At 41.8% G+C, this 57,671-nt stretch carries 53 protein-coding genes and 2 pseudogenes (2 of these 55 cut by a window edge); 5 read left to right on the forward strand and 50 right to left on the reverse strand.

Annotated elements, in window-relative coordinates:
• From GEZ84_RS05595 to GEZ84_RS05695, 20 genes and pseudogenes are all read right to left on the reverse strand, one after another.
• On the reverse strand, positions 1 to 1,021 hold the 5' portion of the coding sequence (locus GEZ84_RS05595) for an ABC transporter ATP-binding protein (RefSeq protein WP_153223809.1). Its footprint begins 110 nt before the window's first position; the window shows 1,021 of its 1,131 coding nt (coding positions 1-1,021); the start codon lies at positions 1,019 to 1,021; the stop codon falls past the left edge of the window.
• Between the two features lie 112 nt (positions 1,022 to 1,133).
• Positions 1,134 to 2,003: a helix-turn-helix domain-containing protein gene (locus GEZ84_RS05600; RefSeq protein ID WP_153223810.1), complete on the reverse strand. Its 870-nt coding sequence runs from the start codon at positions 2,001 to 2,003 to the stop codon at positions 1,134 to 1,136.
• A gap of 3 nt (positions 2,004 to 2,006) precedes the next feature.
• Positions 2,007 to 2,393, reverse strand: a complete 387-nt coding sequence (locus GEZ84_RS05605) for a Mini-ribonuclease 3 (protein ID WP_261021812.1) — start codon at positions 2,391 to 2,393, stop codon at positions 2,007 to 2,009.
• The gene (cysS, locus tag GEZ84_RS05610; protein ID WP_153223811.1) at positions 2,386 to 3,729 is read right to left on the reverse strand and encodes a cysteine--tRNA ligase; all 1,344 of its coding nucleotides are present in this window, start codon (positions 3,727 to 3,729) and stop codon (positions 2,386 to 2,388) included. Before cysS ends, GEZ84_RS05605 begins: the two co-directional genes overlap by 8 nt.
• Positions 3,730 to 3,746: 17 nt before the next feature.
• The gene (locus tag GEZ84_RS05615) at positions 3,747 to 4,268 is read right to left on the reverse strand and encodes a dihydrofolate reductase family protein (RefSeq protein ID WP_153223812.1); all 522 of its coding nucleotides are present in this window, start codon (positions 4,266 to 4,268) and stop codon (positions 3,747 to 3,749) included.
• A 414-nt stretch (positions 4,269 to 4,682) separates the two neighbouring features.
• Entirely contained in the window at positions 4,683 to 5,549 is an 867-nt protein-coding gene (locus GEZ84_RS05625; RefSeq protein WP_153223814.1) for a GNAT family N-acetyltransferase, read from the reverse strand.
• A gap of 11 nt (positions 5,550 to 5,560) precedes the next feature.
• Entirely contained in the window at positions 5,561 to 6,178 is a 618-nt protein-coding gene (gene cysE / locus GEZ84_RS05630; RefSeq protein ID WP_061424257.1) for a serine O-acetyltransferase, read from the reverse strand.
• A gap of 15 nt (positions 6,179 to 6,193) precedes the next feature.
• Complete coding sequence (gene pnp, locus GEZ84_RS05635) at positions 6,194 to 8,407, reverse strand: polyribonucleotide nucleotidyltransferase (RefSeq protein ID WP_153223815.1); 2,214 nt, start codon at positions 8,405 to 8,407, stop codon at positions 6,194 to 6,196.
• 451 nt (positions 8,408 to 8,858) lie between these two features.
• Complete coding sequence (gene metF, locus GEZ84_RS05640) at positions 8,859 to 9,725, reverse strand: methylenetetrahydrofolate reductase [NAD(P)H] (protein ID WP_153223816.1); 867 nt, start codon at positions 9,723 to 9,725, stop codon at positions 8,859 to 8,861.
• A 101-nt stretch (positions 9,726 to 9,826) separates the two neighbouring features.
• Positions 9,827 to 12,076, reverse strand: coding sequence for a 5-methyltetrahydropteroyltriglutamate--homocysteine S-methyltransferase (gene metE, locus GEZ84_RS05645; protein ID WP_153223817.1), 2,250 nt, complete (start codon positions 12,074 to 12,076; stop codon positions 9,827 to 9,829).
• Between the two features lie 368 nt (positions 12,077 to 12,444).
• Positions 12,445 to 12,738: a helix-turn-helix domain-containing protein gene (locus tag GEZ84_RS05650; protein WP_153192241.1), complete on the reverse strand. Its 294-nt coding sequence runs from the start codon at positions 12,736 to 12,738 to the stop codon at positions 12,445 to 12,447.
• Between the two features lie 187 nt (positions 12,739 to 12,925).
• Complete coding sequence (locus GEZ84_RS05655) at positions 12,926 to 13,291, reverse strand: TIGR02328 family protein (protein WP_153223818.1); 366 nt, start codon at positions 13,289 to 13,291, stop codon at positions 12,926 to 12,928.
• On the reverse strand, positions 13,275 to 13,679 hold the full coding sequence (locus GEZ84_RS05660) for a YbgA family protein (protein WP_153223819.1): 405 nt from the start codon (positions 13,677 to 13,679) through the stop codon (positions 13,275 to 13,277). The genes GEZ84_RS05655 and GEZ84_RS05660 overlap by 17 nt, the downstream gene beginning before the upstream one ends.
• A 145-nt stretch (positions 13,680 to 13,824) precedes the next feature.
• A complete protein-coding gene (locus GEZ84_RS05665) occupies positions 13,825 to 16,869 on the reverse strand; it encodes a type I restriction endonuclease subunit R (RefSeq protein WP_153223820.1) in 3,045 nt (1,014 codons plus the stop codon).
• A gap of 56 nt (positions 16,870 to 16,925) precedes the next feature.
• The gene (locus tag GEZ84_RS05670; RefSeq protein ID WP_319946428.1) at positions 16,926 to 17,507 is read right to left on the reverse strand and encodes a restriction endonuclease subunit S; all 582 of its coding nucleotides are present in this window, start codon (positions 17,505 to 17,507) and stop codon (positions 16,926 to 16,928) included.
• A 59-nt stretch (positions 17,508 to 17,566) separates the two neighbouring features.
• Complete coding sequence (locus GEZ84_RS05675) at positions 17,567 to 18,784, reverse strand: restriction endonuclease subunit S (RefSeq protein ID WP_153223822.1); 1,218 nt, start codon at positions 18,782 to 18,784, stop codon at positions 17,567 to 17,569.
• Positions 18,781 to 19,788 (reverse strand): virulence RhuM family protein, encoded by a 1,008-nt coding sequence (locus GEZ84_RS05680; protein ID WP_153223823.1) that lies wholly within the window; start codon positions 19,786 to 19,788, stop codon positions 18,781 to 18,783. The genes GEZ84_RS05675 and GEZ84_RS05680 overlap by 4 nt, the downstream gene beginning before the upstream one ends.
• Complete coding sequence (locus GEZ84_RS05685; protein ID WP_153223824.1) at positions 19,778 to 21,349, reverse strand: type I restriction-modification system subunit M; 1,572 nt, start codon at positions 21,347 to 21,349, stop codon at positions 19,778 to 19,780. Before GEZ84_RS05685 ends, GEZ84_RS05680 begins: the two co-directional genes overlap by 11 nt.
• 155 nt (positions 21,350 to 21,504) lie before the next feature.
• Positions 21,505 to 22,642, reverse strand: a pseudogene (locus GEZ84_RS05690) (AbiH family protein).
• Positions 22,643 to 22,735: 93 nt separating this feature from the next.
• Positions 22,736 to 23,035 (reverse strand): annotated as a pseudogene (locus tag GEZ84_RS05695) (DUF6261 family protein); the annotation flags it as partial.
• 187 nt (positions 23,036 to 23,222) lie between these two features.
• Here GEZ84_RS05695 and GEZ84_RS05700 point away from each other — a divergent pair.
• Positions 23,223 to 23,840 (forward strand): TVP38/TMEM64 family protein, encoded by a 618-nt coding sequence (locus GEZ84_RS05700; RefSeq protein WP_000076185.1) that lies wholly within the window; start codon positions 23,223 to 23,225, stop codon positions 23,838 to 23,840.
• A 319-nt stretch (positions 23,841 to 24,159) separates the two neighbouring features.
• On the opposite strand, the gene scrK is transcribed toward GEZ84_RS05700, so the two are convergent.
• Together scrK and GEZ84_RS05710 are read right to left on the reverse strand one after the other, a co-directional pair.
• Entirely contained in the window at positions 24,160 to 25,047 is an 888-nt protein-coding gene (gene scrK / locus GEZ84_RS05705; RefSeq protein ID WP_153223825.1) for a fructokinase ScrK, read from the reverse strand.
• 149 nt (positions 25,048 to 25,196) lie between these two features.
• On the reverse strand, positions 25,197 to 27,083 hold the full coding sequence (locus tag GEZ84_RS05710; protein WP_153223826.1) for a sucrose-specific PTS transporter subunit IIBC: 1,887 nt from the start codon (positions 27,081 to 27,083) through the stop codon (positions 25,197 to 25,199).
• Positions 27,084 to 27,463: 380 nt separating this feature from the next.
• On the opposite strand from GEZ84_RS05710, the gene GEZ84_RS05715 reads away from it, so the two are divergent.
• On the forward strand, positions 27,464 to 28,918 hold the full coding sequence (locus GEZ84_RS05715) for a sucrose-6-phosphate hydrolase (protein WP_153223827.1): 1,455 nt from the start codon (positions 27,464 to 27,466) through the stop codon (positions 28,916 to 28,918).
• Positions 28,899 to 29,864 (forward strand): LacI family DNA-binding transcriptional regulator, encoded by a 966-nt coding sequence (locus tag GEZ84_RS05720; protein ID WP_153223828.1) that lies wholly within the window; start codon positions 28,899 to 28,901, stop codon positions 29,862 to 29,864. The genes GEZ84_RS05715 and GEZ84_RS05720 overlap by 20 nt, the downstream gene beginning before the upstream one ends.
• A gap of 35 nt (positions 29,865 to 29,899) precedes the next feature.
• Here GEZ84_RS05720 and GEZ84_RS05725 read toward each other — a convergent pair whose 3' ends face one another.
• From GEZ84_RS05725 to GEZ84_RS05835, 23 genes are all read right to left on the reverse strand, one after another.
• Positions 29,900 to 31,174, reverse strand: a complete 1,275-nt coding sequence (locus GEZ84_RS05725; protein WP_153223829.1) for a hydroxymethylglutaryl-CoA reductase, degradative — start codon at positions 31,172 to 31,174, stop codon at positions 29,900 to 29,902.
• Positions 31,174 to 32,346, reverse strand: coding sequence for a hydroxymethylglutaryl-CoA synthase (locus GEZ84_RS05730; RefSeq protein WP_194252037.1), 1,173 nt, complete (start codon positions 32,344 to 32,346; stop codon positions 31,174 to 31,176). The genes GEZ84_RS05725 and GEZ84_RS05730 overlap by 1 nt, the downstream gene beginning before the upstream one ends.
• Before the next feature lie 113 nt (positions 32,347 to 32,459).
• Complete coding sequence (locus GEZ84_RS05735) at positions 32,460 to 32,909, reverse strand: threonine/serine exporter family protein (RefSeq protein WP_033686494.1); 450 nt, start codon at positions 32,907 to 32,909, stop codon at positions 32,460 to 32,462.
• Position 32,910: 1 nt separating this feature from the next.
• Positions 32,911 to 33,669 (reverse strand): threonine/serine exporter family protein, encoded by a 759-nt coding sequence (locus GEZ84_RS05740; protein WP_153223831.1) that lies wholly within the window; start codon positions 33,667 to 33,669, stop codon positions 32,911 to 32,913.
• Between the two features lie 88 nt (positions 33,670 to 33,757).
• Positions 33,758 to 35,659, reverse strand: a complete 1,902-nt coding sequence (pknB, locus tag GEZ84_RS05745; protein ID WP_153223832.1) for a Stk1 family PASTA domain-containing Ser/Thr kinase — start codon at positions 35,657 to 35,659, stop codon at positions 33,758 to 33,760.
• A complete protein-coding gene (locus GEZ84_RS05750) occupies positions 35,656 to 36,396 on the reverse strand; it encodes a Stp1/IreP family PP2C-type Ser/Thr phosphatase (RefSeq protein WP_153223833.1) in 741 nt (246 codons plus the stop codon). The genes pknB and GEZ84_RS05750 overlap by 4 nt, the downstream gene beginning before the upstream one ends.
• 14 nt (positions 36,397 to 36,410) lie before the next feature.
• Positions 36,411 to 37,724, reverse strand: a complete 1,314-nt coding sequence (gene rsmB / locus GEZ84_RS05755) for a 16S rRNA (cytosine(967)-C(5))-methyltransferase RsmB (RefSeq protein WP_319946431.1) — start codon at positions 37,722 to 37,724, stop codon at positions 36,411 to 36,413.
• Positions 37,717 to 38,652, reverse strand: coding sequence for a methionyl-tRNA formyltransferase (fmt, locus tag GEZ84_RS05760; protein ID WP_153223835.1), 936 nt, complete (start codon positions 38,650 to 38,652; stop codon positions 37,717 to 37,719). The genes rsmB and fmt overlap by 8 nt, the downstream gene beginning before the upstream one ends.
• A gap of 12 nt (positions 38,653 to 38,664) precedes the next feature.
• Entirely contained in the window at positions 38,665 to 41,061 is a 2,397-nt protein-coding gene (locus GEZ84_RS05765) for a primosomal protein N' (protein ID WP_153223836.1), read from the reverse strand.
• Positions 41,062 to 41,126: 65 nt separating this feature from the next.
• A complete protein-coding gene (gene rpoZ, locus GEZ84_RS05770; protein WP_000979235.1) occupies positions 41,127 to 41,441 on the reverse strand; it encodes a DNA-directed RNA polymerase subunit omega in 315 nt (104 codons plus the stop codon).
• A gap of 24 nt (positions 41,442 to 41,465) precedes the next feature.
• Complete coding sequence (gmk, locus tag GEZ84_RS05775; protein ID WP_000775041.1) at positions 41,466 to 42,092, reverse strand: guanylate kinase; 627 nt, start codon at positions 42,090 to 42,092, stop codon at positions 41,466 to 41,468.
• Between the two features lie 138 nt (positions 42,093 to 42,230).
• Positions 42,231 to 43,844 carry a ribonuclease Y gene (locus GEZ84_RS05780; RefSeq protein ID WP_153223837.1) on the reverse strand — a complete coding sequence of 538 codons (1,614 nt, stop codon included), beginning with the start codon at positions 43,842 to 43,844 and terminating at the stop codon, positions 42,231 to 42,233.
• Between the two features lie 190 nt (positions 43,845 to 44,034).
• A complete protein-coding gene (locus tag GEZ84_RS05785) occupies positions 44,035 to 45,132 on the reverse strand; it encodes a nucleotidyltransferase (protein WP_153223838.1) in 1,098 nt (365 codons plus the stop codon).
• A gap of 9 nt (positions 45,133 to 45,141) precedes the next feature.
• A complete protein-coding gene (locus GEZ84_RS05790; protein ID WP_153223839.1) occupies positions 45,142 to 45,882 on the reverse strand; it encodes a class I SAM-dependent DNA methyltransferase in 741 nt (246 codons plus the stop codon).
• A gap of 110 nt (positions 45,883 to 45,992) precedes the next feature.
• The gene (rsfS, locus tag GEZ84_RS05795; protein ID WP_084974231.1) at positions 45,993 to 46,346 is read right to left on the reverse strand and encodes a ribosome silencing factor; all 354 of its coding nucleotides are present in this window, start codon (positions 46,344 to 46,346) and stop codon (positions 45,993 to 45,995) included.
• Positions 46,347 to 46,358: 12 nt separating this feature from the next.
• A complete protein-coding gene (locus GEZ84_RS05800) occupies positions 46,359 to 46,859 on the reverse strand; it encodes a cysteine hydrolase family protein (RefSeq protein ID WP_153223840.1) in 501 nt (166 codons plus the stop codon).
• The gene (gene yqeK / locus GEZ84_RS05805) at positions 46,860 to 47,453 is read right to left on the reverse strand and encodes a bis(5'-nucleosyl)-tetraphosphatase (symmetrical) YqeK (RefSeq protein ID WP_153223841.1); all 594 of its coding nucleotides are present in this window, start codon (positions 47,451 to 47,453) and stop codon (positions 46,860 to 46,862) included.
• On the reverse strand, positions 47,453 to 48,082 hold the full coding sequence (locus GEZ84_RS05810; protein ID WP_153223842.1) for a nicotinate-nucleotide adenylyltransferase: 630 nt from the start codon (positions 48,080 to 48,082) through the stop codon (positions 47,453 to 47,455). Before GEZ84_RS05810 ends, yqeK begins: the two co-directional genes overlap by 1 nt.
• A gap of 50 nt (positions 48,083 to 48,132) precedes the next feature.
• A complete protein-coding gene (gene yhbY, locus GEZ84_RS05815) occupies positions 48,133 to 48,444 on the reverse strand; it encodes a ribosome assembly RNA-binding protein YhbY (RefSeq protein ID WP_000060169.1) in 312 nt (103 codons plus the stop codon).
• Positions 48,445 to 48,657: 213 nt separating this feature from the next.
• Complete coding sequence (gene yqeH / locus GEZ84_RS05820) at positions 48,658 to 49,764, reverse strand: ribosome biogenesis GTPase YqeH (RefSeq protein ID WP_153223843.1); 1,107 nt, start codon at positions 49,762 to 49,764, stop codon at positions 48,658 to 48,660.
• Between the two features lie 2 nt (positions 49,765 to 49,766).
• Positions 49,767 to 50,294 (reverse strand): YqeG family HAD IIIA-type phosphatase, encoded by a 528-nt coding sequence (locus GEZ84_RS05825; RefSeq protein WP_000963747.1) that lies wholly within the window; start codon positions 50,292 to 50,294, stop codon positions 49,767 to 49,769.
• A 14-nt stretch (positions 50,295 to 50,308) separates the two neighbouring features.
• Positions 50,309 to 51,217: a magnesium transporter CorA family protein gene (locus GEZ84_RS05830; RefSeq protein WP_153223844.1), complete on the reverse strand. Its 909-nt coding sequence runs from the start codon at positions 51,215 to 51,217 to the stop codon at positions 50,309 to 50,311.
• Between the two features lie 51 nt (positions 51,218 to 51,268).
• Positions 51,269 to 51,835, reverse strand: coding sequence for a mechanosensitive ion channel family protein (locus tag GEZ84_RS05835; RefSeq protein ID WP_001154855.1), 567 nt, complete (start codon positions 51,833 to 51,835; stop codon positions 51,269 to 51,271).
• 151 nt (positions 51,836 to 51,986) lie between these two features.
• Between GEZ84_RS05835 and sstT the strand changes: the two genes are divergently transcribed.
• Positions 51,987 to 53,192, forward strand: a complete 1,206-nt coding sequence (gene sstT / locus GEZ84_RS05840) for a serine/threonine transporter SstT (protein ID WP_153223845.1) — start codon at positions 51,987 to 51,989, stop codon at positions 53,190 to 53,192.
• Between the two features lie 67 nt (positions 53,193 to 53,259).
• A complete protein-coding gene (locus GEZ84_RS05845) occupies positions 53,260 to 54,213 on the forward strand; it encodes an aromatic acid exporter family protein (protein WP_153223846.1) in 954 nt (317 codons plus the stop codon).
• 50 nt (positions 54,214 to 54,263) lie between these two features.
• On the opposite strand, the gene asp5 is transcribed toward GEZ84_RS05845, so the two are convergent.
• The 5 genes in view from asp5 to secA2 are tightly spaced (at most 12 nt apart) and all read right to left on the reverse strand, a layout consistent with a single transcriptional unit that may run on beyond the window.
• Positions 54,264 to 54,488, reverse strand: coding sequence for an accessory Sec system protein Asp5 (gene asp5, locus GEZ84_RS05850; protein ID WP_153223847.1), 225 nt, complete (start codon positions 54,486 to 54,488; stop codon positions 54,264 to 54,266).
• A gap of 4 nt (positions 54,489 to 54,492) precedes the next feature.
• Complete coding sequence (gene asp4 / locus GEZ84_RS05855) at positions 54,493 to 54,672, reverse strand: accessory Sec system protein Asp4 (RefSeq protein WP_001278708.1); 180 nt, start codon at positions 54,670 to 54,672, stop codon at positions 54,493 to 54,495.
• 1 nt (position 54,673) lies between these two features.
• Complete coding sequence (gtfB, locus tag GEZ84_RS05860) at positions 54,674 to 56,011, reverse strand: accessory Sec system glycosylation chaperone GtfB (protein WP_153223848.1); 1,338 nt, start codon at positions 56,009 to 56,011, stop codon at positions 54,674 to 54,676.
• Positions 56,004 to 57,515 carry an accessory Sec system glycosyltransferase GtfA gene (gene gtfA / locus GEZ84_RS05865; protein ID WP_153223849.1) on the reverse strand — a complete coding sequence of 504 codons (1,512 nt, stop codon included), beginning with the start codon at positions 57,513 to 57,515 and terminating at the stop codon, positions 56,004 to 56,006. The genes gtfB and gtfA overlap by 8 nt, the downstream gene beginning before the upstream one ends.
• Before the next feature lie 12 nt (positions 57,516 to 57,527).
• Positions 57,528 to 57,671: the end of an accessory Sec system translocase SecA2 gene (secA2, locus tag GEZ84_RS05870; protein WP_319946432.1), read on the reverse strand. 2,229 nt of this gene lie beyond the right edge of the window; 144 of the gene's 2,373 nt are visible here — the last part of the coding sequence; its start codon lies off the right edge, out of view — the gene reads right to left on this strand; the stop codon is at positions 57,528 to 57,530.

Genomic DNA, 57,671 nt, shown 5'->3' on the forward strand with positions numbered 1-57,671 from the left:
CAACAAATTCGTCTTTACCAACTTGGCAGTAAAGGTGAGATTCTGAACCAAGCAATTCTGATACAGAGATAGTCGCTTTTACAACTGAATCTGGGAATGTTTCAAGGAATGCTTCCTCTGCATTCACGTCTTCTGGACGAATACCGAAAATCAATTCTTTACCTTCATAGCCTTTTTCACGAAGAACTTTCAAAGCACCTTCTGGCACTTTCAAACGGAAACCGTCAGAAACAATTTCGCTACCAACTAATTTCACATTAATGAAGTTCATAGCTGGGCTTCCGATGAATCCTGCAACGAATTTGTTAACTGGGTTTTTATAAACTTCTTGAGGAGAACCGATTTGTTCTACACGTCCGATAGTACCTGTACCAGCAGGGTTCTTAGTTGCTGACATGATAACGATACGGTCTGCAAGTGTCATCGCTTCTGTTTGGTCGTGAGTTACATAGATAGTTGTAGCTCCGATACGACGGTGGATTTTAGCAATTTCAGCACGCATTGATACACGAAGTTTAGCATCCAAGTTTGACAAAGGTTCGTCCATCAAGAATACTTTTGCATCACGGACGATGGCACGACCCATGGCAACACGTTGACGTTGACCACCTGAAAGGTCAGCTGGTTTACGATCCAAGAACTCTTTCAAACCAAGAATAGCAGCTGCTTCTTGCACACGTTTGTCGATGTCTTCCTTGCTGTATTTACGCAATTTCAAACCGAAAGCCATGTTGTCATATACAGTCATGTGTGGGTAAAGAGCGTAGTTTTGGAATACCATGGCAATGTCACGGTCTTTTGGAGCGACGTCGTTGACAACCACGCCATCGATAGATGCAGTACCTTCTGTAATATCTTCAAGACCAGCAATCATACGAAGAGTTGTTGATTTACCACATCCTGAAGGACCTACGAAAACGATAAATTCTTTGTCTTTGATGTCCAAGTTAAAGTCTTCAACTGAGTAGTGTTCGCTGTTTGGATATTTTTTGTAAATGTTTTTAAGATTCAATTCTACCATGAGGTGAACTCCTTTTGTTTTTTGATAGTTTTATTATATATGAAAACGCTTTACATTTCTATGGCAAGGTGACCAAAAAAACAAAAAAGTTCTGTGCAACTTGCACAAAACTTTAGAGAATATCTGGTAAAATCAATTGATAACACAGAGTAAGGTCTGTCAATTCCTTCAATTGAAGCCCTGTCAATTCTTCCCATTTATCAATCTTATACTGGAGAGAATTGCGATGCAGATAGAGTTGCTGGGCTGTTTTTGTTAGGACAGCACTATTTTCCCAAAGAGAGAGAATGATTTCCTGAATCTGATCCTGATCCAAGATCATCTGGTGCAAGCATTCCTTGATTGCCTTCAAGTTCACGAGCCTTTCTCCCATACTCCACAGATAGAGCTGAGAAAAAGTATGAACACCTTGGTGAGCCTGACGCCACCATGTCTTAAACAAATCCCGCTCCGCTTTAATCAAGTCTGATAGGGCTTGATGTCCCGTCTGAGACCAAACCTGACCTAACATGATAGACAGACGCAATCCAAAGTCATACTCCACCGCTTCAATCGTATCACTTAAAATAGCTCGTACAGAAGTGTATTTGTCTTGTTGAAGCACGAAAACATAATCCTGAGCTCCGACTTGAAGCACCGCCTGACAGTTAGGAAAAAGAGTCTGCATCATATCTAGCCAAGAAGCTAGATTTTCCTGCTGAAAATAGGAAAGATGGCAATAAACCAACTGAATCTTTTTAAAAGCTTGTGGTGCTTGTCCCTTGCCCTCAATCAGAAAAGAATACCAAGGATTGAGCGAACGAGCCTGCTCCTGCTGGGTCAAAAGGGAAATCAACTGCTTCTCACGCTCGCTGAGCCCAGCTTCCTCCAGCAAAATCCACTGCTGAGAAGCTAAAGGGAGCGTGAGATAGCCCTCTTTCTCTACTGGTTGGTCTGAAATCTGAGCCTCAGGAAACCAGTCTTGTAGTTCTTTTGCCATCATGTCCTAGCCCTCCACTTTTTGGATGCACCAAGAAATTAAGCTCTCAAGACGTTCCAGATTTTCAGTCATATGGAGATAACCCACGACTGCTTCAAAACCTGTGGACATGCGGTAAGTCACCACATCAGCATTTTTAGCCTTGGTATGGCTATTAGTATTGCGGCCACGTTTGTAGATTTCTTCTTCTTTTTCCGTCAGGACTCGCTCCTCCAACATAAGGGAAATCAGGCGAGCCTGAGCTTTGGCTGACACATACTTGGTCGCTTCTTGGTGGAGTTTGTTGGGTTTGGTCATACCTTTGAGGATGAGGTGGCGGCGAATATACATAGAATACACCGCATCCCCTTCAAAGGCTAGCGCAATCCCGTTAATGAGATTGACATCAATCACGTGTCCACCTCACTCCATCCTTGGTGTCAAGGAGTTTAATCCCTTGAGCAGCCAATTGGTCACGGATCTGGTCCGCTGTCGCAAAGTCACGATTAGCACGCGCTTCTTGGCGTTTTTGGATCAAAGCTTCGATTTCTATATCCAAAACTTCCTCAACAAAGACAATTCCAAAGACTTCTAACATATCCGCAAGAGCTTGCTTGACACTTGCATCATAGTTACCCGAGTTGATCCATTTGGCCATTTCAAAGACTACTGTGATACCATTGGCAGAATTGAAATCCTCATCCATAGCTGCTACAAACTTATCTTTAAATACTTGTAATTCTTGAACATCTACATTTCCTGTAAATGGTTGCTCGTAAGTGTTCTTCAGATACTTGAGATTGGTCTCGGCATCCCGCACTGCTTTTTCCGTAAAATTGATTGGCTTGCGGTAATGTTGAGTCGCAAAGAAGAAACGAAGCACTTGACCATCAAGGGTTTTAAGGGCATCATGTACCGTGATAAAGTTGCCAAGGGACTTAGACATCTTGATATTATCAATGTTGACAAAACCATTGTGCATCCAGTAATTGGCAAATGTCTTACCTGTCTTGGCTTCCGACTGGGCAATCTCGTTGGTGTGGTGTGGAAACTCTAGATCAGCTCCACCTCCGTGGATATCAATGGTATCACCCAAAATCTCTGTCGACATGACTGAACACTCGATATGCCAGCCCGGACGACCAGGTCCCCAAGGACTATCCCAAGAAATCTCGCCTGATTTGGCAGATTTCCAGAGGGCAAAGTCCACAGGATTTTCCTTACGAGCCGTTTCTTCATCGGTACGACCTGAAGCACCTAGCTCCAAATCTTCCAAGGTTTTGTTAGCCAATTTGGCATAATTGTGGGATTTTTCAACACGGAAATAGACATCCCCTTGACTCTCGTAGGCAAAACCTTTTTCAATCAAGTCTTCCACAAAACGGATAATGTCAGCCATAAACTCCACTACACGAGGATGGCGAGTCGCAGGCTTGACGCCCAAGGCCGTCACATCCTCACGAAAGGCCGCGATGTACTTGTCCGCAACCTCCTGAGGCGTGATACCTTCTTCCTTGGCACGGTTGATAATCTTATCATCCACATCCGTAAAATTGGAAATATAGGCAACCTCGTATCCACGATACTCAAAATAGCGACGAATGGTATCAAAAGCCACCGTCGAGCGAGCATTCCCCACGTGGATATAGTTATACACGGTTGGCCCACAAACATACATCTTAACCTTGCCGTCCTCAATCGGGACAAATTCTCGCAAATCACGAGACATGGTGTCGTAAATTTTAATCATGCGATCCACTCCTTTCTCTATTTCTGACTTTTTCGGCTGAAAACCAGCTCTGCAAAAGGGCCAAATTGTCTGAAGCTATCCAGTTGGTAAAAGCGCTGCCCTTCCTCTTGGGTAAAGAGGGGAACCCCATTTCCCAGGATAAGGGGCGCTATCTGAATAATGAGGTGGTCGAAAAGATCCGCATCCAAGAGCGGTCCTACCAAGGAATTACCACCAATCACAAAGACATTTTTGCCTTTGTCAATCTGGTGAACAAAGTCCACCACATCCCCAGCTACTGGCTGGTAATTGCTGACAGGCAGGTGCCTATCATGCGTAAAGACAAAGTTTTCCGTAACTTGATAAAAACTTTCTACATCTTGCAAATCTTGGATTGCCTCAAAGGTCCGCTTGCCCATGATGGTGATATCCATTTGCCTGTAAAAGTCATCATAGCCTGTATCCTCTACAGAACCAAGTTGATGCAGCCAGTCTATCCTGTGCTGGCTGTCTGCCAAGTAGCCATCCATGGTGATACAGCCGTAAAAATACACTGCCATTCTTGTAGTTTCCTTTCTAGTTCTGCTTCGCCTTCACTTAGCGGGATAGACCCAAATGATTAGAACTAAGCTAATCAAAGTATTCAGCAAAATCCTTGCTGGACAAGAAAAATAAGACAGACAACAGCAATTCCAATCTACAGCAGAACGGTTCATTCTTAAACATCCAAGAGCCTCTCCTGTCTACTTCGGTAGGCAGAGAGCAGGACCAGAAGACCGAAAATCAGATTTCCTGCACGAAACAAACTAAAAACAAGACTTCCTGCCAAATAGAGCGCAAAATACTTATTGTCCTTGAAAAACTCTTTCATTAAAAGTTCCTCAGTTATCGTCCAAAAGCAGTATAGCTGAGCCTGTCCTTCCAATAATTTATAATTTTGAAGAATAGTAACTCGCTTCATTTCCTTCCTATTTCTACACTGTTGGTTTCACATAAACCACTTGAGTCTGTTTGACAAATCCAATTTTTTCATACAAGCGCTTGGCACCTACATTGCTATCTTCCACTGCAATCTGAAATTCCTTGTCATTTTGCTCAATTAGTTGGTTGACAAGGAATTTTGCTAAGTAGCTTCCATAGCCTTTTCCACGTTCAGGTTCCGATATTGCTAACCCGTAGAAGTAATTCGTATCGCTCGATAAATCAACCGTGCAAGTTCCAATAACCTGACCATTTTTTAACAAAATATATAGGCGGCTTTCTGGATCCTTCAGAGCTTCAGCGACATATCTGTCCACAACTTCTCTAGATTCATGTTCCTCTGAAAATGCCTGAAATTTTAACTGACTGATTTGCTCCTGATACGAACTATCTGCTAACAAAACTTCAAGATTGGAAATCTTTGCTAACGGATAAGGTCTTCTATCCTTACCTAACCAAGTTTCTGTATCCTCGTCCTCGACCAATCCCCAGTTGCTGACAAAATCAGGATGGCGGTCTAGAAAAACACGCTCTGTCTGAAAAGTAACTGACCGAATGGGGAAAGAAGCTGTTTCTCTCTCAAAACTCGTAAACAATGCACGCGCAATTCCCTGACGACGATGACCTGGATGAACCAGTATCGTCACTTCTACATCGTGGTCATCTGCATAGACAGTTAATAAACCAACAAGTTCGCCTTTTTCATAATAAAGGAAAAAGGCGGGCATGTTTGGGTCAAAATTAAGCATGTTAGAAAGATAGGGATCACGATAGGTACCGTCATAGTTTTGGCAACAGTTAATTAGTTTTTTCGCCTCAGATAACTCCTCTTGGCTTAACTTGTTTCTTGCTTGAATCATATAGGTATCCTCTACAAACCAGACGATCTGTGACTGGCGTCTTTAGCCTGCTCAAGTTTATTGACATAGTACTCTCGTTTTTCTTCAACTTCGTGAATGACCGGCTCGTCTTTTTTACCATGAACACGGACAATCTTAGCCGGAATACCGACCACTGTCACATCGCTAGGTACATCTGCCACGACAACTGCTGCAGCACCGACCTTGGCATTTTCACCGATTTCCACCGGCCCGATAACTTGGGCATGGGCTGATATGAGAGCTCCTTTACGAACAGTCGGATGGCGTTTGCCAACATCCTTACCAGTCCCACCGAGAGTCACTCCATGATAAAGGAGAACACCCTTTTCAACAATCGCTGTCTCCCCAATCACCAAGCCTGAACCATGGTCGATAAAAACACCTGAATCAATCTGGGCACCTGGATGAATCTCAATCTGCGTCCAAAAGCGCCAAAACTGACTGTGCATACGAGCCAAGAGTTTGAAGCCATGCTTCCAGAGAAAATGTGAAAGACGGTGGGCCGCCAAGGCTTTGACACCTGGATAAGTTAGCAAAACCTCCAAAGTGGTGCGGGCCGCTGGATCATTTTCTTTTACGATATCAATGGTTTCGCGCCACCATCCCATACATTTCTCCTTTTCTTATTCTGAATCTTTTGGTGTTTCTGTAAATTCTTTCTTAGGTTTATGACCCTTGTGATGATGTGGGCGGTGAGGACGCTCTGATTTTTCACCTTTTTCATCACGTTCAGGTTTTGGAGGACGAGGAAGAAGAGCTTTCATAGAAGCATCCACACGTCCTTTTTCATCAATCTTGATAACCTTAACATCAACTTCATCCCCGATTGCTACCAAGTCTTCGACATTATTGGTACGCGTCCAAGCCATCTCAGAGATATGAACAAGGGCATCTGTCTTATCAAAGAGGTTAACAAAGGCACCAAATTTCTCGATACGAACGACTTTAGCACGGTAAACTTCGTCCACCTTAGCTTCACGCACCAAACCAGCAATAATTTCTTTAGCACGGTTGATGGCATCTTGGTCGCTAGAGTAGATAGACACATTTCCTTCTTCGTCGATATCAATCTTAACGCCTGTTTCAGCGATAATCTTGTCGATGGTTTCTCCACCCTTACCGATGACAATCTTAATCTTGTCCACATCAATCTTAATAGTATCAATTTTCGGAGCAGTTGGAGCCAATTCTGGACGAACTTCTGGAATAGTCGCTTCGATCACATCAAGGATTTCAAAACGGGCTTTCTTGGCTTGGGCAAGAGCCTCAGTCAAGATCTCTGCAGTGATTCCTTGAATCTTGATATCCATTTGAAGGGCTGTAATCCCGTCACGAGTACCCGCAACCTTGAAGTCCATGTCTCCAAAGTGATCTTCCAAACCTTGAATATCTGTCAAGACTGTGTAGTTATTTCCATCTGAAATGAGACCCATGGCAATACCAGCTACTGGTGCCTTGATTGGCACACCACCAGCCATAAGAGCAAGAGTTCCCGCACAGATAGAAGCTTGAGATGAAGAACCGTTTGATTCCAAGACCTCAGCTACCAAGCGGATAGCATATGGGAATTCCTCCAAACTTGGCAATACTTGAGCAAGAGCACGTTCACCGAGAGCACCGTGACCAATTTCACGACGACCTGGCGCACCGTAACGACCTGTTTCCCCTACAGAGTATTGTGGGAAGTTATAGTGGTGCATAAAGCGTTTCTTGTACTCTGGATCCAAACCATCGATAATCTGAGTTTCTCCCATCGGAGCCAAGGTCAAGACAGAAAGGGCTTGAGTTTGCCCACGAGTGAAGAGACCTGAACCATGTACACGAGGAAGGAAGTCAACAACCGCATCCAAAGGACGGATTTCATCGACCTTACGACCATCAGGACGCACCTTGTCTTCTGTAATCAAACGGCGCACTTCAGCGTGCTCCATTTGTTCCAAGATTTCAGCCACATCACGCATAATACGGTCAAATTCTTCATGGTCTGCATATTTTTCTTCGTAAACAGCAGTTACTTGGTCTTTGACTGCTTGAGTTGCAGCTTCACGAGCCAATTTTTCTTCTACTTGGACAGCTTTTTGGAGGGCGCTGTTGTAGGCTGCGATGATTTCAGCCTGTAATTCAGCATCCACATGAAGCAATTCTACTTCTGCTTTTTCCTTACCGACAGCAGCAACGATTTCTTCTTGGAAGGCAATCAATTCTTTGACTGCTTCGTGCCCTTTAAGAAGGGCTTCCAACATGATGTCTTCTGACAATTCTTTGGCACCAGACTCTACCATATTGATAGCGTGCTTGGTACCTGCTACTGTTAATTCAAGAAGCGATTGCTCTGCTTGTTCTTGGCTTGGATTGATGATGATTTGACCATCCACATAGCCCACTTGTACCCCAGCGATTGGTCCGTCAAATGGAATATCTGAAATGGAAAGTGCCAAGGATGAACCAAACATAGCAGCCATTGGTGCAGAGGCATTTTCATCATAAGAAAGAACTGTGTTGATGACTTGTACTTCATTACGGAAACCTTCCGCAAACATAGGACGGATTGGACGGTCAATCAAACGCGCTGTCAAAGTCGCATCCGTTGAAGGACGTCCTTCACGTTTCATAAAGCCACCAGGAAACTTCCCAGCTGCATACATTTTTTCTTCGTAGTTGACTTGAAGTGGGAAGAAATCCCCAGTTGCCATCTTCTTAGACATCACGGCCGCAGTCAAGACGGTTGACTCACCGTAACGTACAACAACAGAGCCATTTGCCTGCTTAGCAACCTGACCAGTCTCTACAATTAACTCACGACCCGCAAAAGTCGTTTGAAACACTTGTTTTGTCATTTTAATCCCCTTTGGATTGATAATATTATACGTCTTGCCTACAAAGATCAAGATACCAAGGGCGTCAAAAGCAAAGTAAAAATAGGAAACTGACGAAGTCTTCGATGAAGACAAGACAGCTTATCTTTTTTACACAGCTTTTCGGTCGGGTTCAATTACACAAGATAGCATTCGATTGACGCAGTGTGCGATGCACACCAGGAAATCTATCTTTTTCACAAGGGAGTTAGCCCGTGTTCAACTATCTAAATACTTTAAAAAGTTTAAAAATATTATTCTTTAGTATTTTTCCTTTTTATAGCAGATTTGAATAGTTAAAAATCTGTTTATACCCTCATCTTTGTATCAAGTACGTACAGAGTTTATTTTATCATATTTTTCTTAAAAAGTGCGGTCTTTACCATTAAAAAGGAACCATTCCTCTCAGCTGAGAAGAATGGTTTGCTTTTTATTATCCTAGAGACTGATGATTAAACAAGGCATGGGTTGCTTGGTGGATGTATTTTGCTGTTTCTGCATTGTTCATGGTGTAGAGATGCACTCCAGCAACATCCTGAGTTACCAAGTCCACGATTTGGTCCACTGCATAGGCAAGTCCTGCTGCTCTGAGCGACTCAGGGTCATGCTCATACTTGTCTAAGATAGCTTTAAATTTGCGTGGAAGATGGATATTCTCACAAGTCTTCAAGAGACGGAGAGCCTGATTTCGATTCAGAATTGGCATAATCCCTGCATGAATGGGAACATCAATCCCAGCCAAGATGCACTTGTCTTGGAAGTCATAGAAGCGCTCGTTGTCAAAGAAAAGCTGAGTTACAAGGCTCGAACAGCCTGCATCCACTTTCTTCTTGAGATTTTGGATATCTGAAATCTGATTTGGTGAATCTGGATGCCCTTCTGGATAACAAGCACCAACAATATCAAAGTGAGGGGCTTGTTCCTTGATGAACTCAATCAAGTCCGTTGCATATCGGAAATCCTTTTGAGGTTCCACATCAGGAATAATATCTCCACGAAGAGCCAAGATTTTCTGCACTCCAACCTTGTCCAAGTCAGTAATGGTTTCAGCAACCTTGTCCTTGGTCAAATAGATGGCTGGCAAGTGAGCAATAGTCGGAATCGCCAAGTCATTTTGGATAAAGTCAGCCAAACGAACCGTCGTTTCCTTGATATTAAATTTATTATTGCTGGCAGTCACACTGATAAAGTGGGGAGCCAACTCCTGCATATCTTGAAGAGCAGAAATAATTTTATCATTACCCACGGCTGGGTTTGGAGGAAACACTTCAAATGAGAGTGACGGTGTTTGGCGTGACATAGTCATTATCCTTTTCTAGTTGATTTTTTCGTTAGCTGGATTCCTAGAATCCAAGTGAAACAGGCAGATTAACCAAACAGCGCTTCTTGAGAAATCCTATCTTACAATTTCTCACGCGCAGCTTTCGCTGCTTCAACAAGGCGGATCAAGCTTTCTTTTGTTTCTGGAATACCACGTGTTTTCAAACCACAGTCAGGGTTGATCCAAACTTTCTTGCTTGGCACTTTAGCAAGGATGGCTTCGATTGTGTGGTCGATTTCGCCTTCATTTGGCACACGAGGTGAGTGGATATCGTAAACCCCAGGTCCCACTTCTGTTTGGAAGTTTTTCGCTTTGAGTTCGTCCAAGATTTCAAGGTTTGAACGGCTAGCCTCAAATGAGATAACGTCCGCATCCAAGTTATCAATAGCTGGGATGATATCTGTAAATTCTGAGTAACACATGTGAGTGTGGATTTGTGTGTCTGGTGCTACTGTTGAGTGTACCAAGCGGAAGGCAGGAATTGCCCAGTCAAGGTAGTCTTCGTACCAGTCGCTACGACGGAGTGGCAATTTCTCACGAAGAGCAGCCTCATCGATTTGGATGATTTTCACACCAGCAGCTTCAAGGTCAAGTACTTCATCCTTGATAGCAAGGGCGATTTGAAGAGTAGAATCCTTGATAGAGATGTCTTCACGTGGGAATGACCAGTTAAGAATTGTAACAGGTCCAGTCAACATCCCTTTAACAGGTTTGTTTGTACGGCTTTGTGCATAGCTAGACCATTTAACAGTGATAGGGTTAAGACGAGTGACATCACCCCAGATGATTGGTGGTTTAACCCCACGCATACCGTATGACTGTACCCAACCATTTTTAGAGAAGAGGTAACCTGACAAGTTTTGACCGAAGTACTCAACCATGTCGTTACGCTCAAATTCACCGTGAACAAGGACATCAAAGTCGATATCTTCTTGCCATTTGATCCATTCATCGATCGTTTCAGCAAGGAAAGCATCGTACTCTTCTTGAGACAATTCACCTTTACGGTAAGCCAAACGTTTAGCACGAACTTCTTTAGTTTGAGGGAATGAACCGATAGTTGTTGTTGGAAGAGCTGGAAGTTTGAAAGCTTCTTCTTGAATAGCTTCACGTTCTGCAAAGGCTGGCAAACGAGTATAGTCTGCGTCTGTCAAATCAGCGATACGAGCACGAAGTTCCGCATTTTCACCCACACGCTCAGTCGCAAAGAGTTCTTTGTTGGCTGCAAGCGCTTCTTCACCTTGACCATTGCGGATAGCATCCAAATCACGAATCTCATCCAATTTTTCAACTGCAAAGGCAAAGTGATTCAAGATTGCTGGTTCAAATTCTTCATTAGCTGTTGTAAATGGTACATGAAGAAGTGAGCATGAGCTTGTCAAGACAATGTTTTCAGCTGGGATTTGTTCAAGAACAGCCAAGCTCTTTTCGTAGTTGTTACGCCAGATGTTTTTACCATTGACAATACCTGCATAAAGAGTCTTGTCAGCTGGGAAGCCACCTTTAACCAATTCAAGAGTTTTCTTACCTTCAACGAAATCAAGACCGATAGCATCTACTGGCAAGTTTACAAGGTCAGCATAAACGTCACGAACATCTCCGAAGTAAGTTTGAAGCAAGACTTCAAGACCTTTTTTGTCAGCCAAAAGTTTGTTGTAGAGGTTCAAGAAGAGATCTTTTTCTTCGGCTGTCAAATCTTTTACAAGAGCAGCTTCATCCAATTGGATGCGAGTCGCACCAAGTTCTGCCAATTTAGCAAAAACTTCTTGGTAAGCAGCAACTAAGCTGTCTACGAAGTCTTCTGCTTTCACACCTTCTTCAAAGTCTGACAATTGAAGGAAAGTGAATGGGCCTACAAGAACTGGACGAGTGTTCAATCCAAGTTCTTTGGCTTCTTGGAACTCATCAAAAATCTTGTGACCTGCAAGTTTGACTTGAGTGTCTTTTTCAAACTTAGGAACGATGTAGTGGTAGTTGGTGTTGAACCATTTTTTCATTGGAAGGGCGCGAACGTCCCCTTTTTCTCCTTGATAACCACGACCCAAAGCGAAATAGCGCTCAAGGTCAGACAAATCCAAGTTTTGAACTGAAGCAGGCACCACGTTGAAAAGGAAAGCAGCGTCTAGAAAGTTGTCATAGTGAGAAAAGTCGTTTGATGGGATTTCAGTGATGCCTTTTTCTTTGACAATGTTCCAGTGTTTCGCACGCAATTCTTTTGCTGCAGCAAGGAGTTCTTCTTCTGAGATTTCTTTTCTAAAGTATTTTTCAGTTGTAAATTTTAATTCGCGGAATTCGCCCAAACGTGGGAAACCGATGATTGTAGTTGACATGATGTGTCCTCCAAAATTTGTTGTTGAAACTATCTTAACAGAAAAGAAATCATCTGTATAATTGTAAAAAATTAGGCTTTGATATAGTTTGAAACTATATCTCTGTTTTAAACAAAAGAAAAAGACCTGAGACAAATGCCTCAAATCCTTTATGTAGCTTGTTTGTTTTAACTATATTTCAGTTATACTGGTCAAAGGTGTTATTAGTAATTCTTATAAGTGACTATGGCTTGTTATTAGAAAAGACTATAATACTCTTCGAAAATCTCTTCAAACCGCGTCAACGTCGCCTTGCCGTACTCAAGTACAGCCTGCGGCTAGTTTCCTAGTTTGCTCTTTGATTTTCATTGAGTATGAGTCTACTCTAATCAACTCTTTTCCTGTTCGAGTGGGACGACTACTAGTGTCTTTCCTAAACTGGCTAAGACTTTTAAGACTGTATCCAACTGAGGGCTAGTCTTGCCTGTTTCCATCCTAGCTATGACAGGCTGACTCACTCCACTAAGTTCTTCTAGCTTTTTCTGACTGATTCCTTGTTCGTGTCTGGCTTCAATCAACTCACTCATGATAGCCACTCGCATATCACTTTCAAGAATTTCCTCCTTGGTAAAGAGTTCAGATCGGACATCCTTCCAGTTACTCCCAATAGCACTATTCTTCATCGCTTAACCCTCTTTCTTTTAAGTCCTTCAGTTCACGCTTGTTTTTTTAAAAAATTATAACTCAAAAGTTATTAAAAGTAAATCTGAACACTCATAAAAAGAAGACCTTAGAAAAACTCTAAAGGTCTCATCTTTATTATTCGAAAAAATTACGAGAAGAGTTATAAATTGAAGGCAATCCTTACTATTATTCCAGCTTTATCCCCTTCTCTCGTAGATTAGCCAGACACTCCTTATAGTAGGCATCGTCATGTTCGCTGTATATAGGACTAGTCAACCTCTCCTCTGCTAAATTTTCATAAGGAGGGCAGGTCTTGCCACGGTAGTTCTTATCTAGCCATTCTAGGCTGACATTGTAGTCACGGTCAGCCATCTCCTCCATGATCAATCTATGATAGGCATAGAGACGATAGGGCGAGTGGGTAAAAACATAGTCCACCGTCGCATGCTTTCTGCCCCAGCCATTGCCACGCAGGGCACAACACTCTCGATGTTGCCCCAAGAGTTGAGGACGAGGGAGTTGTGAAATCAAAGCCTCATGCCAAAGTCTCAGGGGAGTCTCCTTTCAGTAAAGTAGAATTTTGAAGATAAGCATTTGGGTAACGTTCAAGCAACTCTCTCGCCTTAGCAATCACATCTTCCTTGGAAGCTTGACCAAAGCGGTAGCGATCCAGCAAGAGCATGTAGTCCTTGCGCTCTGCATCTGTCGCTTTCTTTTTGAAATAGCCCCAAATATGCTGAAAGGCATTGCAGACTTGACCTCTATGCTCAGGGATTTGACAGGCACAGTCAATCATCTCCTGAACATGACTTACCTCCACCTCTTCATTCTTCAAGTATTGGCGAATCTCATTATAAATATTGCTGGAATGGCTCAACACGAGGTATTTGTTTCTCGCCCAGAGTTGTTGGCACCGGGATTTTTGGTTAGTTTGTTCCATGTTTCTCCTTACTTTCTATCAGTTTCCAGGAAATATAGAAACAAAGTTATATTTTAAAAATGAGCGAATTACGAGCGGAATATGAGCGAATCAAGAGTGTTTTTTGTAGTTCCTGATTTTTCTAATAAATCTTGTTTGACAATACTTAAATACCTGAATAAGTCTCTACTAACAACTGAATCTTACGCAAAACTTCTTGCTTTTTCCGTTCACGCGCTCCTTGTCTACGAGAAGTTGGTGGAATAATCGAATCCAAATCAGTCCCACTGTTTTCAGCATAACCTCGTTGAATTGATTTGTCTATGAATAATTGGTAATCAGCTACAAGTTTCTCAGACTCAGCTAGGTCATGGATTGCGATTTTCTTGCGCTCCTTGCCATATTCATAGAAAGCATTGATAATCCCATCATGGTCTTTCAATTTTTGCAAATCGGTGTCATTGATAAACCCGATAACCAACTCTTCTTTGGCACGAATATCGATACTAGAACGAATTACACGACTAACTTCTGCTTTCATTACTTCTTTAGACTCAGAATTCTTCGATTTTTCAACAATCAATGCAAGAATATAGTCCAGATTAATCTCATCTGTTTTTAAGAGTTCGATTTCAAATTCAACATCTGAAAGGTCAACACCTAAGTCTTTTGTTCTTTCATAATTTTTAAGGTTTAAGAATTCATCTCGAATTTCTACATAAGTGCTTCTTAAATCCTGAAGATAACCTTCAGAGATAGGCTTATCGATTTCTTGAAACTCATCATAATTTCGAAGGACGTTATCAAGCTTCAGTAACTCACCAAATAACTTAACAAATTCTTTTTTATCATGTTCTGTTTCAATTTCTTGTGGATTAGGGAATCTTTCCAAAATTTCCTGACAAACCGCAGTATAGCCTTTGACCTCTATACCCGTTACTTGATCCACGAAACCATCCATGTATTCACTAAAGCTTTTTTCCAAAATAATTTCAAGCTTATTTGTGTCTCCAAAAGTCTTAATAGCTTCTTGCGTAGCCTTTTCTAAATCACGGAAACAAACAATATTCCCAAAAGGTTTAACTTTATTAAAAATTCGATTAGTTCTCGAGAATGCCTGAATCAAACCATGATAACGTAGGTTTTTATCGACAAAGAGTGTATTCATAGTCGGGGCATCAAATCCCGTCAGGAACATACCGACTACAATCAGCAAATCTACTTCTTTGGATTTAACTCTTTTAGAAAGGTCACGATAGTAATTTTGGAACTCCTTCCCATCAGCTGAGAAGTTGGTCTTGAACATGTGATTATAGTCGTCAATCGCTCTAGAAAGAAACTCCTTAGAAGATAGAGGCATGGCTGTATCTTGAGGCTCTAGCTCTTCATCTTGAATTTCTCCATAAGCTGACTGTTCTTCGTTAGGTGCAAAACTAAAAATGGTTGCAACTTTCAATCGTTTAGCTTCTGGTAAAGCTGCTTGCTGTTGTTGGAGTTCTTCATAGTATAATTTTGCTGCTTCAATACTCTGTACAGCTAGCATGGCATTAAATCCAAACAGTTGTTTTTGCTTATGAGTATAGTGTTGATTTCGATGCGTCTTGTCATCATAAACTCTCAACAGGTACTCAGTGATGGTTGCTATCCGCTCGGGATGTAGAAGTAGTTCCTTCTCCATCTTTTTGAGTTTCTTCTCGTCAATCTCTCGGCCAACTGCTTTTTCAGCTTCTCTATACTTATTGATTTCAGGTTTGATATAGTTATAGTCAACCTTGAACTTCAACACTTTTTCATCTCGAATAGCATCCGTGATAACGTAGTTATGAAGTTGTTCTCCAAAAACTTCTTGTGTCGTTTCACCCGTCAAGCTATTTTCTGGGAAAATCGGTGTCCCTGTAAATCCAAATAGAGCATACTGTTTAAAAGCCTTCTTAATACGCTTTTGAGCCTTCCCAAACTGGGAGCGGTGACATTCATCAAAGATTAAAACACATTTTTTACTATAGATTTCATGATTTGGATTCGCTGTTATAAATTTGTTTAACTTTTGAATTGTTGTGACAATGATTCGATCATCATTTTCTTCGATACTTCGTTGGAGCTCTTTGGTATTGTTGCTACCATTAACTGAATTTGGTTGGAACTTTTTATATTCATTCATAGTTTGGTCATCTAGGTCTTTTCTATCAACCACAAAAATCACTTTATCAATATAGTCCAACCCTGTCGCCAAACGGGCAGTCTTAAAGCTTGTCAAAGTTTTTCCTGATCCCGTTGTATGCCAGATATAACCACAAGCATTGATTGTGCCAAAGTTCTTCATCTCATTAGATGAATGAATCTTGCGTATGATACTCTCAGTAGCTGCTATCTGATAAGGGCGCATGATGAGCAAGGTATTTTTAGTATCAAAAACACAATACTTGGTCAAGACTTCCAAGAGAACACGCTTGCTTAAGAAAGTAACGGTAAAATCTTCCAATTCGTGAATAGTCTTGTTCTTACGGTCTGCCCACTCACAGGTAAACTCATAATGATTTTTATTTTGAGCTGTTGTATTGGCAAAATAGCGTGTATATGTCCCATTCGAAATGACAAAAATCTGAATGTATTTATATAAAGAATTTTCGCTATTGAAGCTTTCCTTACTGTATCTATGGATTTGTTCAAAAGCTTCTTTAAGACTAACACCACGTCTTTTCAATTCAATCTGAACTAGAGGTAGTCCATTTACTAAGATAGTGACATCGTAACGATTAGTATGACTACCCACCTGAGTCACTTGGTTGATGACCTGCATACTATTGTTGTGAATGTTTTTCTTATCGAGGATAAAAATATTTTTAATCCGTCCATCATCAAATACAAAGTCATAAATATGATTCTCTTGTATTTTTCGAGTTTTTTCAACTAGCCCCTCATTAGGACAATCCAGATATTCCATTACAAAGCGATTCCACTCAGCATCCGAAAAAGTCACCTTATTAAGCTTTTCTATTTGCACCTTTACATTTGCTAAAATCTCTGCAGGAGTATGAATATTTAAGCGTTCATAGTTGAGATGATTCACCAAATCTGAAATCAACTGATTTTCTAAATCAGCCTCTGACTGATACTCTCTGTCCGTACGATACTCTGGTTGATACTCAGCCAAGAGAATCCCTTCATTTGTTTCCGCAATTACTTCATGTACTTTTGAATAATCAACCATAGTATGTTTCCTTTTATTGTATTATTTGAGATTCTATCTCAAAATGATTCAAGAATTTATCTAGTGAAGTTTAATAATTGTTCTCTCCAGTATTCATACTGTTTCTGTCTTAGTTCGATTTCTTTTGGAAGACCCTCAGAAAGAGAGTTGGTTAGGGTGTTAAAATTGTCAAGAATGGAGACAATTTGAGATTGTGTTGATAAAGGAGGTAATATTATTTGAATTTTTGCAAGGTTTTTAGGATAAAGTTCAATTACTTTAGTTCCCAAAACTCTTTTTTTCTTCTGATTTTGGAAAAAATTAGTTCTAAAAAAGTAGGCTAAATATTTACTATTTTGCTCTGTTCTAATTATACATGAGTGCCCACCAATACAAACTTCTTCTTTACCAAACCAGACTAAAGTTTTTCCAACATCCTCGATATTTTCAGATGTCGTCGCTACAATCAAATCACCATATTTTGCCTTCTTAAGTTTTTGAGACAATTCAATATTAACAAATGATTTTGCAACCTCTGTTTCAATTCCATAGTAGGTGTATATTTGTCCATAATGAATACATGGAATACCAATGTCTTGAAAATCTTTCTTCTGAAGTCCATTTCCTCTTACAAATTCACAAATTGTTCCCAACTCCACTCGAATTGGACCAAATACCCACTGTAAAAGTTTGATAATAGCGGAGTTGTCCCACTCCTCTACTCTACTCTACTCTCAGTGTACTCGCCTTCGGCGACGAATGTCAAGAGTTTTTCTCTAAAATATTCGTACTGTTTTTGGCGTAGTTCAATCTCCTTAGGAAGTCCGATGTTAAGGTCATTACAAACCGTATCAAAGTTGTCTAAAACTTGAACAATGCGAGATTGAATTTCGAGGGAAGGGACTGGAATTTTAAATTTTTCAGTATCATTACTAGAAATCTGTGGCATCTGCATATTATTAGCGATGTTTTGAAAATGTTCTTTATTATGAACTAAGTAATGATAAATATATCTTAAATTGATATTTTCATTGTCTGAACTGTATGACCAAAATTCATTTTTAAAACTAAATGGTTCTGTGCAGTATTCAAAATCAATAATTCCACGAGATTTTACAACAATTGCCTCTTCTGTGTGAATATCATTATCGGGAATATCTCCATAGTTCACATCAGCGTAAGTCTTTCCTCCTGCAAAGATACGGATTGGCGCACCATCTTTGTGAAGTAATTTCATCTGACTAGCTGTAATTTTAGTTCCTTTTCCTTTTTTAAGACATTCGTTCAACTTCTTCCACTCAACCTGATAGACTTCATCCTCAAATGATAAGAGTTTATCTCGATAATAAGAGTATTGCTTTTTACGTGAGGTCAATTCTGAGGTCAATTCTGAGGTCAATTCTGTAACATAATCGGTGAATTTGTCAAGTATTTGTACGATTTTTTCTTGAATTTCTAGAGGAGGGATAGGAATTAAAAATTTTTCCATATCTTTAGAATTAATTCTAATTACTTTAGTCCCTGTCACTTTTCTCTCTTTCTGCTTTTGAAATTGAAAAGTTCTAAAATAATAGTTGATATACCTTGAATTCTGATTAGTCGTTAAAACATAGGAATCTCCAGAGATGCCTATTTCCTCATCTCCCTCCCATACAATGGATTTCCCTACATCCTCTACATTTTCTGACGTCGTCGCCATAATAATATCATTAGGCTTCGCTTTTCTTAACTTACAAAATACACTATCATCAGTAAAAGATACAGTGGTTTTTGTCGAAAATTTATATTTTGTATATATTTGACCATAATGTATTACAGGTTTTCCTTCATCAACAAAGTCTTTCTTTTGCAACCCGTTCCCTCTATGAAATTCAACCACTTCCCCCAACTCTTTCCACTCAACAGGACAGTTTTGGATTTCTTCTAGGATGTTCATGATTTCCCTCCTTCCTTGGCTAGATTTTCAATGCTTTTAATTTCTTTGAGGTAATCTTTTTCAACTTGACTAAGGGTCTTGGCTTGGTAGCTCTTATATTCCTTATCTACCTTCTGCCTCATCTGTTCACGAGAGATAGAACCACTATTATCCAGCAAGTCTTCTCCAGTAGCCAGAAGGATTCGATCCACATGTGTCACCCAGTCAGCCATGGTCATGACTTCTTCTCGCTCTGCCTGCCTTTCAGCAAAGTCTAGGTATCCTGATACAAGCTGATTAAGCCCACGAAGTTCCTTTTCTGTCAGATAGTTCTTGGCAACTCTTGCTTCGGATAAAGTAGGGAGGTCTCCCTTAAAAGTAGTCAAGCCCATAAACTCCTTTTCGCTATCAACACGATTGTAGATGAGTTCGCTGGCAGTATTGTGATGAATGGCATAATGCATCTTGTTTTGAACTGTCGCAAAGAATGTCTTTGCCTCTGGTGAATTTGCATTGTAGTCACTAGATGTCGCGAAAAGATCTAAAACCTGACGGTAAAAGACTTTTTCACTTGAGCGAATGTCTCGGATTCTTTCAAGGAGTTCTTTAAAGTAAGAGCCCCCACCCAAATTTTTCAAGCGCTCATCATCCATAGCGAAGCCCTTAATCAGATACTCTTTCAAGATTGTCGAAGCATAGAGTCTGAACTGAATGCCACGCGGAGAACGCACTCGATAGCCGATCGCTAAAATCATATCAAGATTATAGTAGGCGACTTTTTTTGACTGAGTTTTACCAGCCATTGCACCGTGACGAGTGGTTGTCAACTGATAGTTGACAACCACTGTTTCATCTAATTCACCATCTTCAAATATCGCCTTTATATGTTTACTAATGTTTTGCTTGGAGGTTTGAAAGAGCTCAGCTAGTTCTTGTTGGGTCAGCCAGACCGTTCCATTATCCAAGTGAAGTTCAATAGCGGACTCGCCGTCATCTGTCCTATAGAGAATCACATCATTTGCCATAGCTCAGCTCCTCTACAATCTTGTCTATCTGTGCACGCAAGTTGTCAATTTTGGCAACAGTCTCAGCGATTTCTTTATTGAGAACATCTATATCAATCTTCTCACGTGTATCTTCTTGTTCGACATAGGTTGAAACAGATAGGTTATAATCCTGCTCTGAACCAATCACATCATTATCAATAAGAGCAGATTTATAGTCAACATTTTGATAATTAGAGAATAATTCAACTATATGTTCGATATTGCTATCCGTCAAAACATTGTTGTTAGTCTCTTTTTTGAATTCTTTACTTGCATCAATAAAGAGTGTTTTATTTTCAACTTTATTCTTCGCTAGAACTAAAATCGTGGTCGCAATAGAAGTTCCAAAGAAGAGATTGTCTGGAAGGGAAATAACCGCTTCAACAAAGTTGTTATCTACTAGATACTGACGAATGGTCTTTTCAGCTCCACCACGATAGAAAATACCTGGGAAACATACAATAGCTGCTCGACCTTTATTAGACAGGTGGTTGAGACTATGCATGATAAAGGCAAAGTCAGCTTTTGACTTAGGAGCTAGCTTACCAGCTGGCGCAAAGCGGTCATCATTTATTAGAGTTGGATCTCCATCTCCCACCCATTTGACAGAATACGGAGGGTTAGAAACGATAGCATCAAAAGGCTTTTCTTCCAGATGCTGAGGATTTAAAAGGGTATCTCCTCGCTTAATATCAAAGTTGTTGTAGTTGATATTGTGCAAGAACATATTCATACGAGCCAAGTTGTAGTTGGTCATATTAATTTCTTGACCAAAGAATCCGTCTTCTAGAATATGGTTTTCATATTGTTTTTTCATTTGAAGAAGGAGAGAGCCTGAACCACATGTTGGGTCATAGACCTTGTTAATCTTGTCCTTACCGACCATCACTAGGCGAGCTAGTAATTTTGAGACTGTCTGAGGAGTGAAAAATTCACCACCACTTTTTCCAGCATTACTAGCATAGTTAGAAATCAAGAACTCATAGGCATCACCAAAGGCATCGATGTCATTTTCCTCAAAGTTGCCAAAGTTAATACTATTGATACCATTAAGAATATCAGAAAGGCGCTTATTTTTTTCTGGAACAGTCCCACCAAGGATATTACTTCGTGTATCCAAGTTATCAAACAAACCTTTGATATCATCCTCTGATTTGAAGCCAATCGCAGACTTCTCAATATCTTGGAAAATATTAGCCAAGTCTTCGTTTAAATTTTCATTTTGCGAGGCGTTCTCGACTACATTTTCGAATAGTTGACTCGGAAGGATAAAGAATCCCTTATCTTCAACTGTCCCTGGTTTAAAATCTTGCTCAGCTTCTTGGTCACTCAATTCAGCATAACGGAATTCTAAGTCGCCAGCTTCATGCTCGGCACGGTCAAAATAGTCTGCCATATGCTCTGAAATAAAGCGATAGAAAAGGATACCTAGGATATATTGCTTAAAATCCCAACCATCTACAGCACCACGAACATCGTCCGCAATCGCCCAAATTTTACGATGCAGCTCCTTGCGTTCTGCATTTTCTTTACTTGCCATTTTTACTTCCCTTATTAAATAAATGTATTATCTCTTCTATTTTATCATATTTTAAGAAAAGCCACTCGCCCCAGGGAGGGAGAGTGGGCTATGAACTATTTTTAAAATAATATCTTACAACTGTTTTCTATAAATTCAATTACTTTTTGATTTTATTAAGGTAGTAGCTCTTTGTCCATACGCTCATTATCATCACTCTTTACAAATACAACATTCCGTTTACCTGTTAACTCTATCAGTTTTTCCTTACCAAGAATGATTGCAAGATTCTTAATAATCGAACGTTTAGCTGGTTCATCAACATAAGTGAAAATAAATCGATAAGGATACTCACCATTCTCTGCTAATGAAAAGCATTTTTGAAAAATTTCTTTATCCAAGGGATCAACCGAGTGCCCATAAATAATGATATTTTTAGAAGTAATATAACTCTCAAAATCATTATCAGGAAATTGAAGCGTTTGTCTGAAGAATTCTTCAAATTTATTTCCTGTCTCTTTAACGACCCTTTGGTAATACTTCTGATAAGGAATTAAATCACTGTTAACATCATTTTCTTTATCTTCAATTCCAAAGACCATAGTATTGATGCGACTGAAAGTTCTATCTAAATCAATTCGCCCATTTATGAAATGAGTTTTCTCCTCAGAGGTTCCAAATAGATGACCTGATGTGTTTGTATAATTAAAGTTTAGAACATAGGTATTGAATAAATTCGGAACTTCATCTAAAGCTGTTGGGTTTGCTTCAATCTTTTGAACATCAAAATCTATATAATCTAAATACGACAGATAAATTTCTAATAGCTCAATTAATAAATCAAGTTCCTCTATGAAGATATTTTGAAGTTTCTCTATTAACAGCTCTTTTTCGTTGTTGTTGAATTCTGTCTGTTTTATTTTTTCATTAATAGTTTGAATAATAAAATATTTTGCGACATAATTACTATAGTCTACTACAACATCATCAAAATCATAAGAATCTAATCCAATATAAGTAAACAACTCATTACTATGTTTTTTAAGTACATCATTGCATCAACAAGTTTTGAAATCATGATTTCAAGATTAGACCAATTTTCTCCAAGTCTATCTTTATTCTCATTAATAAACTTCAAATATACATTTTCATCATATTGATCAATATATATTTTTTTGAATTTAGAAAGGCTCGTAAGTCACTATCTGGTTCAGTGAATAACCTCTGTTCAAATTCAACAAAATCTGTATACTTTGTTTTTCGACCCATTGCAATATCAAAACCATTGCCAAGAATTAGAATAGTATCTACCATGAAGTTTTCTCCTCTACATATTAGATAATTAATAAAATTATACCACGAAACCACAAAAATCCCCCTTAGAAATCCGCTTCTAAGGGGTTGTCTTTATCCTGCTGCTTGGGCTGGTTCTGCTGATTTGGTCTTTTTATCTTTCTTGCTACTAGTGATAAGACGGCGCTTGCTATCTCGGATTGTATTCAGGTCCTTAAGGAGTTTAGTCAGGTGTTCTTTTTCAGGATAGGCTTCTGCGCTGGCTACAGTATAGCGCATAAAGAGGTCGTAGATGCTGGTTAGTTCGGTGCGGACTTGTCTAGTCTTGCCGACTTCCTTGGTAAACTTATGCGCACGCACCTGACTTTCCACTTGATCATATTCCTCTTGAGCATTGACCACCACCGTCAGCAGTAGAATACTTTTAAATTTATGGAAACACGGTTGTTCTAAACCTAGAATACATGTAAACTTTAGAGAAGAGACCTGTTCTAAGTCTCGAAAGCCTATCTTCCTATCCATTCCTCATCAAAAAGACTCATTCCCCCTTTCTCCTCCAAAATATGGTATAGTATAGTTATACTATCTATGAGGAGTTTACATGTCACAGGATAAACAAATGAAAGCTGTTTCTCCCCTTCTGCAGCGAGTTATCAATATCTCATCGATTGTCGGTGGGGTTGGGAGTTTGATTTTCTGTATTTGGGCTTATCAGGCTGGGATTTTACAGTCTAAGGAAACCCTCTCTGCCTTTATCCAGCAGGCAGGCATCTGGGGGCCACCTCTCTTTATCTTTTTACAGATTTTACAGACGGTCGTTCCTATTATTCCTGGGGCCTTGACCTCGGTAGCTGGGGTCTTTATCTACGGCCACATCATCGGGACTATCTACAACTATATCGGCATCGTGATTGGCTGCGCCATTATCTTTTATCTGGTGCGCCTCTATGGGGCTGCTTTTGTCCAGTCCGTCGTCAGCAAGCGCACCTATGACAAGTATATCGGCTGGTTGGATAAGGGCAATCGTTTTGACCGTTTCTTTATCTTTATGATGATTTGGCCCATTAGTCCAGCTGACTTCCTCTGTATGCTGGCTGCCCTGACCAAGATGAGCTTCAAGCGCTATATGACCATCATCATTCTGACCAAACCCTTTACCCTCGTGGTTTATACCTACGGTCTGACCTATATTATTGACTTTTTCTGGCAAATGCTTTGACACATAAAAAATCCGTTTGGTTTCCCAAGCGGATTTTTAGAGCATAGATTGATTATAGCTTGATACTAAATATACTTTGGTATGGAAATCATTCCTATTTTTCGATAGTGAGGCGAGGACTTACCTAGCCTTTCCGCCGTGATAAAAACACCTGAAATCTAATGGTTTCAGGTGTTCGGAAACTTTGAGACATTAGGCTCAAAGTTTAGGTATGGAATTTCGAAGAAAGTCGCTACCGTCCGTAATCACTTAAAGAAAGGCTCAAAAACATTGTTTTCAACCACAAAATCCGTTTGGTTCCCCAAGCGGATTTTGTGCTTTATTTTGAAACTTCTTTTGCAAGGACAAAGTTACCAAGTGTGGCAGAACCATTTCCTGCGACTGCTGGCGTCACGATGTAGTCACGCACATCTGGTACTGGTAGGTAACCATTGAGAAGAGCTGTAAATTTCTCACGGACACGGTCCAGCATGTGTTGTTGAGCCATGACCCCTCCACCAAAGACAATCACGTCTGGGCGGAAAGTCACTGTCGCATTAACCGCAGCTTGAGCGATATAGTAGGCTTGAACATCCCAGACAGAGCTATTGAGTTCAATATTTTCCCCACGTACACCTGTACGAGCTTCCAAACTTGGACCAGCTGCATAGCCTTCCAAACATCCCTTATGGAAAGGACAAACACCGTTGAACTCTTTTTCAATATCCATTGGGTGTCTAGCAACATAATAATGACCCATCTCAGGGTGACCCACACCACCGATAAACTCACCACGTTGGATGACACCTGCACCAATACCTGTACCGATTGTGTAGTAAACCAAGTTTTCGATACGACCACCAGCATTGTTACGGGCAACCACTTCACCGTAGGCAGAACTATTTACGTCTGTCGTGAAGTACATTGGCACGTTTAGGGCGCGACGAAGGGCACCAAGCAAGTCTACATTTGCCCAGTTTGGTTTTGGAGTCGTTGTGATAAAGCCATAAGTTTTTGAGTTTTTATCAATATCAATCGGACCAAATGAACCAACTGCAAGACCAGCAAGGTTGTCGAATTTTGAGAAGAACTCGATGGTTTTATCGATTGTTTCGATTGGAGTTGTTGTTGGAAATTGTGTTTTTTCTACAACGTTAAAGTTTTCATCACCGACAGCACAGACAAACTTTGTACCGCCCGCTTCCAAGCTTCCATATAATTTTGTCATGATAAACCTCTTGTTTTTATTTTCTTTATTATAGCATATTTCGAAAGTCTAAATTTCTCTATTTTTTAGATTTTCCTCTGTAAATCTTACCATTCAAGCAAAAACGAACAAACATGTCATTTGTTCGTCTTCACTTTAGAAAGGATTGATTAGATTTTCACTTCGATCACAGCATCACCCTTAGCAACTGAACCTGTTGCGACTGGAGCTACTGAAGCGTAGTCAGCTGTATTTGTAACGATAACCATTGTTGTATCATCAAGTCCAGCTGCAGCGATTTTGTTTGAGTCAAATGTTCCAAGAACATCGCCTGCTTTCACCTTGTCACCTTGAGCAACTTTTTGTTCGAAACCTTCACCGTTCATTGTTACAGTGTCGATACCAACGTGGATCAAGACTTCAGCACCAGCAGTTGTTTTCAAACCGAAGGCATGTCCTGTTGGAAAGGCAATTGAAACTTCAGCATCAGCTGGTGCATATACCACACCTTGGCTAGGTTTCACAGCGATACCTTGTCCCATAGCTCCACTTGAGAAGACTGGGTCATTGACATCAGCAAGAGCTACAACGTCACCGACGATAGGAGTTACAAGTGTTTCATTTTGAAGAGCTGCTGGAATGTTGCCAGTTGTTTCTTCTTGGACCAAACGTTCTGTCTCTACTTCAGTAGCAACTTCTTTTTCATCCTCATAACCAAACATGTAAGTAAGGGCAAAACCAAGGGCAAATGATACAGCTACCATAAGAAGGTATTGGGCAAGTTGTCCGTTACCGATGTAAAGCATTGTACCAGGGATGATGGTGATACCATTACCAGTACCAGCAAGGCCAAGGATAGAAGCCAATCCACCACCGATTGCACCAGCAATCAATGAAAGGAAGAATGGTTTACGGAAGCGCAAGTTCACCCCGAAGATAGCAGGCTCTGTAATACCTAGGAAGGCAGATAGAGCAGCTGGGAAAGCAAGTGTTTTTAGTTTTGGATTTTTAGTCTTAACACCAACCGCAACAGTCGCAGCACCTTGAGCTGTCATAGCAGCTGTGATGATAGCGTTGAATGGGTTAGCATGGTCAGCAGCAAGCAATTGCACTTCAAGCAAGTTGAAGATGTGGTGCACACCTGACACGACGATCAATTGATGAACTCCACCAATCAAGAAACCACCAAGACCAAATGGCATGCTGAGGATCGCTTTTGTAGCGACGAGGATGTAGTTTTCAACAACGTGGAAGACTGGTCCAATGACAAAGAGTCCAAGGATAGACATGACCAAAAGTGTCACGAATGGTGTTACCAAGAGGTCAATGACATCTGGAACAACCTTGCGGACAGCTTTTTCAAATTTAGCTCCGACAACCCCGATGATGAAGGCTGGAAGAACTGAACCTTGCAAACCAACAACAGGGATAAAACCAAAGAAGTTCATAGCTGTTACTTCACCACCTGAAGCGACTGCCCAAGCGTTTGGAAGTGAGCCAGAAACAAGCATCATACCAAGAACGATACCAACTGCAGGATTTCCACCGAATACACGGAAGGTTGACCACACAACCAAACCTGGCAAGATGATGAAGGCTGTATCTGTCAAGATTTGTGTGTAAGTTGCAAAGTCACCTGGAAGTGGCATTTCAAGAGCGTTAAAAAGACCACGCACACCCATGAAGAGACCTGTCGCTACGATAACTGGGATGATTGGAACAAAAACGTCACCGAAAGTACGGATAGCACGTTGGAACCAATTCCCTTGTTTAGCAGCTTCTGCTTTCATGTCATCTTTAGATGATGTTGGCAAGCCAAGTGCAACAACTTCATCGTACATTTTGTTTACTGTACCAGTACCAAAGATAATTTGGTATTGACCTGAGTTAAAGAAAGCACCTTGAACTTTTTCCAAGTTCTCAATCACTTCTTTATTGATTTTTCCTTCATCTTTAACCATGACACGAAGACGAGTCGCACAGTGGGCAACACTGTTGACATTTTCACGTCCGCCCAAGGCATCGATGACTTTTTTTGCAATTTCCTGATTGTTCATTTGCAAAAATCTCCTTATATAAAATTTTGTTCTTTTCTGAAAGCGATTTTATTCGCCCTACGACTTTTATTTTATCATGTTTTAGAAATATGTCAAGCGTTTTGCAGAAAAAATATTCTATCTACTTAGTGGGTACTCTTTAGATTGATTGTTTTTGATTGTTTTATCAGATATTCCTTGAAAAAATAAGTTTGAAATCTTGGGTGAAAAGGATTTTGCTTCATTTTCTTTCAATTTTTTGTAGATAGATGATTGATTTTCTGCTTTTAATTTGTGATAAACGTTTGACAGTTTTTTCTCTTTTTTAACATAAAAGACTTGCTTTTTTAACCGAAAACGGTTACTATTAAAAGTGATAAGATTTTTGGAGGAATGAATGAATGGAATGGACAACTGAGCGTCGTTACAGACTTTATCAAGATTGGACGCAAGAAGAAATTCAACATATAAAAGAAAATATGGCACAATCTCCATGGCACACTCATTACCACATTGAGCCAAAAATAGGACTTCTCAACGATCCAAATGGCTTTTCTTACTTTGATGGGAAGTGGATTGTTTTTTATCAGAACTTTCCGTTTGGTGCAGCCCACGGTTTAAAATCTTGGGTGCAATTGGAAAGCGAGGACTTGGTTCACTTCACAGAAACTGGGGTCAAAGTTTTGCCTGATACTCCATTAGATAGTCACGGTGCCTACTCTGGTTCTGCCATGCAATTTGGCGATCAGCTATTCCTATTTTATACAGGAAATGTTCGCGATGAAAACTGGATCCGTCACCCATACCAAATCGGTGCTTTGATGGACAAAGAAGGCAAGATTACCAAGATTGACAAGATCTTGATTGATCAGCCTACAGACTCTACCGACCACTTCCGCGATCCGCAAATTTTTAACTTCAAGGGGCAATATTATGCTATCGTCGGTGGACAGGACTTGGAGAAAAAAGGCTTCGTCCGTCTCTACAAGGCTGTGGACAACGACTACACAAACTGGCAAGCTGTTGGCGACCTTGACTTTGCTAACGACCGCACTGCCTATATGATGGAATGTCCAAATCTGGTCTTTGTAGGAGAGCAACCTGTCCTTCTCTACTGCCCACAAGGATTGGATAAAGATGTTCTAGACTACGATAATATCTATCCAAATATGTATAAGATTGGAGCTTCCTTTGACCCTGAAAATGCCAAAATGGTTGATGTGTCTCAACTTCAAAATATGGATTATGGTTTCGAAGCCTATGCTACCCAAGCCTTCAACGCTCCTGACGGACGTGCTCTAGCTGTTAGCTGGCTTGGATTACCTGATGTTTCATATCCATCTGACCGTTTTGACCACCAAGGAACCTTCTCTTTGGTCAAAGAACTCACTATCAAAGACGGCAAACTCTACCAATACCCAGTCGCAGCTATCAAGGACCTTCGTGCCTCTGAAGAAGCCTTCTCAAACCGTGTTCAAACCAAGAACACATACGAACTTGAACTCAACTTGGAAGCCAATAGCAAAAGCGAGATTGTCCTACTTGCGGATAAAGAAGGTAAGGGACTTTCAATCAACTTTGACCTTGTAAATGGTCAAGTGACAGTAGATCGTAGCCAAGCTGGTGAACAGTATGCTCAAGAATTTGGAACAACTCGTTCTTGTCCTATCGATAATCAGGCTACTACTGCTACGATTTTCATCGATAACTCTGTCTTTGAAATTTTCATCAATAAAGGAGAAAAAGTATTTTCTGGTCGTGTCTTCCCACATGCAGACCAAAATGGTATCCTGATTAAATCTGGAAACCCAACTGGAACTTACTATGAATTAGATTATGGTCGCAAAACTAACTGATGTCGCCAAACTTGCAGGCGTCAGCCCTACTACCGTCTCTCGGGTTATCAATAAAAAAGGCTATCTCTCTGAGAAAACCATCCAAAAGGTAAATGAAGCCATGCGAGAATTGGGCTATAAACCCAACAACCTAGCTCGTAGCTTGCAAGGAAAATCAGCCAAATTAATCGGTTTGATTTTCCCCAATATTTCCAACGTTTTCTATGCAGAATTGATTGACAAGCTAGAACACCAACTCTTCAAAAATGGTTACAAGACCATCATCTGCAACAGCGAGCACGATTCTGAGAAGGAGCGAGAATACATCGAAATGTTGGAAGCCAATCAGGTGGACGGCATCATTTCTGGTAGTCACAACTTGGGAATCGAAGACTACAATCGCGTGACAGCGCCGATTATTTCCTTTGACCGAAACCTGTCTCCAGATATTCCCGTCGTCTCCTCTGACAACTATGCTGGTGGAGTTCTTGCTGCCCAAACCTTGGCTAAGACAGGCGCCCAGTCTATCATCATGATTACAGGGAATGACAATTCCAATTCACCAACTGGACTGCGCCACGCTGGTTTTGCTTCTGTACTCCCCAAAGCTCCTATTATCAATGTTTCCAGTGACTTTTCTCCCGTCAGAAAAGAAATGGAAATCAAAAATATCTTGACCCGTCAAAAACCAGATGCCATCTTTGCTTCAGATGATTTGACAGCTATTCTGGTCATTAAAATTGCTCAAGAACTGGGCATTTCTGTCCCTGAAGAACTCAAGGTCATCGGATATGATGGAACCTACTTTATCGAGAATTACTACCCTCAACTGGCTACTATTAAGCAACCTTTGGAAGAGATTGCCTGCCTCACTGTTGACCTCCTCTTGCAGAAGATCGAAGGCAAGGAAGTCACCACAACTGGTTACTTTTTACCAGTTACTCTATTACCTGGAAAAAGTATTTAAACACAAGAAAACTCAGACCGATCGGTCTGAGTTTTTTATGATCTTAAGTTTTCTAGATAGCGCTGGGCTGTCTCTAAGTTAAAGGTTTTATCTGCGATGAGGCGATCGACTAGAGGAGCTACCTCGGATTCACTGGCTCCTGCTAGGAGAGCTAAGGATTTAGCCTGCAATTTCATATGGCCTTGCTGAATCCCTGTACTGACCAAGGCTTTGAGGGCCGCAAAGTTTTGGGCAAGTCCGATAGACACGATAAGCTGGGCTAATTCTTTGGCAGAAGGATTTCCCAGTAATTCATGACTGAGGGCTACACGAGGGTTGAGACCGATAGAGCCACCCTTGGTCGCCACAGGCATGGGCAGGGTCATCTCACCGACCAATTCTTCTCTTTCAAAGTCCAGTGTCCAGCGACTAAGACCTTGGTAATGTCCATCTCGACTGGCAAAGGCATGGGTCCCAGCTTCAATGGCACGCCAGTCATTACCAGTGGCAATCAAAATGGCATCAATGCCGTTAAAAATCCCTTTATTGTGGGTAGCTGCTCGATAAGGATCAGCCTGCGCAAACTGGCTAGCCAAAGTAATTTTCTCTGCAATTCCTCGTCCTTGATCCTTTTGGCGACTCAAATAGCGAAAGGCGATGCGACAGCTGGCTGTCACTAGAGAATCGGTCGCGTAGTTGGACAGGATTCCCATGAGACTCTGTCCCTGACTGAGTTCTTCTAAGACTGGTTTCAAGGCTTCCAGCATGGTGTTGAGCATATTGGCTCCCATGGCTTCCTGGGTATCGACATGGAGATAAACAACGAGAAAGTCAGTTTCGCCTTTTATCTGCTCTACATGCAAATCACGCGCCCCACCTCCACGTTTGACGATAGAAGGATAGGCCTGATTGGCAAGTTCCAAGAGCTCAGCTTTCTTGCTAACAATCTTCTCTTGAGCTTGTTCAGGTTCAGCAACTTGATAAAGGGCTACCTGCCCAATCATCTGGCGCTGATGAACCTGAGCAGTAAAGCCACCTGCTCGCTTGATGATTTTACTTGCATAGCTGGCCGCAGCAACCACGGACGGTTCTTCTGTCACATAGGGAACTGTGTATTCCTGACCGTTAACGAGAACCTCTGGGACCAGCGAATAAGGCAGAGAAAAAGTTCCCACTACATTCTCACTCAGCTGGTCTGCCACAGTCACACTCATCTGTTCATCCTGCTCCAAACTCGCTTGTCTCTCAGGACTAAGGAGCGCCTGAGTTTTTAATAGCTCAAGGCGCTCATGGTATGATTTTTTAGAAAATCCATTCCAACTTATCTTCATTATTTTTCAACCTTGCTATAACGGCGTTGGTGGTCAACAATTTCAACCAAGGCAAAATCTTGATTTTCATAGCCAGCAAACTGGGTAGAGTTTGTTTCATCCAAGTCTACTTCCTCAAAGAAGACCTTTTCGTATTCTGCGACAGACAGGGCAGTTCGTTGATTGAGCTTGTTCAAACGGTCCTTATCCAGATAAGCTTCATATCCTTCAACCAATTCACCACTGAAGAACTCAGCCACGGCACCACTTCCGTAACTATAAAGGGCAATTTTATCCCCAGCCTTCAAACTATCTGTATTTTCCAAGAGAGACAAGAGTCCAAGGAAGAGGGAACCTGTATAGATATTCCCTACCTTTTGACTGTAGAGAATAGACTGGTCAAAATGCTTTTGCAAGAGGTCTTTTTTCTCTTGAGGCAAGTTCTTATCCATGATTTTTTTCAAGCCTTTTAAGGCTAATTTAGGATAAGGCAAGTGGAAGCAAACAGCCGCAAAATCATCCAAAGTAAGCTGGTAACGTTTTTGGTATTCAAGCCAAGTCGTTTTCAAGCTATCCAAGTATTGTTGGGTAGAATAGACACCATTTACATACGGAGTTGTCGAGTAATTTGGTCGCCAGAAATCCATGATATCACGAGTCTGAGCCACATTGTCATTATTAAAGGCCATAATGCGTGGATTTTGTGTAATCAACATAGCCACACTTCCAGCACCCTGAGTGGGTTCTCCTGGAGTTTCAATACCATATTTGGCAATATCACTGGCAATGACCAAGACCTTAGACTCTGGAGAATTTTCCACATGCAATTTGGCATAATGAAGGGCAGCAGTCGCCCCATAGCAGGCTTCTTTAATCTCGAAACTACGAGCAAAAGGCTGGATGCCCAGCAAACCATGCACAAAGACGGCCGCAGCTTTACTCTGGTCAATTCCTGACTCGGTCGCCACAATGACCATGTCAATTTCTGCTCTTTCTTGCTCAGTTAAAATAGAGTCACTTGCACTCGCCGCCAAGGTCACGATATCCTCAGTTAGGGGCGCAATACTCAATTCCTTGAGTAAGAGTCCTTTGCTTAATTTTTCAGGATCAATTCCCCTCGCTTCTGCTAAGTCTTGTAATTTCAAGACATATTGACTGGTCGCAAAACCAATCTTATCAATACCGATTGTCATATTTACCTCTGTTTTATCATTCATTGTAAAAAATCGTTCTATACTATTTTATCACAAATGGCAGTAAAAGAGAGAAAAAAGACTTGATTCACCAAATCAAGTCGCTTATTATTCTAACCATTATGCTGTTTTCGTAAATAGGAATAAAGTCTGAGAATCACTGTTCCACTAGCCATTCCAATGGAAATCACCAAAGCCAACATAACAACCAAGGTTGCACTAGCAATGGCATGACTATAATCCCCTGTCACAAAAAAGGCAGTTGTCCGATAGGAGAGATAACCCGGAACCAGAGGTGCCAAGATGGCTAAGATAAAGACCACAGCAGGTGTCTTATAAAGAATACTTAAAATCTGGCTGACACAAGAACCGATAATGGCTGCAATAAAAGTAGCCACAATAACATTGGTCGGTTCCTTGAGCAAGAGATAAATCAGCCAGACAGCCATGCCCAAAATCCCTCCAGGTAAGAGCATAGAACGTTGAACATTGAGTACGATTAAAAAAGTGATAATGGCAAGAAGACTTGCTACTGCTTGTAATAAAAAGGTTGTTAGTGTCATATCAATTCATCAATACCAAGGCGACAGAAGTTCCCGCCCCTAAAGCAAGGGTAATGAGTAGAGATTCAAACATCTTACTCATACCAGAGTTTATGTGGTTGGTCATAATATCACGAACCGCATTGGTCAAGGCAATTCCTGGTACAAAAGGCATGACCGCACCAGCTATAATCAAATCTGCAGTTGAAGGGAAACCTGTGTAGCGAGCCCAAAACTGGGCTATCATTCCAAAGACAAAGGCTCCAGCAAAGGCTGTCACAAAGGGAATTCGGATAAATTTTTCCACATAGAGGGAAAAGGCAAAACCAAATAAGGTCGCTACTCCTGCCCCGAGTGCGTCGTAGATGTTTCCACTAAACATAACTGAAAAGAAAGGGGCACTAAAGGTCGCAGCCAAAGTTACCTGCAACTTAGTATAGGGAAGGGGTTGAGCTTGCAAAGTCGTCAATTGCTTGAAGGCTGTCTCTAAATCAAGCTTTCCACCTACTAACTGACGAGAAATCTGGTTCACATCGCAGACTTTTTCGATGTTATAAGAAGAAGAGGTCACGCGCTTCATACGCGAAATATTGGTATTTTCAATGGAGAAAAAGATAGCGGCAGGCATGGCAAGGACATTGCAATCCATTATCCCCTGCGAATGCGCAATCCGAATCATGGTATCTTCTACACGATGAATCTCTGAACCACTTTTGAGTAGAATGGTTCCTGCTAACATAATCACATCGATGACAGCATTTAATTCTTTTGATTCTTCCATGCTTGCCTCCTTTTATCAACTCCCTCTATTCTATCACAAATCCGGACTCAAAAAAAATCTTTGCCATGAAATCATGACAAAGATTCGTTTAATCACGAGAATTTTCGTGGTTGCCTTCACTACTTGATTGAGTAGTAGCAGGTGCATTCCCTCGTTGATTTCCTTGTTGGTTCCCCTGACTTGGTGTTGTGGCAGAACCTTGGTTTCCATGTTGGGCTGGTGCTGATGATGACGTTGACGGCGGTGTTTTCGGTCTGTAGATTGAAATCTTGACACGCGTCTTCGTCAAATCAACCTTTTCACCTGCTTTTGGACTCTGCTCAACGACAGTACCCTCAGCAGTTCCAGCGGGAGCTGTCGACACTTCTACAACTTCAATATTGGCTTCTTTAATACCGACAATTTGAACGAGATTGTTTTTAGTAAATTCAAGACTAGATCCTGTATAACTTGGCATAACAACGCTGGTTACTTTTTTAGCAACGGTTAAGGTAATCGTTGATGCCTTGCTCAAATCATAGGTTGTTCCGGCAGCTGGACTTTGTCTAAGAACAGTTCCTGCTTCACTCTCACTTGATTCTTCTTCCTCAATTTTGATGAGATTTTCAGGAACCTTCTTCTGCTTGAGTTCTGCGATAACATCTGTAGATTTACGGCCGATATAGTTACTCAATTGGAAAGATTGCTTGCCTGATGAGACAACCAAATTGATTTTCGAACCTTCTTTTCGACCAGTTCCAGCGCCAGGATCTGTACGGATAATCCGCCCCTCTTCCACCTTTTCACTAGCCTCTGTTTTCTCTTCACCAATCTCAAAATTGGCTTTCTTGAGAGTTTCCTTGGCCTCCGCAACTGTCTGACCTGCCACATCTGGAATGGCAATAGTTGCAGGCGTTCTGGATAATATCCAAATCAGAGAAGCTGCAACCAATACAATGCTGGCCAACAAAATCATATAACGAACTCTTAATTTCCGTTTCTTAACAGGCTTGTTTGCATAATTGTCTTCGGAAACCTGCTGACTCGGCTTCGCAGTCTGTGGCTTCGGACTCTGTGTTTGCACCTTAGGAATTGAGGTCAAGGTGCTCTGAGATACTTTTGGTAGAGTCTTGGTGTCCGCCTTAGTCGCATCGTCAAAGATCAGCTTTGGTTCATTACGACGATTATAAGACAAACTACTAGACAAGTCCACATACATCTCAGCGACTGATTTATAGCGATTTGTCAATTTCTTGGCAGTTGCCTTGATGACAACATTTTCCAAAGCCTGAGGCACAGATGAATTTTCAGCTATAACCGATGGCAGTGGTTTCTGGAAATGCTGAAGTGCGATGGTCACCGCACTATCCCCGTCATAAGGGATATGGCCCGTCAGCATCTCATAGAAAATAATCCCCATGGCATAGATATCACTCTGTACAGTCGCCTTAGAACCACGCGCCTGCTCTGGTGACAAGTAATGAACTGACCCCAGCATGGAGTTGGTCTGAGTCAGACTCGTCTCAGCAAAGGCTACTGCAATCCCAAAGTCTGTTACCTTGGCAGTCCCATCTGGTGTCAAGAGGATATTTTGAGGTTTCAAGTCCCTATGAACAATTCCTCTGGTATGGGCCAAACGCATGGCTAGGAGGATTTGTCCCATAATGCGGACGGCTTCTTCATTAGAGAGAGGATAGTGTTCCTTGATATAGCGTTTGAGGTCTAGCCCAGCAACATACTCCATTGCAAGATACTGTTGACCGTCTTCCTCACCAATATCTGTTATCCGAACGATATGAGGATGGTCTAGATCTGCCATAGCTCTCGCTTCACGCTGAAAACGAGCTACAGCTATCGGATCCGTCTGGTAGTTGGTCCTCAGGACCTTCACTGCCACTTCTTCTCCGTCTAGAATTAAATCCTTGGCCAAATAGACATCTGCCATGCCTCCTCGGCCAATCTGTTTCACAATCCGATAGCGTCCGGCAAAAATCTTGCCGATTTGGATCATTCTGCTTCCTCCTCGTTCATAGAAACAAGGGCAACCGTAATGTTGTCTAAACCTCCTGCATTGTTAGCAAAACGCACGAGCGTCGCTGTTTTATCTGCCAAAGGAATATCACTGGTTACAATATCACAAATCTCACTACCTGAAATCATATTTGTCAAGCCGTCACTATTAAGTAGGAGATAGTCTCCCAGCCCAAGGGTAATCATTCCAAAATCAGGCTGAATTTCATCTTTTTGACCGATAGACTGGGTAATAATATTTTTCTGTGGATGGCTAGCTGCTTCTTCTGGCGTCAATTGACCTGCCTTAAGCAATTCATTGACCAAGGAATGATCGCTCGTTAACTGGTGGTACTCTTCCCCACGAATCAAACCGATACGAGAATCTCCAATATGGGCATAGATAGCCTGATTGCCAATAATAGCAACAGCCTCAAGAGTTGTTCCCATTCCTTTATAGGCATCATCTTGTCCAAGTTGATGAATCTTTTGATTTTCAATTTCTAGGTAATTGGCGAACCATTCACGCACTTCATTGACTGTATCGATCTGGGTATCAACCCAAGCTATACCTAGGTCTGTTACCGCCATTTCACTAGCGATATTCCCTGCGCGATGACCTCCCATCCCATCAGCTAAAATAATCATTGTACGTCCAGCTCTATTGACATAGTGGTTGACATAGTCTTGGTTATTTGTTCGTTTCTGACCAACATCTGTTAATAATGAAATTTCCATGTGTCAGTTCCTTCCTAATCCGATATCTTGCGAAATTGACTGATGAAGAATCCATCACTTCCATACAATTCAGGTGTAATGAGGATACAGCCGTCTTTCATGATATCCTTACATTCATGCTCTAGTTTTACCTGCTCGAACTCAGGATGACTTTCTAAAAAGGCCTCAACGACTTGAAAATTCTCCTCTGAGACAATAGTACAGGTACTATAAGTTATTATACCACCTTTGCCTAGTGTTTGACAAACACTACCTAATATTTCTAGCTGAATTTCCTGTAAGGACGCGAAATCTGCCGTTTCTTTATTGTATTTTATGTCTGGTTTTCGTCTTAAAAGTCCAATCCCAGAACAAGGGGCATCTACCAAAATCTTGTCAAAAGAATCCTTACTAAAATACTCATGAACCTTTCTGGCGTCCAATTTTTGGGTTTGGACACGGTTTGCCACACCTAAACGCTCTGCATTTTCTTGGATCAAGCTCAGCTTATGATCATAAAGATCCAGAGCAGTAACCTGACCTGTCGTAAGATAAGAGGCAATATGGGCTGTTTTTCCACCTGGAGCCGCACAAGCATCTAGAACCTGCTCATTACCTTGTAAATCAAGCGTCGGAGCAACCAATTGACTAGATTCGTCTTGAATGGTAATGGCTCCCTCCGCAAACAAATCATGACCTGCAAAATGCCCCTGCTCCTTGACGAGACCTGTGTATGCCAAAGAAGACTCAGTCGCCTCTAACAAGGCTTGGATTTCCTCTTTTCTGCTTAAATCAGTCACGCGGATGCTAGCCTTGTTTCGCACCAAAAGACTTTCAAAAATAGCTTGCGCTCGCTCTTCTCCGTATTCTTCCTTGAGCTTAGACACCAACCAAACTGGAAGAGAATAGGCAATGGAATCACGCTTGTTTTTTCGTTTGATACTGGCAATATCTGGCCAGCCTTCACGTAGAATACGACGAAGGACGGCGTTGACCAATTTTTCGCTGCCTTTTTTACGAAATTTGGCTAATTCCACCGCTTCATTAACCACAGCATGGTCTGGAATCTTGTCCAGATAGCTGAGTTGGTAGGCACTCATGAGAAGAAGGACGTAGAGCCAGCTGTCTAACTGATTTCTGTCTTCGATAAAGTGGGATAGGTACCATTCCAGAGTCAGTTTACGGGCTACCGTTCCATAGACCATCTCGGTCACCAAGCCCTTGTCTGCTGCCGAAAGTTGACTTCCCTTAAGATGCTTATTTAAGGCGATGTTTGAGTATGCTTGATTGATGAAGACATCCTCTAATACCGCTAGGGCTAAACTTCTCGCCGTTTCTACTTTAGTCACCAAATCGTTCTCCTACAGTCAATGTCCGTCCAACTCCATTGAGGAAGGAAGCGATGTCCATCTTAGGTTTACCAGCTGGTTGCACTTGTTTGAGGGATAGAGCCCCTTCTGCCGTTGCAACAATCAATTCTTTCTTGCCAATAGAGAGAATCTCACCTGGATTTCCCTGACCTTCTACTGGTAAGGCTTCATAAATCTTAAAGCGGTCGCCCATGAGGAAAGTATGGGCAACAGGCCAGGGGTTCATTCCACGGATTTGGTTAAAGAGTTGACGATTGGTCTTAGTCCAATCTAGTTTTTCTTCCTCTGGCTTGATATTTGGCGAGAAGCTAACCTGACTTGGATCCTGCGGTTCAGGTTGGATTTCCCCAGCAATATAGGCAGGCAAAGTGTCCAAAAGCAAATCACGACCAACAAGAGCTAATTTCTCAAACAAGGTGCCGACATTGTCCTCATCTGTTATAGGAATACTGCGACGAGAAATCATATCCCCTGCATCCATTTCCTTGACCATTTCCATAATGGTCACACCAGCTTCATCATCCCCTTGAATCAAGGCATAATGGATCGGAGCACCACCACGGTGTTTAGGAAGGAGGGAAGCGTGAACATTGACCGCAAAATCCATGCTATCAAGGAGTTTACTTGGGAGAAACTGCCCAAAAGCAGCAGTCACAATTCCATCTGCTCCTAAATTCATAATAGCTTCCATCTCAGGACTTCCAGATAATTTTTCAGGTTGGTAGATCGGAAGCCCTGCTTCCTTGGCAGCCTGCTTGACTGGGGTTTCTTGGATAACTTTTTTTCGCCCAACAGCACGGTCTGGCTGGGTTACAACGGCTAGAATTTCGTAACGGTCATCTGTCAAAAGTCCTTTTAAGACTGTTGCTGAAAAGTCGGGTGTCCCCATAAAGATTAGTTTTGTCATATCTTCTCCTTCTTATAAAAATTGCTGTGGCTCATGGTCAATGCTGAGACGGAGCTCACTATTTTCCCGTTCTTGAGTCAAGGCCAAGACCTGGTTGAGGGTCGGCCCCAACTCATCTTCTAAACGATATTTAATTAAAATCTGATAATGATAAAGGTTGTGGGTGCGGGCAATAGGTTTGGGCGTTGGCCCAAGAATGTTACTGGTCTCTGACAAGCCTGACCGCAAAATGTTCATGACTTCATAGGCACGTTTGACCACCTCTTCTTCCTTCTTGTGAGAAAGGGTAATACCAATGGTGAAATAGTAAGGGGGATAGCCAAGTTGTCGTCGAATCCCCATTTCATAGGCATAAAAGCCTTCATAGTTCTGATCCTTGGCAAATCGAATAGCATAATGTTGCGGATTATAGGACTGAATTAAGACCTGACCAGCTTTTTCAGCTCGACCTGCACGACCTGCCACCTGAGTCAAGAGCTGGAAGGTTCTCTCAGAAGAACGGAAATCAGGCAAATTCAAGGCTGTATCCGCATTGAGCACTCCGACTAGGGTCACATTGGGAAAATCCAAACCCTTGGCAATCATCTGAGTTCCAAGCAAAATATCTGCTTCCCCTCGTCCAAACTGGTCAAGTAGAGCTTGGTGACTGCCTTTCTTGCGCGTCGTATCCACATCCATTCGCAGAATGCGGGCCTGGGGAAAGACTTCTGCCAGCTCGTCATAAGCCTTCTGAGTTCCCGTCCCATAGTAACGAATGCTGCGGCTCTTACAGTTAGGACAGACCTGAGGAATATCCTTCGAAAAACCACAATAATGGCAATTCATAGTCTTGGTGTCCATGTGCAAGGTCAGGGAAATGTCACAGTTGGGACAAGTATCTACCGTCCCACACTCCCGACACATGACAAAGCTAGAATAACCACGGCGATTGAGCATGAGAACCACCTGTTCTTTTTTAGCCAGACGGTCTTGGATAGCTTCAAGCAAAGGGGGCGTAAAGTTTGACGTCTCATTTTGTCCGATATAGTCCCGAAAATCAATCACTTGAACCTCAGGAATCGTAGCTAAAGGATTAGCTCGTTGGGTCAGACGTAAGTGTTGATAGACACCTTTTCCAGCACGCGCACGGCTCTCTAAGCTCGGTGTCGCAGACCCAAGCACCAGGGTCGCTTGATTGTACTGAGCCCGTAAAATAGCCACCTCTCTGGCATGATAACGAGGATTGCTGTCCTGCTTATAAGTCGCCTCATGCTCCTCATCGATAATCATGACACCCAGATTTTTCAGTGGAGCAAAAATGGCCGATCTGGCGCCAACAACAACTTGAGCGTCTCCACGCTCCACCTTGCGCCATTCATCATACTTTTCACCATTGGACAGACCTGAATGAAGGATGGCCACTTTCTCACCAAATCGAGCAATAAAACGCTCCGTCATCTGTGGAGTCAGAGAAATCTCAGGTACCAGCAAAATAGCTGTCTTGCCCTTGTCCAAAGCTCCTTGGATAATCTGCAAGTAAACCTCCGTCTTCCCACTTCCTGTAATTCCTTGAAGGAGGAAGGGAGGCCGATGACTACCAATCGCACTCACAATCGCATCACGCGCCTGTCTTTGCTCTGGATTCAACTCCAAAGGCCGACTTGCCTCAATGCCTTCAAAATAAGTAGCCGAGCGTTGCACTTCCTTTTGAACTATGGTAACAGCACCTTGTTCCACAAAGAAGTTGACTTGCTCTCGCGAATAGGACTCTAGCAAACTAGCCAAGGAAGCACTCTCAGGATGAGACAGCAAATAGTCTCTCAATTCCAATTTTTTCTTAGCACGCGTAGAGATCTCTACACTTTCTAATTGAGCAAGATTTACCTCATACCAGGACTGGGTCTTGACCTTCTTTTGGTCAATCGCCTGATATTCCAGACCAAGTAAGCCTTTTCTAGTCAAACGCATCATTTCAGCTTGCTTGCCTAAATCCAGAGAAGAAAAGGCAAGCGAATCCTCTGAACCAAACAAGCGCTCTCGGTCTTTCTGACTCAGACCTGCCAGAGGATAGAGAATCTTGTCATAGCTGGAGTTCAGAAATCCTGGTAACATAGCCTTGAGGATGGAAATTTTATAAGAGAAGACAGATTTGCGTAACTCCTCAGCCAGCCAGAGTTGTTCTTGCGTGAGAACAGGAGAAAAATCCAGCACCTCAGCAATATCTTTTAAATCTTGCTCTATCTCTTCTTCGTCTGATTGAGACTCCAAACCAAGAACAATCCCTTGAATCAGGCGATTTCCCTTACCAAAAGGCACATGAACCCGCATCCCAACTTCCAGCATTCCCTCAAATTCCTCAGGAATCTTGTAACTATAGGGCTGATCCGTCTGCATCAAGGGCACATCTACGATAATATTGGCTATCGCCATCTTCTCACCTCCTCCTTGTCAGTACATTCTTGCAATAGAAAAAATAAGATTGAGTCCCCCCAACCTTAAATTTTTTCACCATCTTCTTTTTCTTTAGCGATTTGCTCTTTGATTTTCTTTTCTTCTTCTTCTTTGCGGCGTTTTTCTTCTTCGATACGGCGACGCACCGCTTCACGTTTTCCTTCTGGATCTGGGTGAATTGTAACGTTTCCTGATTCGATTTCTTCTAAAGCGCGAAGAGTTGATTTTTCAGATTTGAAACCTTGAGTTGCTGGCGCACCTGCTTCCAATTCGTGGGCACGTTTTGCTTCCAAGATTACGAGTGAATATTTTGATGGAACCTTGTCGAGCAAGGTATCAATAGAGGGTTTTAACATCATTTGCTTGTACCTATTTTCTAAATTTTATCGAGTAGTTGGAGACTTTGGTAACATCTCCTGATAGTGACCAATGACACGATCCACACGGAAGTGCTCTGCTTCGATCACACGTTTGACACGCTCAGCAGCTAGGGGCACCTGATCGTTGACAATCGCATAATCATACTCACGCATGAGAGCAATTTCTTCCTTGGCTTTTTCGATTCGTTGGGCAATCACTTCAGCACTGTCTGTTCCACGTCCTACCAAACGATCTTGCAATTCATCCAAATCTGGTGGTGTCAGGAAGATAAAGACAGCATCTGGAACTTTTTTCTTAACCTGAAGAGCACCCTGAACTTCAATTTCAAGGAAGACATCAATTCCCTTGTCCAAGGTTTCATTGACATAGGTCAGAGGAGTTCCATAGTAGTTGCCGACATATTCTGCGTATTCCAACATCTGTCCTTGACGAATCAGCTCTTCAAACTCTTCCCGAGTACGGAAGAAATAATCAACACCGTCCACTTCTCCAGGACGTTGTGCGCGTGTCGTCATCGATACAGAGTATTGAAATTGGTTTTCAGAACTCTCAAAAATCTCTCTTCTAACCGTTCCTTTTCCAACCCCTGAAGGACCAGAAAATACGATTAGTAAGCCTCGGTCTGCCATTGTGTCTCCTTTTAGTCAGTCTGTAAAAATAAAATAAGATTTCCCTTCAGATAGTAGCATTTTGCACAAACTATCCTTCTACAGTCTTTCTATCTAGTGTAACAAAAAAGCAGTAATTTTTCAACTGCTCTTTCTTATTTATTTAGCATAATCTACTGCACGAAGCTCGCGAATCACGGTTACCTTGATATTTCCTGGGTAATCGAGATTGTTTTCAATTTTCTCACGAACTTTGTGAGCCAAGATTGTGACTTTGTCGTCCTTGATTTGTCCTGGATTGACCATGATACGGATTTCACGTCCTGCTTGAAGGGCAAAGCTAGTTTGTACCCCTTCAAAGCCATTTGCAATTTCTTCCAAATCATGAAGACGCTTGATGTAGCTTTCAAGAGACTCACTACGAGCACCTGGACGAGCCGCGCTCAAGGCATCTGCTGCTGCGACGATCACTGCAATGACACTCTCAGCTTCAACATCTCCGTGGTGACTAGCAATCGTATTCACCACAACTGGGTGTTCCTTGTACTTACGTGCCAGTTCCATACCGATTTCAACGTGGCTACCTTCAACCTCACGGTCAATGGCTTTTCCGATATCGTGAAGGAATCCAGCACGACGGGCAAGAGCCGCATTTTCACCAAGCTCACTAGCCATAATACCAGCCAACTTAGCAACTTCAATCGAATGACGCAAGACATTTTGTCCATATGAAGTACGGAACTGCAAACGTCCCATAATCTTCATCAAATCTGGATGAAGGTTCGGCGCACCGATCTCATAGGCAGCAGCCTCACCGTATTCACGGATCTTATTGTCAATCTCTTGACGGTTTTTCTCAACCAACTCTTCGATACGAGCTGGGTGGATACGACCATCCTTGAGCAACATTTCCATAGTCATACGGGCAATTTCACGACGAATCGGATCAAAACCTGACAAGGTCACCACTTCTGGCGTATCGTCGATAATAACATCGACCCCTGTCAAACTTTCAAAGGTACGAATGTTACGACCTTCACGACCAATAATGCGTCCCTTCATAGTATCATCTGGCAGATGAACTGTTGAGTTTGTTGACTCCGCCACATATTCACCAGCGATACGTTGCATAGCTTGAACCAGAATGTCCTTAGCCATTTTGTCAGAACGTTCCTTGACCTCTTGCTCAGCTTCGCGAATACGGCTGGCAATCTCCTTGGTCAAGTTTTCCTCTGTCTGTGCCAAGATAATATCTCGTGCTTCTGCCTGAGACAGAGCACCAATACGTTCTAGTTCAGCTTCTTTTTGTCTTTCGACTTCCTCTAATTGCTCTTCACGTTCATCAAGGTTTTTTGCTCTATCAGAAATACTTTGTTCTTTTTGTTCAAGTGTTTGTTCTTTACTCGTCAAATTGTCGTCCTTACGATCAAGGCTAGCAGCTCTCTCTGTCAAACGACTTTCGATTTGCTTGAGTTCTTGACGTTCTGATTTGAATTCAGCGTCCACTTCTTCACGGTATTTTCTGGCTTCTTCTTTGGCCTCCAATAGTGCTTCTTTTTTAAGAGACTTGCTTTCACGTTTGGCTTCATTAACAAGTAAATCCGCTTCACGCTCAGCTTGTCCACGTAAATTAGTTGCTTCTTGTTCAGCATTTAAAAGCATCAACTCTGCAGCTTCCTGAGATGATTTCATCTTAGCTGAGATGCTGACATATCCAATGACTAAACCAATGATGACGGCAAAAACAGCAATCGCAAGCGACATGATTTCCATGTTTTTACCTCATTTTATTGTTATTCCGAATGACATACATTCTTTTACATTCTACCATAAAAAAGTGATTTTCACAAACCTAAAATAGAATATGTTTTGAGGAAATTGGAACACATTCACTAAAATAAACTTGTTATTTAGAAATAGTAATGTTAGTAGAGATTTTAGAAAAGCCCACCTTTCAGTAGACTTAGTTCTTTTCTATTCTAATCGGCACTCTTCCAAAATTCTGCTCTGCTATACTTGGATTTCCCAGTTGGTAAATCTGGTCTACCTTTTGGGTCATGCTATCCCAAGGTTCTTTGCCAATTCGGCTGACTAGATCGACCTGCCCTTTCAGAGACTTGAGATGTTGTCTGCCTTTTTCGGTAAAACCAAGAACATGAATGGCTTCTGGCAAGTCACTTTCTCTAGTTTGCACCAAAATATAGGCCAAGAGGCGTCTAACACGCGCCTTGGTATAACGCTTGGTCGCAACCGCTTCGACCAATTCTTCCACAGACTGGGCTGTCTTGATGACATCATTGATACGCACAGCCATTTCTTGATTTACCTGATAGATGGCGGTTAGGTCTGGATTTGACAAGATTTGGTAGCGCAGCAAAGGAAAATAGTCATCCCAGCTCACCTTACTAGCCTGCTCAAAGAGGGCAACAGAAGGCATAAAGCGTTCTAAGAAATCTTGGTCTGACTGATGCTGACGCAGAGCTGTCGCCGAAGCAAAGATCACATTCTTATCCACAGAATGGTAACCTGCCCCCTGACGCTGAATCGGATGGAGTTTGATGTTGCGTCCCGCTACTGCTTTAGCATAAGCAAGCGCAAGAACATGATTGGGCGTATTGCCAGAAAAATCAAGACCTGCAAATTCCTTCCACATGGCTTGAGTTTTCTGAGGATAGGAGAGAGAATCAGGCAGATTTCCCACAAATTTCTCCATCTCAGCACCTTTCTCTGTGTATAAGTCAGCGATTTTTTGGTAATCCAGAACTTCCTCCGTCCCAAAAGCGAGGCTATCAATCCCTAACTGGGCTAAGATATCCACAGCACCTTGACCAAAGAAATCCGCTGCCTGAACACTGACTAAAAAGGGCAATTCCACTACCAAATCCGCTCCATTTTCCAGTGCCATCTGGGCCCGTGTCCACTTGTCCACGATCGCAGGCTCTCCACGCTGCATGAAATTCCCAGACATAGCCACGATTTTTAGTCCCTCAGCCTGCTCCAGCAGGTATTTGTGCCCATTATGAAACGGATTAAACTCCGCGATAATACCTGTGATGGTCATGGTAATCTCCTACTTCTGCACCACAAAAAACCAACGGGCGCTGGTTTCTGTTGGTTCCTTGTCCTCAAAGTCCGCATAGAGTTTGAAGGACTTGAAACCAGCCTGTTCCAGCAAGATATCATAGGTCAGAACCTCATAAGTCCTCTCCTCATGTACTTCATCGTGGCGACTAAAGGAGCCGTCAGACTCCTTGATAAAGAAGGTCAACTCATGCACGATGGAGTGAGGCGCCGCATCCTCGTAGGTGTCCCATAACATAGCAAAATCTTCCGCATTTTCATGGTAAGAATAGCCTGGAAAAACTTCATCTGTCTGGTAGGTCGAGTGCACGTCAAAGATGAAAACTCCGTCTTCGTTGAGGACATTATAGACTTCTTTAAAAACGTCCCCTACTTCCACCTCATCCTGCATGTAGCAGATTGAGTCAGAATAACAAGTGACAAAGTCATATTTACCTGCCTTGGACAAATCCAGCATATTACCTTCAATAAAATCAATCTTTTGCTTGGCTGAAGCCGCTCTCTTTTCGGCAATTTTCAACATATCTGCACTCAAGTCCAGTCCAGTCACATCAAAACCAGCCTGAGAGAAGCGCACAGACTGAATCCCTGTCCCACAAGCCAATTCCAAAAGTTTCTTTCTCTCCTTGGTCTTAGGCAAGTGACGCAGAGAAAAATCCGTCCATTTGTCGTATAAACTATCGTCCATCACAGCATCGTAAACAGCCGCAAAGGTTTCATAAGTTGCCATAAAACATGATACTAAGAGCTCCATGGTAAACACCAGTAGCCCTCACCTTTCTATCCATTTTCTTCTAAAATAAGCAAAGAAACCCAGTTGACTACAACTGAGTTTATCTCCTATGCTAAGGCTTCTGAAATATCTACAGAATCCGCCTCATGCCAGAGTTTTTCTAGGTTATAGTGGGCACGCATTTCTTCTGAGAAGATATGCACAACAACCCCACCGAGGTCCAGCAATACCCAGCCTCCAGCTGCATCGCCTTCGACATGGCTTCCTTTAAAACCTGCTTCCGCTACTTTTTCACGGATATTGTCAGCGATAGCGTCCAACTGACGGCTATTCATTGAGCTAGTGATCACAAAGTAGTCTGTCACGCTGGTCAAATCTTGTACATCAAGTGCGAGGATATCCTCCGCACGTTTCTCATCAGCCGCTTTCACGACTAGTTCTAGTAATTCTTTTTCGTTCATTTAGTCCTCTTTTTAGAAAATATGTTTGTAGTCTAGGACATCTGCAAAGCGCTCCTCCCAAATGTCCTCATAAAATTCATTTATCGTTTCTGCTGGAATGTCATCCCCATCAAAGGTTGTGACAGCACCTTCTGGAATAATAAGCTGATAGCCATATTCAAAGGCAACCTTGACAGAGGTATCCACACAATATTCTGTCTGCATACCACATAAAACTAATTTTTCAATCCCCTGTTTATCCAAGTATTCTTTTAAGCCAGTTTCTTTGAAAATGCTATTATACTTCTTCTGGAAGACCTTTTCATCAGGTTTTCGATTTAAAAGCGCAGATAACTGCCAATCTTCTGATGTTTGAGCTTCAGGGGTCTCAATGTGTTGAGCATAGATAATTTCAATATTCTTGCTTCTAGCTTGGTTTTGTAAATAAGAAATTTTTTCCAATAGTCTCTCTGTCTTAAAACCTGTTTCCACTAAAATATTCTGAACATCAATGATTATAAAAACCGTCTTCATTTAGTCCTCTTTCAAATAGTGCACAAAGGCGTTATAGGTTTCAAGGGTTTGGGGATAGATGGGGAATCCCTGATGGGCTAGATGCTCCACAGTACGAGCTGTTTCATAGGCCACTGCCTTATTGAGCGATAGACTCGCAATCTCACGTGCCTGGTCCACTCCAGGAAAGGCACGATTGTGCTCGATATAGTCTGCGACATAGATGACCTTATCTAGGTCTGTCATCTGATCAGCCCCGACTGTATGGATTTCAATGGCTCGCAGGATTTCAGAATCATGTAAATCCAAATCTTCCTGAATCTTGTAAATTCCGACCATACCATGCCAGACATTATTGCCCCAGTTTTTGAGGTCAGGATCCAGCTGATAACGATCAATCAAGTCTAGAAATTCCTGATCTGACAGCTTTTTAGCATAGTCATGAAGAAGACCTGCTAGTCCTGCTTTCTCAGTATCGATTCCAAATCGCTGAGCCAGTTCTATAGCTGCACGCTCTACTCCCAAGCAATGGGTTAACCGTTTCTCAGGTAGAAGCTCTGCCATTTTTTCCAACAAAGCCTCACGGGAGCAGTTGATATAGTCTTGATAGGCCATCAGTAGAGCCCCTCCTTCTCGATGTAGTCTAGCACTGGCTGAGGTAGGAGAAAGTTGGGTTTCCGACCTTGGGCAATGAAGTCACGCACCATGCTAGACGAGATATCCATGAGAGGCACATCCACCCAGATAACTGGATAGGAAGTCCCTGCCTTGTAGCGTGGGCGCTGAACTCCCACAAACTGAACCATATCTACCAGTTCATCAATTCTATACCACTTAGGTAAATAGTCTACCATATCGGCACCGATGATGAAGTAATAATCCGTATCTGGATGTTGCTCTGTCAAGATTTTCATGGTGTCGTAGGTGTAGGAAATGCCCTTACGTTCCAACTCAATGGTTTCAATGGCTAGGCCCTCAATCCCCTCAATCGCCAATTCAAGCATCTTGAGACGATGGTGCTCAGGTATGGTTTCCTTTTTATCTACGTGAGGAGGTTGGTATTCAGGCATGAGCAGAATCTGATCCAGTCCCAACTGCTGGCGTACTTGATCTGCAACAATGAGATGGGCATTGTGAACAGGATTAAAATTCCCCCCTAAAATCCCCACTTGCTTACGTTTCTTATCCTTGATTTCTGGCTCCAACTCTACCTTGGTAAAGGGAGTTAATAATTCGATTGCCATAGGCTCGTCTCCTTTATTCCTCTGTAAAAACAGTTGTTTGGAGTAGGTTTTTAGATTTCTTTGACTTTTTTAGAAATCTTGCGATTTTCTTTCTTACTGGATTGTTTAAACAAAATCAAGATGCGTCCGATTTTTTGGACTGTATCCACACCGATTTCTTCTTCCAAAATTTCAGCTACTTCATGGATATTTTCATCTGTGTTTTGCAAAAGCGTTACTTTGATTAATTCGCGTGCGTCAAGAGCTTGGCGAACGCTGGTTTTAATTTGGTCGTTGAGTCCATTTTTCCCGATTTGGATGATGGGTTTGAGGGTATGTGCCTGGCTGTTGAGGAAGGCACGTTGTTTTGATGTTAATGACATAATTTTCTTCCTTATTTTTTGATAGTTATTTTAGGTGGTGGGGGACGGTCGTAACTAATTTTCCAAAGATTTCATCTTTGAAAAATGGATTTCCTGACCTCACAATTGAGCCTTGGTCTCAATTGTGCCCTTTGCCAATCTAAAGATTGGCAATCACACCACGGCAATAACTATCTCTGTATGAGCTCACTTTGTTCGCTCAGTGATTTTATTTTAAATAATGGCTTTTCGTGTGACGACTGCGACGCCTTCTGGTGCCCAGACGGCGACTTTGGCGGTGCCTGTTACACGGATCCAGCCTAGTCCTGAGATGACTAAGTCAGTTTTGTCCTTGATATTAAAGACATGCTGGACTAGTTTTGGAAAATCTTCTTTTTCCTTGCTATTTGGTGGTGTTAGAAGGGTTCCGATGTGCTTGTCGTAAAATGCACTAGCGCCTTCTAACTTGGTACGATGCAATTTGAGTTCATTGTCAAAGAAAGCTGTAAATCCTTGCTTCTCACCTGCAATGAAGTCAAAGCGTCCGAGACCGCCTAGAAACAGGGTTTGTTCAGGATTGAGCTGATAGGTTTTAGGCTTGATTTCCTTTTTGGGGCTGACATACTTAAGGTTTTTGGCCGTCAAGTAGTGAGCCATCTGGTGACGGTGGATAATCCCCGGTGTATCGTAGATATGAGATCCGTCATCAAGCGGAATCTCAATCTTGTCCAAGGTTGTCCCTGGGAAACGCGAAGTCGTGATGACATTTTGGTCACCCGTGATTTCTTGGATAATGGCATTGATCAGAGTTGATTTTCCAACGTTGGTTACACCGACCACATAGACATCGCGGCCCTTACGATAGTATTCAATCTTGTCAATGACTTCCTTAATGGCCTGCTTGTTTTGGGCTGAAGTTAGGACGACATCGACTGGACGAAGTCCTTCTTCGTGGGCACGCTCCATGAGCCACTGGCTAATCTTGCCCGATTTAACAGACTTGGGCAGGATATCCTTTTTATTTCCCACCAAGAGGACATCATTGCCCGATACAAAACGTGGTAAGCCTGGGATGACCGAGCCATTAAAGTCAAAGATATCAATAACATTGACCACTAAGGCATCACTGTCTCCCACCTCGTGCAAGAGCTTGAGGAAATCATCGTCCGTCAACTGGACATCCGTAATTTCATTGTAGTGGCGGAGACGGAAACAACGTTGGCAATAGACTTCGCCAGTCTCCAAACCTTTTTCTAGTGCCGACTGGGGGGTAAAGCCAAGACCAGTCTTGTCTGTCGTCTGAATGGTTGCTCCACAACCAATACAGAGAATTTCTTCCATAGTTAAATTCCTTTTTTATATGTAATCGGTCCGTACTTTTCAGTGATTTTTCGTATCACACGGCGCTCACGAGCTCGGTTAATCTGCGTTTTGATCGAATCATGTTGGACCAAGGGTTTGACTAAAATCGAGCGAATGCCAGCACGGTGGGCTGCTCGAATATCTGTCATGAGCTGGTCGCCAACCATGACCACTTCGCTTTTCTCATAGTGGAATTCCTTCATGGCACGGTCGATTCCAAATGTGAAGGGCTTCAGAGCCCAATAAACGTAATCAATCCCAAACTTCTCAACTGCTCGTTGGACCCGTTTTTTAGTGTTATTTGAGACCACGATGATGCGAATGCCCGCGTCCCGAAGGTCATGTAGCCATTGCTTCATCTCTGGCGTCCCATCAGGGTTGTTCCAAGCAATGAGGGTATTGTCCAAATCGACCAAAACAGCCTTGATTCCCTGCGCCTGCAGGCTTGGGACTGTCAGATCATAGACTGCTTCCACAGCAAAATCTGGCATGTAATTTTCAATCGCCATTCTGGCTCCTTTTCTTAACTTTTTTTCGCAATTTTCCTTAATAATAATGACAAAACAATCCATAACCCTGCACTGGCTAAACTGATGTAGAGCCAAGCATGGGGTTCATCTGTTAAAGGTAGGGGAACATTCATTCCGAAAAATCCTGTCACGACTGCCAAAACCGCTAGCAAAACTGAAATGATGGTCAAGGTTGTCAAATTATCATTCAGATTATTGTTTAGGATGTTATTGTAAGATGCTGATAGTTGTTGGAGAACTTGAGAAATCAAATCCGTCATGGACACCAGCTGATGAGCCTCAATCATGGCATCATCAAACTGTTCTCTCTCAATCTCGTTAAAACTGCGATAGAGGGCATGTCCTTGAATATGTTCCAGCAACATGCGATTTTGCTTGGCAGCCGCAGTGAGGTAAACCATACCAGTTTCTAAGTCGGAAAGAGCAAAGAGGTTTTTCTTTGTAGTTCTCTGACGCAAGAGGCCATTGACCTCATCCTTACTCTTGTCCATCTGCTCGATGACAGGATAATAGGCATTGCTGATGATTTCCAGACTGGCAAAGAGAAACTTGTAAATCGAAAGCGTGTCATGACTATCCAGATAACAGGTCATCTGTTCAATGACATAGGCATTCTTGGTATTACTAATGGTAATCAGGCGACGATGTTCCACGATAAAGGTCATGGGAAAGGCTTCATAGTAGGCCTTATCCTTTTTCAAGTTCAAGACATTGTAGATAAAGGTCACAGTCCCATTTTCACGGTGATAATCCATGTGGGCACGCTCATTTCTATCCAGTGCGTATTCAATGGTTTCCTTATCCAAACCGTAGATTTCAGAAAGATCCTCTAGTTTTTTCAACTTGTCTAAATCTAGGTTAATCCAAGCGCAACCATTGCCCAACTGTTTTTCTAAAAACATCTTCTCTCCTTTACCAAACTCTTTCTATTGTACCATAAATCTGCTAACATTTCAGGCCTGGTCTGTACGAGAGAAATTGCTGACAACGGTGATATTCCGATTGGGAACGAAGTGCAGAACCTGGTCTTCTCCTCTGAGTTGCGTTGTTCGAATGCCGACGCTCACGACCTTACCCGATACAGTAATAGGGCCATTTGTCAAAACGACCTCATCTCCCACATCCAGTTGATGTTCAAAGAGGATGAAAAAGCCATTGATGACATCAGACAGAAATCCTTGGGCTCCCATACCAATCGCCACCCCAGCAATTCCAGCACCTGCCAGCAAACTAGAAACTGGCAAACCTAAAATCGACAAGATACAGTAAAGTAAAAAGAAATAAAGGGTATAATTAAACACATTTTCTAACAGGCGTGAGATGGTTTTCTGACGTCCGACATCATGACGAGACATTTTTAGAGAAGGTTTAACAATTCTCTGCACCATGGTATGGAGCAATTTCTTAGCTATATAGAAGAGTAAAAATAAGAATAAAAGAGAAAGTACCTTGGTCAAGATATTCTCGATAATCGCTGTAACATCAAGCTTATTGAGATAGGTTTGAATAAATTCTTGCATAGAAAACTCCTTTCATTTATTATACCATACTTTCATAAAGTGTCATTCTCCATAAATATTCAAAAATAATTTCAAAAATAGACAGAAAATTCTTGATTTTAGTTCATATTTATACTATAATCATAAACATTACACAACAAAGGAGATTATTATGAAAAAATTCATTCATGCTTGGAATAAGGCAAGCCTAATCAAACGTATCTTGATTGGTATGCTTATTGGAGGAACCCTAGGACTGACACTTCCTAACGTTTCAGGAATTGGCCTGCTAGGAGATCTCTTTGTTGGTGGCCTTAAAGCCATCGCACCCATTCTGGTCTTTGCCCTCGTTGCCAATGCCCTTTCCCAACATCAAAAGGGACAAGATAGCAATATGAAAACCGTTATCTTCCTTTACTTGGTGGGAACCTTTGCCGCTGCCCTTATCGCTGTACTAGCAAGTTTCATCGTACCTGTTGAAATTACCCTAAATAGCGCTAATACCGATATTGCTCCACCAGATGGGATTGGACAGGTCCTCAGCAACCTCTTGCTCAAACTGGTTGACAATCCAGTTAATGCCCTTGTCACAGCCAACTACATCGGTATCCTATCTTGGGCAGTTGTTTTCGGTATTGCTATGAGAGAAGCCAGCAAAAATAGTAAAGAATTGCTGAAAACCATGGCTGATGTGACTTCTAAAATTGTCGAATGGATCATCAACCTAGCTCCGTTTGGAATCCTTGGCCTTGTCTTTAAAACCATCTCTGATAAGGGAATCGGCAGTCTAGCCAACTATGGAATCTTGCTTGCCCTCTTGGTGACAACTATGTTCTTTGTGGCCTTAGTAGTCAATCCATTGATTGCCTTCCTCTTTATGAAGAGAAATCCTTATCCTCTCGTTTGGAAATGTTTGCGTGTCAGCGGTGTGACAGCCTTCTTCACTCGTAGTTCTGCGGCTAACATCCCTGTCAACATGAAACTTTGCCACGACCTTGGACTAGATCCAAATACCTATTCAGTTTCTATCCCACTTGGTTCTACTATCAACATGGCAGGAGCCGCTATTACCATCAACGTTTTAACCCTTGCTGCAGTAAATACTCTTGGAATCCCTGTTGACTTTGCTACAGCCTTTGTCCTCAGTGTAGTAGCAGCTATCTCTGCCTGTGGTGCTTCTGGTATTGCGGGCGGTTCCCTCCTTCTTATCCCAGTTGCTTGTAGCCTTTTTGGTATTTCTAACGATATTGCCATGCAAGTTGTTGGTGTTGGATTTGTGATTGGAGTTATCCAAGACTCATGTGAGACAGCCCTCAACTCTTCTACAGACGTCCTCTTTACTGCCGTTGCCGAATACGCAGCAGCCCGTAAAAAATAACTCATAAAGGCAAGCCTGCTCAGGTCTTGTCTTTTCCGCTTTTATACTAACCTACTAGGAAATCCATATGTCTATTAGCCAACGTACGACCAAGCTCATCTTAGCTACCTGTCTTGCCTGCCTTCTTGCTTATTTTCTCAATCTCTCCTCAGCTGTCTCGGCTGGAATCATCGCTCTCTTGAGCCTATCTGATACTCGTAGAAGTACTTTAAAACTGGCTCGCAATCGTCTTTTTTCCATGCTTCTAGCTCTGGATATCGGTGTTCTAGCTTTTCACTTGAGCGGATTTCATATCTGGAGCCTTGGCCTCTATCTTGCCTTATACGTTCCTCTAGCCTACAAGATGGGCTGGGAAATTGGCATCACACCAAGTAGCGTTTTGGTTAGCCATCTCTTGGTACAAGAGTCAACCTCTCTAGACCTTCTAGTCAATGAATTCCTTCTCTTTGCTATCGGTACAGGATTTGCCCTACTGGTTAATCTCTACATGCCTTCACGAGAAAAGGAAATTCAGCTCTACTACACAATGGTTGAAGAAAAGTTAAAAGATATTCTCCAGCGCTTCAAATATTATTTATCCAGAGGGGATGGACGCAACCGAGCACAGTTGGTTGAAGAATTGGACACCCTTTTGGAAGAAGCCCTCAGACTGGTCTACTTGGATCACTCTGACCACTTCTTTCACCAAACTGACTACCATATCCACTACTTTGAGATGAGACAGCGACAAAGTCGTATCCTGCGAAATATGGCCCAGCAAATCAACACCTGTCACCTAGCTGCCAGCGAAAGTTTGATTTTAGCGCAACTCTTTTCAAAAATTGCTGGTCAATTGAGCCAGACCAATCCTGCTTCTGATTTACTAGATGAAATTGAACGCTATCTGGAAGTCTTCCGTAATCGCAGTCTGCCCAAGACAAGAGAAGAATTTGAAACCCGCGCCACACTCCTCCAACTCCTACGTGAAGCCAAAACCTTCATCCAAGTAAAAGTTGACTTTTACCAAAAATATGGACAGTAAAAAAGAAAACTTCAGACAAATCACAAAAAGTGAATATCTGAAGTTTTCTTTTATTTGTAAGTTATTACCATAAAGGCTAATAGTAAAACGAATAAAGCCAAACTCACCAATAAAGTGAGGATCTTTACCAAGGTGTTACTCTGCCAGTAGCTTGGTTTACCAATATTACTTGTCGCATCCATAGAAAATAATTGATTTTGACGGGGTTGTATGGTTACCAATACAATCAAAGCAAGAGATAGGACAATAGCTAAAACAATCAGTATATCAATCATAGGCCTACCTCAAAATTCCCAGTAAAGTAAAGAGTAAACCAATCAGAATCATCAACCCCAGTAAGAGTGAAAAAGTTTTACTAATCTTTTCCCCTCGGGTTTCTTTTTCCTTCTTGATAGGTTTTTGTTTCAACTCTTCCATGCGACCTTCAACGTCTTTGTAAAATAAATCTTCGTCTGACATGTTAGCCTCCTAAAACAGTTTGCATGGTTTCCTGATATCGCACCAAGTCAACATAGTTGGCATGTTGGCCTTGTTTGCCAAGTGCCTGACGCATTTGATCAACATCTGAAAGGGCCAGTTTCATGGTCTCAACCAAAGCAGAAACTTCACTACTTTCAAATAGATGATCAGGAGCGATATAGAGTCTATTGTGTACCGTTTGGTTAAATCCAAGAATCAAGAGATTGTGCTCAAAGGCCTGACGCACCGCCTGCAACAACTCATTGCTGTGGTTTATATCCAAGTAAATATCCGACAGTTGATAGAGCTCCTGAATCTTCTGTTGACTAGCGTTCTGGTAAAGGACCACATTAGGATAGCGAAGCATATCTAAGAGCTTAGAAGACATCTCTGTCACCGCTGCAATACGGAAAGTGACATCAGGCAGGGCTTCTACGATTGCTTCCACTTGCTCAATCTGATCTGAATTAGTCAAGATTAAGGCATCTCTTCGAAGGAAATTATCACGTTTAAACTGATAATGGTACCCCAAATGCACAAACTGAGTATGGTATTTCTCGTCAGTCAACTCTAAAGCACGTTCATAAGTCGCCTTGTTTGGAATAATGATTTTCTTAGTACGCACATCATCACTTTCCAAAATCAACTGCATATTGCCTGGAATGGCATCATAGAGAGGTTCCTGCCACACCAGGATATCATGACCTGATTTATCTGGATGATAGAAGGAAACCAAGAAAGGCGTCGCCAAGGTATTAAAGATAAGCTGACTTGTATCTATTTCCAAATCTTGCAAAAAGAAAGTGATAAATTCAACCTTATTTGCAAAGTAACGCATGGACTGACCAGGCAAAGTCAATAAGATATCACCCGTCACATGGTTTTCAAGTAACACTTCCTGACTATTGACATCTTGGTAAACTGTCATAATCGGCTCACTATCTGCGCTATAGGTCGTTGTAGCAAAGCAAGCTCCGAAGCGATTATAGTGGTCAACCTGACGTACTCGACCTTCCAAGTCTTTCCAATCTACCTGTTTAACCAAGCGAGCCTGCATTCCATCAGCATAATGAATGACGGCTCTCTCCTGTGTCATATCTTCAATACGAGCAGACTGATTATTTCCTGAAATTTCCCAAAAAGCTGGAACAGGAACTTGGTTAAAATAAAGAGGTTTTCCATCCTCGTAACCTAGATAATAGGTAAAAGGAGAAACCAGACCATCAGGCAGAAAACCATCTGCATCAATGACCACTCCAAGTTGAGAAAGACCAGTAGCGACTAGACTTTCATGTAAATCTCGACTTTCCTGACTATAACGATCATAAAGTTCAATCATGGAGCACCTCCTCTACTGTTTTCTTCCACTTTTCTAAAATTTCTTTGGTTAGAAAGCCTTCTGCAATTTGGTAAGAATGGGCACGCATATCCGCCAAACGATTTTCTTGATACAATTGACAAATCTTAGCTGCATAAGCTTGCTTGATTTGGTCTTCTACATGATCAGATGAACTTGGAATCAAATAACCATTTTGACCATCTTCTATAAAGGTCTGATTCCCATAAGGCACATCAAAACCGATTAAGGGTAGACCTGAACCAATAGCTTCCATCAAGGTCAAACCAAATCCTTCGCTAGTTGAAGCCGTCAAATAGACCTCATACTGGCTATAAATCTGCGAAAGTTCCGCATGGCCCTTGAGCTGGATATAATTCTCAGCCTGATGAGTTGCAATAATGTCTCTAAGCAGAGAATCTTCTCCACCACTACCATAAATATCAAAGGTTAGTTCAGGTATTTCCTTACGAGCCTCAATGACCGCCTTGACCAACCAATCAATGTGTTTTTCTTTGGCAAGACGTGAAGCTGTAATCAATGAAAATGGCTTACGTCCTTGACTTGACTCGGTCAAGGAATCAATACTTCCTACAGGAATGGTAACAACCTTTGGTTGGTGCTGGGTGTATTTAGCAAATTGCTCTTGCAGAACTTCTCTCTGCTTATCAGTTGATACAATAAAGAAGTCAACCTTATCTGCATTTGTAAACTGATAGTCATAGTAGTTATTCCAAAGGATATAATCCTCATTTGTAGCATTTTCACTATAATGCTCCGCATGAACAACTACCGCTAAATGCGCTGCCTGTGCTTCCTCAAACACAACCTGTCCAATACCTGTCTCCCTATCCAGAATGACTAAATCAGACTTGTTCAAATTCAAGGATTTCATAAAGGCACGCATAAAAGCTTGCTTCCCATAGAAAATCTTATCCTTGAAACGATAAACTTCTTCCTTCCCTTGATTCATCAAGATATCATAGGCTGGAGTCCCGTCTTCATTGTAAAAAGTTCGTTGGTATAGGACTGCAACATTGTCCTTGGGAGCAAAGTATTCGCTACAATAACACGTATAAGAAAAGTAATCCTTACGAATCAGTTTTCCTTTAAAGACATACTCGGCATGTTGAACCAAGTCCTTGTTCTCATCCACCAAATAACAGGTGACAAACTTATCTTGATCAGAAAAGAAGACACGCAAAACCTTGCCATTTTTTTCTCTGTGACTTTCTTCACCACCGAAATAAGCCAAAACATCATCCACTGTCACGCTAGTCGGTGCAATCTTGATGTCTGTAAAATGATTATAAAGCCAGATTACTTGATCATCATCAAAACCAATATTGGCTGTTAAGTGCTGAATGTTATCGGCTAAAATCATATCTGTAAAGATAAACTTAGAAGGGAAATTTAATTTCCGAAAAACACCAGCACGATAGGCTTGGGCGTATTCAACACCGCTACTAGCCCATCCAAGTCCTAAATTTATATTGTATATTGTCATATTTTCCTCTTTTTATGGGAAATGAGTCATAATCTCACCCTTAGGAGTGACTTCAACTAAGCCCATCAGGAGATTACGCACCATATCCGCACGGATTTGTTCTTTCATAGCTTCAAAGCCAGCATAAGCTTCTTGATAGTACTCTACAATTGGGTT

This window comes from Streptococcus mitis, from assembly GCF_009496155.1.
In the GTDB taxonomy this organism is placed as follows: domain Bacteria; phylum Bacillota; class Bacilli; order Lactobacillales; family Streptococcaceae; genus Streptococcus; species Streptococcus mitis_BQ.

Bases quoted from the DNA above. Each gene is read 5' to 3' on its own strand.
- GEZ84_RS05600 (WP_153223810.1), bottom strand. From the start codon at position 2,003: ATGATGGCAAAAGAACTACAAGACTGGTTTCCTGAGGCTCAGATTTCA.
- cysS (WP_153223811.1), bottom strand. From the start codon at position 3,729: ATGATTAAAATTTACGACACCATGTCTCGTGATTTGCGAGAATTTGTC.
- GEZ84_RS05615 (WP_153223812.1), bottom strand. From the start codon at position 4,268: ATGGCAGTGTATTTTTACGGCTGTATCACCATGGATGGCTACTTGGCA.
- GEZ84_RS05625 (WP_153223814.1), bottom strand. From the start codon at position 5,549: ATGATTCAAGCAAGAAACAAGTTAAGCCAAGAGGAGTTATCTGAGGCG.
- cysE (WP_061424257.1), bottom strand. From the start codon at position 6,178: ATGGGATGGTGGCGCGAAACCATTGATATCGTAAAAGAAAATGATCCA.
- pnp (WP_153223815.1), bottom strand. From the start codon at position 8,407: ATGACAAAACAAGTGTTTCAAACGACTTTTGCGGGTCGTGAGTTAATT.
- metF (WP_153223816.1), bottom strand. From the start codon at position 9,725: ATGTCACGCCAAACACCGTCACTCTCATTTGAAGTGTTTCCTCCAAAC.
- metE (WP_153223817.1), bottom strand. From the start codon at position 12,076: ATGTCAACTACAATCATCGGTTTCCCACGTTTGGGCGAATTCCGCGAA.
- GEZ84_RS05650 (WP_153192241.1), bottom strand. From the start codon at position 12,738: ATGAAGAATAGTGCTATTGGGAGTAACTGGAAGGATGTCCGATCTGAA.
- GEZ84_RS05660 (WP_153223819.1), bottom strand. From the start codon at position 13,679: ATGGAACAAACTAACCAAAAATCCCGGTGCCAACAACTCTGGGCGAGA.
- GEZ84_RS05665 (WP_153223820.1), bottom strand. From the start codon at position 16,869: ATGGTTGATTATTCAAAAGTACATGAAGTAATTGCGGAAACAAATGAA.
- GEZ84_RS05675 (WP_153223822.1), bottom strand. From the start codon at position 18,784: ATGAACATCCTAGAAGAAATCCAAAACTGTCCTGTTGAGTGGAAAGAG.
- GEZ84_RS05680 (WP_153223823.1), bottom strand. From the start codon at position 19,788: ATGGCAAATGATGTGATTCTCTATAGGACAGATGACGGCGAGTCCGCT.
- GEZ84_RS05685 (WP_153223824.1), bottom strand. From the start codon at position 21,349: ATGGCAAGTAAAGAAAATGCAGAACGCAAGGAGCTGCATCGTAAAATT.
- GEZ84_RS05700 (WP_000076185.1), top strand. From the start codon at position 23,223: ATGTCACAGGATAAACAAATGAAAGCTGTTTCTCCCCTTCTGCAGCGA.
- scrK (WP_153223825.1), bottom strand. From the start codon at position 25,047: ATGACAAAATTATATGGAAGCTTGGAAGCGGGCGGTACAAAGTTTGTC.
- GEZ84_RS05710 (WP_153223826.1), bottom strand. From the start codon at position 27,083: ATGAACAATCAGGAAATTGCAAAAAAAGTCATCGATGCCTTGGGCGGA.
- GEZ84_RS05715 (WP_153223827.1), top strand. From the start codon at position 27,464: ATGGAATGGACAACTGAGCGTCGTTACAGACTTTATCAAGATTGGACG.
- GEZ84_RS05720 (WP_153223828.1), top strand. From the start codon at position 28,899: ATGGTCGCAAAACTAACTGATGTCGCCAAACTTGCAGGCGTCAGCCCT.
- GEZ84_RS05725 (WP_153223829.1), bottom strand. From the start codon at position 31,174: ATGAAGATAAGTTGGAATGGATTTTCTAAAAAATCATACCATGAGCGC.
- GEZ84_RS05730 (WP_194252037.1), bottom strand. From the start codon at position 32,346: ATGACAATCGGTATTGATAAGATTGGTTTTGCGACCAGTCAATATGTC.
- GEZ84_RS05735 (WP_033686494.1), bottom strand. From the start codon at position 32,909: ATGACACTAACAACCTTTTTATTACAAGCAGTAGCAAGTCTTCTTGCC.
- GEZ84_RS05740 (WP_153223831.1), bottom strand. From the start codon at position 33,669: ATGGAAGAATCAAAAGAATTAAATGCTGTCATCGATGTGATTATGTTA.
- pknB (WP_153223832.1), bottom strand. From the start codon at position 35,659: ATGATCCAAATCGGCAAGATTTTTGCCGGACGCTATCGGATTGTGAAA.
- GEZ84_RS05750 (WP_153223833.1), bottom strand. From the start codon at position 36,396: ATGGAAATTTCATTATTAACAGATGTTGGTCAGAAACGAACAAATAAC.
- fmt (WP_153223835.1), bottom strand. From the start codon at position 38,652: ATGACAAAACTAATCTTTATGGGGACACCCGACTTTTCAGCAACAGTC.
- GEZ84_RS05765 (WP_153223836.1), bottom strand. From the start codon at position 41,061: ATGGCGATAGCCAATATTATCGTAGATGTGCCCTTGATGCAGACGGAT.
- rpoZ (WP_000979235.1), bottom strand. From the start codon at position 41,441: ATGATGTTAAAACCCTCTATTGATACCTTGCTCGACAAGGTTCCATCA.
- gmk (WP_000775041.1), bottom strand. From the start codon at position 42,092: ATGGCAGACCGAGGCTTACTAATCGTATTTTCTGGTCCTTCAGGGGTT.
- GEZ84_RS05780 (WP_153223837.1), bottom strand. From the start codon at position 43,844: ATGGAAATCATGTCGCTTGCGATTGCTGTTTTTGCCGTCATCATTGGT.
- GEZ84_RS05785 (WP_153223838.1), bottom strand. From the start codon at position 45,132: ATGACCATCACAGGTATTATCGCGGAGTTTAATCCGTTTCATAATGGG.
- GEZ84_RS05790 (WP_153223839.1), bottom strand. From the start codon at position 45,882: ATGGCAACTTATGAAACCTTTGCGGCTGTTTACGATGCTGTGATGGAC.
- rsfS (WP_084974231.1), bottom strand. From the start codon at position 46,346: ATGAACGAAAAAGAATTACTAGAACTAGTCGTGAAAGCGGCTGATGAG.
- GEZ84_RS05800 (WP_153223840.1), bottom strand. From the start codon at position 46,859: ATGAAGACGGTTTTTATAATCATTGATGTTCAGAATATTTTAGTGGAA.
- yqeK (WP_153223841.1), bottom strand. From the start codon at position 47,453: ATGGCCTATCAAGACTATATCAACTGCTCCCGTGAGGCTTTGTTGGAA.
- GEZ84_RS05810 (WP_153223842.1), bottom strand. From the start codon at position 48,082: ATGGCAATCGAATTATTAACTCCCTTTACCAAGGTAGAGTTGGAGCCA.
- yhbY (WP_000060169.1), bottom strand. From the start codon at position 48,444: ATGTCATTAACATCAAAACAACGTGCCTTCCTCAACAGCCAGGCACAT.
- yqeH (WP_153223843.1), bottom strand. From the start codon at position 49,764: ATGGAAGAAATTCTCTGTATTGGTTGTGGAGCAACCATTCAGACGACA.
- GEZ84_RS05825 (WP_000963747.1), bottom strand. From the start codon at position 50,294: ATGGCGATTGAAAATTACATGCCAGATTTTGCTGTGGAAGCAGTCTAT.
- GEZ84_RS05830 (WP_153223844.1), bottom strand. From the start codon at position 51,217: ATGTTTTTAGAAAAACAGTTGGGCAATGGTTGCGCTTGGATTAACCTA.
- GEZ84_RS05835 (WP_001154855.1), bottom strand. From the start codon at position 51,835: ATGCAAGAATTTATTCAAACCTATCTCAATAAGCTTGATGTTACAGCG.
- sstT (WP_153223845.1), top strand. From the start codon at position 51,987: ATGAAAAAATTCATTCATGCTTGGAATAAGGCAAGCCTAATCAAACGT.
- GEZ84_RS05845 (WP_153223846.1), top strand. From the start codon at position 53,260: ATGTCTATTAGCCAACGTACGACCAAGCTCATCTTAGCTACCTGTCTT.
- asp5 (WP_153223847.1), bottom strand. From the start codon at position 54,488: ATGATTGATATACTGATTGTTTTAGCTATTGTCCTATCTCTTGCTTTG.
- asp4 (WP_001278708.1), bottom strand. From the start codon at position 54,672: ATGTCAGACGAAGATTTATTTTACAAAGACGTTGAAGGTCGCATGGAA.
- gtfB (WP_153223848.1), bottom strand. From the start codon at position 56,011: ATGATTGAACTTTATGATCGTTATAGTCAGGAAAGTCGAGATTTACAT.
- gtfA (WP_153223849.1), bottom strand. From the start codon at position 57,515: ATGACAATATACAATATAAATTTAGGACTTGGATGGGCTAGTAGCGGT.